Origin of the sequence: Litoribacterium kuwaitense, from assembly GCF_011058155.1 — a bacterium.
Lineage (GTDB): Bacteria > Bacillota > Bacilli > Bacillales > DSM-28697 > Litoribacterium > Litoribacterium kuwaitense.
The window spans coordinates 57,672-115,342 of sequence record NZ_JAALFC010000002.1 but is presented as its reverse complement, the minus strand read 5'-3'; the positions used below and the strand labels follow the sequence as shown (position 1 = coordinate 115,342).

Annotated in this window: 49 protein-coding genes and 4 pseudogenes (2 of these 53 cut by a window edge); 7 read left to right on the top strand and 46 right to left on the bottom strand. The window is 42.0% G+C overall.

Features of this window, described 5'->3' with window-relative positions; genetic code table 11:
* Positions 1-1,224, top strand: partial view of a TrkH family potassium uptake protein gene (locus tag G4V62_RS02505; RefSeq protein WP_165199181.1) — the 3' portion only. The gene continues 150 nt to the left of window position 1, outside the view; 1,224 of the gene's 1,374 nt are visible here — the last part of the coding sequence; the start codon falls outside the window, past its left edge; its stop codon occupies positions 1,222-1,224.
* Positions 1,225-1,399: 175 nt separating this feature from the next.
* On the opposite strand, the gene G4V62_RS02500 is transcribed toward G4V62_RS02505, so the two are convergent.
* The 11 genes from G4V62_RS02500 to G4V62_RS02450 all read right to left on the bottom strand — a co-directional run bounded on the left by G4V62_RS02500 (position 1,400) and on the right by G4V62_RS02450 (position 13,021).
* Complete coding sequence (locus G4V62_RS02500; RefSeq protein WP_165199180.1) at positions 1,400-2,731, bottom strand: M15 family metallopeptidase; 1,332 nt, start codon at positions 2,729-2,731, stop codon at positions 1,400-1,402.
* A 355-nt stretch (positions 2,732-3,086) separates the two neighbouring features.
* A complete protein-coding gene (gene yhbH, locus G4V62_RS02495; RefSeq protein WP_165199179.1) occupies positions 3,087-4,247 on the bottom strand; it encodes a sporulation protein YhbH in 1,161 nt (386 codons plus the stop codon).
* A gap of 222 nt (positions 4,248-4,469) precedes the next feature.
* A complete protein-coding gene (locus G4V62_RS02490; protein ID WP_165199178.1) occupies positions 4,470-6,365 on the bottom strand; it encodes an ATP-dependent protease PrkA in 1,896 nt (631 codons plus the stop codon).
* A gap of 339 nt (positions 6,366-6,704) precedes the next feature.
* Positions 6,705-7,175, bottom strand: a complete 471-nt coding sequence (gene trmL / locus G4V62_RS02485; RefSeq protein WP_165199177.1) for a tRNA (uridine(34)/cytosine(34)/5-carboxymethylaminomethyluridine(34)-2'-O)-methyltransferase TrmL — start codon at positions 7,173-7,175, stop codon at positions 6,705-6,707.
* Between the two features lie 86 nt (positions 7,176-7,261).
* On the bottom strand, positions 7,262-8,107 hold the full coding sequence (locus G4V62_RS02480) for an amidase domain-containing protein (protein WP_165199176.1): 846 nt from the start codon (positions 8,105-8,107) through the stop codon (positions 7,262-7,264).
* A gap of 269 nt (positions 8,108-8,376) precedes the next feature.
* Positions 8,377-8,571, bottom strand: coding sequence for a hypothetical protein (locus tag G4V62_RS02475; protein ID WP_165199175.1), 195 nt, complete (start codon positions 8,569-8,571; stop codon positions 8,377-8,379).
* Between the two features lie 164 nt (positions 8,572-8,735).
* Positions 8,736-9,389, bottom strand: coding sequence for a hypothetical protein (locus G4V62_RS02470; RefSeq protein WP_165199174.1), 654 nt, complete (start codon positions 9,387-9,389; stop codon positions 8,736-8,738).
* Between the two features lie 125 nt (positions 9,390-9,514).
* Positions 9,515-10,588: a tetratricopeptide repeat-containing glycosyltransferase family 2 protein gene (locus G4V62_RS02465; protein WP_165199173.1), complete on the bottom strand. Its 1,074-nt coding sequence runs from the start codon at positions 10,586-10,588 to the stop codon at positions 9,515-9,517.
* 72 nt (positions 10,589-10,660) lie between these two features.
* Complete coding sequence (locus G4V62_RS02460) at positions 10,661-11,395, bottom strand: ABC transporter permease (protein WP_165199172.1); 735 nt, start codon at positions 11,393-11,395, stop codon at positions 10,661-10,663.
* The gene (locus tag G4V62_RS02455) at positions 11,392-12,108 is read right to left on the bottom strand and encodes an ABC transporter permease (protein ID WP_165199171.1); all 717 of its coding nucleotides are present in this window, start codon (positions 12,106-12,108) and stop codon (positions 11,392-11,394) included. The genes G4V62_RS02460 and G4V62_RS02455 overlap by 4 nt, the downstream gene beginning before the upstream one ends.
* Positions 12,092-13,021: an ABC transporter ATP-binding protein gene (locus tag G4V62_RS02450; RefSeq protein WP_212508635.1), complete on the bottom strand. Its 930-nt coding sequence runs from the start codon at positions 13,019-13,021 to the stop codon at positions 12,092-12,094. Before G4V62_RS02450 ends, G4V62_RS02455 begins: the two co-directional genes overlap by 17 nt.
* Positions 13,022-13,163: 142 nt before the next feature.
* Between G4V62_RS02450 and G4V62_RS02445 the strand changes: the two are divergent.
* From G4V62_RS02445 to G4V62_RS02425, 5 genes and pseudogenes are all read left to right on the top strand, one after another.
* Positions 13,164-13,873: pseudogene (locus G4V62_RS02445) on the top strand (response regulator transcription factor).
* On the top strand, positions 13,870-14,940 hold the full coding sequence (locus G4V62_RS02440; protein ID WP_165199170.1) for a sensor histidine kinase: 1,071 nt from the start codon (positions 13,870-13,872) through the stop codon (positions 14,938-14,940). The pseudogene G4V62_RS02445 and the gene G4V62_RS02440 overlap by 4 nt, the downstream one beginning before the upstream one ends.
* 5 nt (positions 14,941-14,945) lie before the next feature.
* Positions 14,946-15,248 (top strand): ATP-binding protein, encoded by a 303-nt coding sequence (locus G4V62_RS02435; protein ID WP_165199268.1) that lies wholly within the window; start codon positions 14,946-14,948, stop codon positions 15,246-15,248.
* A gap of 658 nt (positions 15,249-15,906) precedes the next feature.
* Complete coding sequence (locus G4V62_RS02430) at positions 15,907-16,179, top strand: hypothetical protein (protein WP_165199099.1); 273 nt, start codon at positions 15,907-15,909, stop codon at positions 16,177-16,179.
* Positions 16,169-16,531, top strand: a complete 363-nt coding sequence (locus tag G4V62_RS02425; RefSeq protein ID WP_165199169.1) for a type II toxin-antitoxin system PemK/MazF family toxin — start codon at positions 16,169-16,171, stop codon at positions 16,529-16,531. The genes G4V62_RS02430 and G4V62_RS02425 overlap by 11 nt, the downstream gene beginning before the upstream one ends.
* A gap of 437 nt (positions 16,532-16,968) precedes the next feature.
* On the opposite strand, the gene G4V62_RS02420 is transcribed toward G4V62_RS02425, so the two are convergent.
* From G4V62_RS02420 to G4V62_RS02375, 11 genes and pseudogenes are all read right to left on the bottom strand, one after another.
* Positions 16,969-17,250 (bottom strand): hypothetical protein, encoded by a 282-nt coding sequence (locus tag G4V62_RS02420; protein WP_165199168.1) that lies wholly within the window; start codon positions 17,248-17,250, stop codon positions 16,969-16,971.
* A 78-nt stretch (positions 17,251-17,328) separates the two neighbouring features.
* Entirely contained in the window at positions 17,329-18,222 is an 894-nt protein-coding gene (locus tag G4V62_RS02415) for a carbohydrate ABC transporter permease (RefSeq protein ID WP_165199167.1), read from the bottom strand.
* 11 nt (positions 18,223-18,233) lie between these two features.
* Positions 18,234-19,172 carry an ABC transporter permease gene (locus tag G4V62_RS02410; RefSeq protein WP_165199166.1) on the bottom strand — a complete coding sequence of 313 codons (939 nt, stop codon included), beginning with the start codon at positions 19,170-19,172 and terminating at the stop codon, positions 18,234-18,236.
* 167 nt (positions 19,173-19,339) lie between these two features.
* Positions 19,340-19,906 carry a hypothetical protein gene (locus tag G4V62_RS02405; RefSeq protein ID WP_165199165.1) on the bottom strand — a complete coding sequence of 189 codons (567 nt, stop codon included), beginning with the start codon at positions 19,904-19,906 and terminating at the stop codon, positions 19,340-19,342.
* A gap of 29 nt (positions 19,907-19,935) precedes the next feature.
* Entirely contained in the window at positions 19,936-20,826 is an 891-nt protein-coding gene (locus G4V62_RS02400) for a hypothetical protein (protein ID WP_165199164.1), read from the bottom strand.
* A gap of 134 nt (positions 20,827-20,960) precedes the next feature.
* Entirely contained in the window at positions 20,961-22,112 is a 1,152-nt protein-coding gene (locus tag G4V62_RS02395; protein WP_312855417.1) for a Gfo/Idh/MocA family protein, read from the bottom strand.
* A 49-nt stretch (positions 22,113-22,161) separates the two neighbouring features.
* Complete coding sequence (locus G4V62_RS19710; RefSeq protein WP_246218212.1) at positions 22,162-22,947, bottom strand: type 2 periplasmic-binding domain-containing protein; 786 nt, start codon at positions 22,945-22,947, stop codon at positions 22,162-22,164.
* Positions 22,948-22,964: 17 nt separating this feature from the next.
* A complete protein-coding gene (locus tag G4V62_RS19705; RefSeq protein ID WP_246218211.1) occupies positions 22,965-23,765 on the bottom strand; it encodes an extracellular solute-binding protein in 801 nt (266 codons plus the stop codon).
* A gap of 291 nt (positions 23,766-24,056) precedes the next feature.
* Positions 24,057-25,309 (bottom strand): annotated as a pseudogene (locus G4V62_RS02385) (dicarboxylate/amino acid:cation symporter).
* A gap of 196 nt (positions 25,310-25,505) precedes the next feature.
* Positions 25,506-26,648, bottom strand: coding sequence for a tRNA epoxyqueuosine(34) reductase QueG (gene queG / locus G4V62_RS02380; protein WP_312855416.1), 1,143 nt, complete (start codon positions 26,646-26,648; stop codon positions 25,506-25,508).
* Between the two features lie 20 nt (positions 26,649-26,668).
* Positions 26,669-28,357, bottom strand: a complete 1,689-nt coding sequence (locus G4V62_RS02375) for an ABC-ATPase domain-containing protein (protein ID WP_165199163.1) — start codon at positions 28,355-28,357, stop codon at positions 26,669-26,671.
* Between the two features lie 224 nt (positions 28,358-28,581).
* Between G4V62_RS02375 and namA the strand changes: the two genes are divergently transcribed.
* A complete protein-coding gene (gene namA / locus G4V62_RS02370) occupies positions 28,582-29,595 on the top strand; it encodes an NADPH dehydrogenase NamA (RefSeq protein WP_165199162.1) in 1,014 nt (337 codons plus the stop codon).
* Between the two features lie 231 nt (positions 29,596-29,826).
* Here the strand turns inward: namA and G4V62_RS02365 are convergent, their stop codons facing one another.
* From G4V62_RS02365 to G4V62_RS02255, 24 genes and pseudogenes are all read right to left on the bottom strand, one after another.
* Positions 29,827-30,132: a holin gene (locus tag G4V62_RS02365; protein WP_165199161.1), complete on the bottom strand. Its 306-nt coding sequence runs from the start codon at positions 30,130-30,132 to the stop codon at positions 29,827-29,829.
* A gap of 12 nt (positions 30,133-30,144) precedes the next feature.
* On the bottom strand, positions 30,145-30,447 hold the full coding sequence (locus G4V62_RS02360; RefSeq protein WP_165199160.1) for a hypothetical protein: 303 nt from the start codon (positions 30,445-30,447) through the stop codon (positions 30,145-30,147).
* Between the two features lie 38 nt (positions 30,448-30,485).
* Entirely contained in the window at positions 30,486-30,734 is a 249-nt protein-coding gene (locus G4V62_RS02355) for a peptidoglycan recognition protein family protein (RefSeq protein WP_312855415.1), read from the bottom strand.
* Positions 30,735-30,750: 16 nt separating this feature from the next.
* The gene (locus G4V62_RS02350; protein ID WP_165199158.1) at positions 30,751-30,957 is read right to left on the bottom strand and encodes a hypothetical protein; all 207 of its coding nucleotides are present in this window, start codon (positions 30,955-30,957) and stop codon (positions 30,751-30,753) included.
* A gap of 227 nt (positions 30,958-31,184) precedes the next feature.
* A pseudogene (locus G4V62_RS20255) lies at positions 31,185-32,854 on the bottom strand (glycerol-3-phosphate dehydrogenase/oxidase).
* Positions 32,855-33,087: 233 nt separating this feature from the next.
* Positions 33,088-34,857: an ABC transporter ATP-binding protein gene (locus G4V62_RS02340; RefSeq protein WP_165199157.1), complete on the bottom strand. Its 1,770-nt coding sequence runs from the start codon at positions 34,855-34,857 to the stop codon at positions 33,088-33,090.
* A complete protein-coding gene (locus G4V62_RS02335) occupies positions 34,854-36,116 on the bottom strand; it encodes an ABC transporter ATP-binding protein (RefSeq protein WP_246218210.1) in 1,263 nt (420 codons plus the stop codon). The genes G4V62_RS02340 and G4V62_RS02335 overlap by 4 nt, the downstream gene beginning before the upstream one ends.
* Positions 36,014-36,628: an ABC transporter ATP-binding protein gene (locus G4V62_RS19690; protein WP_246218209.1), complete on the bottom strand. Its 615-nt coding sequence runs from the start codon at positions 36,626-36,628 to the stop codon at positions 36,014-36,016. Before G4V62_RS19690 ends, G4V62_RS02335 begins: the two co-directional genes overlap by 103 nt.
* A 496-nt stretch (positions 36,629-37,124) precedes the next feature.
* Positions 37,125-37,751, bottom strand: coding sequence for a YesL family protein (locus G4V62_RS02330; RefSeq protein WP_165199155.1), 627 nt, complete (start codon positions 37,749-37,751; stop codon positions 37,125-37,127).
* Positions 37,752-37,784: 33 nt separating this feature from the next.
* A complete protein-coding gene (locus G4V62_RS02325; RefSeq protein ID WP_165199154.1) occupies positions 37,785-38,669 on the bottom strand; it encodes a carbohydrate ABC transporter permease in 885 nt (294 codons plus the stop codon).
* Between the two features lie 18 nt (positions 38,670-38,687).
* Positions 38,688-39,635 (bottom strand): ABC transporter permease, encoded by a 948-nt coding sequence (locus G4V62_RS02320; protein ID WP_165199153.1) that lies wholly within the window; start codon positions 39,633-39,635, stop codon positions 38,688-38,690.
* Positions 39,636-39,674: 39 nt separating this feature from the next.
* A complete protein-coding gene (locus G4V62_RS02315) occupies positions 39,675-41,294 on the bottom strand; it encodes an extracellular solute-binding protein (protein WP_165199152.1) in 1,620 nt (539 codons plus the stop codon).
* A gap of 25 nt (positions 41,295-41,319) precedes the next feature.
* A complete protein-coding gene (locus G4V62_RS02310; protein WP_246218208.1) occupies positions 41,320-42,930 on the bottom strand; it encodes an extracellular solute-binding protein in 1,611 nt (536 codons plus the stop codon).
* Between the two features lie 151 nt (positions 42,931-43,081).
* Complete coding sequence (locus G4V62_RS02305; protein ID WP_165199151.1) at positions 43,082-44,701, bottom strand: extracellular solute-binding protein; 1,620 nt, start codon at positions 44,699-44,701, stop codon at positions 43,082-43,084.
* A 137-nt stretch (positions 44,702-44,838) separates the two neighbouring features.
* Entirely contained in the window at positions 44,839-46,455 is a 1,617-nt protein-coding gene (locus G4V62_RS02300; protein WP_165199150.1) for an extracellular solute-binding protein, read from the bottom strand.
* A 521-nt stretch (positions 46,456-46,976) separates the two neighbouring features.
* Positions 46,977-48,308 carry a hemolysin family protein gene (locus G4V62_RS02295; RefSeq protein ID WP_165199149.1) on the bottom strand — a complete coding sequence of 444 codons (1,332 nt, stop codon included), beginning with the start codon at positions 48,306-48,308 and terminating at the stop codon, positions 46,977-46,979.
* 105 nt (positions 48,309-48,413) lie between these two features.
* Entirely contained in the window at positions 48,414-49,904 is a 1,491-nt protein-coding gene (gene glpK, locus G4V62_RS02290) for a glycerol kinase GlpK (protein ID WP_165199148.1), read from the bottom strand.
* A gap of 197 nt (positions 49,905-50,101) precedes the next feature.
* The gene (locus G4V62_RS02285; RefSeq protein WP_165199147.1) at positions 50,102-50,674 is read right to left on the bottom strand and encodes a glycerol-3-phosphate responsive antiterminator; all 573 of its coding nucleotides are present in this window, start codon (positions 50,672-50,674) and stop codon (positions 50,102-50,104) included.
* Positions 50,675-50,767: 93 nt separating this feature from the next.
* Positions 50,768-51,525, bottom strand: a pseudogene (locus G4V62_RS02280) (class I SAM-dependent methyltransferase).
* Between the two features lie 42 nt (positions 51,526-51,567).
* Positions 51,568-52,323, bottom strand: coding sequence for a type I methionyl aminopeptidase (map, locus tag G4V62_RS02275; protein ID WP_165199146.1), 756 nt, complete (start codon positions 52,321-52,323; stop codon positions 51,568-51,570).
* 55 nt (positions 52,324-52,378) lie between these two features.
* Complete coding sequence (locus G4V62_RS02270) at positions 52,379-52,855, bottom strand: hypothetical protein (RefSeq protein ID WP_165199145.1); 477 nt, start codon at positions 52,853-52,855, stop codon at positions 52,379-52,381.
* A gap of 231 nt (positions 52,856-53,086) precedes the next feature.
* Positions 53,087-54,700: an extracellular solute-binding protein gene (locus G4V62_RS02265; protein WP_165199144.1), complete on the bottom strand. Its 1,614-nt coding sequence runs from the start codon at positions 54,698-54,700 to the stop codon at positions 53,087-53,089.
* A gap of 427 nt (positions 54,701-55,127) precedes the next feature.
* On the bottom strand, positions 55,128-56,168 hold the full coding sequence (locus G4V62_RS02260; protein WP_165199143.1) for a LacI family DNA-binding transcriptional regulator: 1,041 nt from the start codon (positions 56,166-56,168) through the stop codon (positions 55,128-55,130).
* Positions 56,169-56,293: 125 nt separating this feature from the next.
* On the bottom strand, positions 56,294-57,671 hold the 3' portion of the coding sequence (locus G4V62_RS02255; RefSeq protein ID WP_165199142.1) for an extracellular solute-binding protein. It continues 239 nt past the right edge of the window; the window shows 1,378 of its 1,617 coding nt (coding positions 240-1,617); its start codon lies off the right edge, out of view; its stop codon occupies positions 56,294-56,296.

Below are 57,671 nucleotides of genomic sequence, written 5' to 3'. Positions count from 1 at the left end.
CCTTTCGAATTTATCGACACGCTTTTTACAGCGGTCAGTGCTGTATCTGTAACCGGGCTAACGGTTGAAACGATCGGCACGACCTATAATGGCTTAGGATACGTCGTACTCTGTCTGATTTTTCAACTCGGTGGGGTTGGGATTATGACATTAGGTACGTTCGTTTGGCTGATCGCCGGTAAACGGATCGGGTTAAAAGAACGGAAATTAATTATGGCGGATCAAAACCAGCTCAATCTTGCTGGCTTGGTAAAGCTCTTAAAGCAAATTTTAACACTAATCATTGCGATCGAGGCTGTGGGCGGACTCATTCTCTCCATTCACTTTCTACAGTATTACCCTGATTGGCAAACCGCTGCGATGCACGGACTCTTTACTGCCATTAGCGCAACGACAAACGCAGGGATGGATATTACGGCAAACTCTTTACAGCCTTATGCGAACGATTATTTTGTCCAATTCATCCACATCATTTTGATTACGCTTGGAGCGATTGGATTTCCAGTATTAATCGAGGTTAAAAACTTTTTGTTTTATAACCCTGAGAAGTCATTCCAGTTTTCACTCTTTACGAAAATTACGACCGTGACGTTTTTAATTTTGACGGTCATTGGTACAGTATTTATTTTCATTTTAGAAATTGGCAATAGCTTTAAGTCACTGAGCTGGCACCAATCATTCTTTTACAGCCTTTTTCAGTCTGTAACGACACGTAGCGGCGGGATGAGCACGATCGACGTGTCTGTTTTTTCCGAATCGACACAGCTCTTTATGTCTATCCTCATGTTTATCGGTGCCTCACCGAGCTCAGTCGGCGGCGGCATTCGGACGACGACCCTTGCGATCGTCATTTTAACGCTTTTCTTTTATGCTCGAGGGAGAGAAAATATTAAAGTATTTCGGCGCGAAGTATTTTTAGAAGATATCATTCGTGCCTTTATCGTTATGACAACTGGCCTTCTGCTTACGGCAACAGCTGTTATTGTCATTTCTGTTGTAGAACCTTTCTCAATGATTCCAATTCTTTTTGAAGTCACATCGGCTTTCGGAACAACAGGTTTGTCTATGGGGATCACTTCGGAATTACATGCATTAAGCAAATTCATCTTAATGCTGCTTATGTTTATCGGCCGAGTCGGCATCTTCTCTTTCCTTTTCCTCATTCGAGGCGATACGACTAAAGACCATTTCCACTATCCGAAAGAACGAATTATTGTTGGATAAAAAAAGAGCGTGTAGGACAACGTTTATAAAACGCTGTCTACACGCTTTTTCAGCTAAACAATACTCGCTTAAAAAGGAATCCGAAAACAAGAGCGAGACAGGCGTTATGTGTAAGCATCTTATATGGTGAGAAATCGTAAGTGCTTTGCGTTCGTTGGCTAGCGAAGGATTTGACTTATGACTGCTCTTTCTCAAATGTTTTGCTGCCAAATCCTTGATAAAGCCACCATTGCTCAAGCGACCAGCCTTTTTTCTCAATCTCTTCGGCAATGTCCTTTCCTACATAGCGAAAATGCCATTCCTCTTCAGGCTGCCCAGTCCACTCTTGTAAGGAATCAGGATATCTTTGAATAAAACCATGGCTTGCGGCACTTTTTAACGCCCATTCTTTCTCACCTTCATATAAAGGTTTTAGATCAAACGCCTCTCCAGTTTGATGCTCACTTTCTCCTGGCGGCTTACACACGGCGCGAGACGGATTTGTTGTCTCTGCCTGATAAGCCATTTCCTGCACAGCACCTGAACGGTATGCTTTGTGCAACTCCATTGGAATGCCATATCGCTGCCCTTCATACATCCACCGGCTTAAAGCGTGCGCTGCCTCTGAAGTTAACCAATGTTCACCTGCGACATCTTGATTTAAACGAACTAAGTTTAGCGGAACATAGCTTTTTTGTAATGTATTCCACCGATTAATCAGCATTGGCGCGCGCTCATCTCCTTTAAGGGACAAAGGCTGTGAGACAATGCGTTGAATCAGCTGGCGACGATGATAAGGCGTAAATGCTTGAAGGTCGTCCGTATGCTCCCCTTCTGTTAGCATTAACCACTCTTGCAACATATGAACAGTTAAAGAATCAAACTCGCCTGTAATTGGACAGTTAAACCCAATCAGCTGGAGTGCCTCTTGAAGCACTTGGATACTTACGCCCTTATCTCCATAAATGGCACGGTAAGGTAGCTGATAAATTAAAAGTAAACGCTTCGTATCAGGCAAAATCACTTTTCCATGCAATGGACAACGGCACATCAACTCATGAACTGCTGGGATAACGCCACTCTCTTCAAAGGTCAGCTGTTGTCCGTCTGGCAGAGGTAACGCATAAGGTCTTGGATAAATATGCACCGGCAAAGAAAGCATGCGTTGATCGGACTCTTCGGGTCTCCGATGTTCACTTAATATGCCTGCCAGTTCAGGTGGAACAGCTTGACCATCCCAACGATATTGAATATGTGTTATTAGAGATTTCCCTTCTGTTAACGGCATCCTCATGGCTTGTTCATTCCCAGGCAGGTTTGCGAGTAGTAATGGACCTAGCATGACTTTTACAGCTTCGGGCTTTTGATCCGGTAAAACTCGATCAATGTAGGTATACACTTTTTTGAACCAAGGGGAAGAACGCTGCTTGCTTTTTGTCCACTCATCAGCAAATTCAACATCGATATTTTCACGCACATGGATAACGAGCTGTTTTCCTTGCCACGAATGTCCAACCACATCGAACATAAATCACACCTCCTCCTCATTTTTAATGTTAGTGTGACACGTTTCTTGCGATTATATGAGGAGGAGGTCTTTACTTTAAAATCAATCAAAAGGTCGATGATGAAACAATTTCTTATCGATTCGACTTGATTGTCACATTTGTAAAATTGACCCAGATCGACTGAGATCAACGTGATCAATAAGCTTTTTAGGGTCAGAGTAAAATTCGAGTTTTTCTCAGCTCTTTTTTAGCATCGCTTGGAACCCTTTCCATTTCTTTTCAGCCTAGCTTGAAATCGCTTCGTTGCCTAAGCGCGAATTAAACCTATTGTTCATGACAGTATGGATGCAAGCGTTTAGCAATAGGATAAAGCGTTTAGGCCTCTTTACGTTGCTGCTCGTTCGTAAAAAAATGCTTCATTGCCGAAAATACATCTGCTTTCCTCTTAAGAATATAATGACGATATTTCGGATGATCTATGTGTCGATACGCGCTCATTAATGTCGAATGTCGCTGATACTGATTAACTTCACCGTAGCCAAACATATTTGATACGCTCATTAATTCATTGACGAGCTTTACACACCGAGGATTATCTGAAGTTAAGTTATCTCCATCTGATATATGAAAAGGATAAATATTATAGGAAGAAGGTGAATATTGGTCATCAATCAGCTCAAGTGCTTTTAAATATGCGGAAGAGCAAATTGTACCGCCACTTTCCCCTCGTTGGAAAAACTCCTCTTCGGTGACGACTTTGGCTTTTGTATGGTGTGCAATAAATACGATTTCGACGGTTTCATACTTCGTTCGTAAAAATCGAGTCATCCAAAAGAAAAAGCTGCGCGCCATATATTTTTCCCACAATCCCATACTTCCGCTCACGTCCATCATCGCTAATACAACTGCTCGCGAATCTGGTTTAATAACCTCATCCCACGTTTTAAAGCGAAGGTCCTCTGGATAAATTGGATGAAATGCCGGCTTACCTTGCAATGCATTACGCTTAAACGCTTGCATCATCGTCCGTTTTTTATCGATATTCCCCATTAACCCTGTTTTGCGAATATCTGTAAAAGCAATATCTTCTATCGTCTCTTCTTTTTCGTCCTTTTCTTCTAAATTCGGTAATTCCAACTCTTTAAATAATGCTTCTTCTAAGTCAAGGAGAGATACTTCCGCTTCATAATAATCTTCCCCTTCGCTTTCTCCAGCACCGCTTCCCTGACCATTACCTTTTTGTGAGCCGTCACGAGCGATCACATCCCCGACTTGACTGTCGCCATCTCCTTGGCCGACATGTTTATTCTTTTCAGAATTGTAACGTATACGGTATTCATCCAAGGAGCGAATCGGTATTTTCACGACGTCTCTGCCATTCGACATAATGATATTCTCTTCTGTGATGAGGTCGGGCAAATTGTTTTTAATGGCTTCTTTCACCTTTTCCTGATGCCGCATCTGGTCATCATGGCCTTTTCGGTGGAGTGACCAGTCTTCCTCAGAGATCACCCAGCTGGCCGCCTTCTCTTTCAATGGGCCCCCTCCTTATCTCCATCTTTCCTATTTTGTCTCTTCACTTCATCAATAGCAAACGAAGAGGTACCTTTATCGTATGCGCCAGGAAGTCTTTCCTGTATAGGCGCTTTCGTCGTTTTAATAAATATACACCTTCACCCGAAAATTTGACTGTCCATTGAATAAAAAGGCAGAGCCTTGTTGCGCATTTGGCTCTGTCCTTCATCCTGCTGAAAATTCTTAACGATTGAGCAAGCTTCCGACATAGCGGAGCAAATCATTCGCAGACGTCGAGTTATACCCATGCTGATCGGTAAGACGAGCTATGACGTCATTAATTTTCTTTAATTGTTGCTCATCTGGTGTTTTCGTTGACGTCGTAATTTTTACAACGTCTTTTAAATCGGCAAAGAGTTTTTTCTGTATCGCTTCTTGTAAACGTTCGTGCGATTGATAATCGAACTTTTTGCCTTTGCGAGCGTATGCTGAAATTCGGATGAGTATTTCTTCGCGAAACGACTTTTTCGCATTTTCAGATATGCCGATTTGTTCTTCAATAGATCGCATTAGCTTTTCATCTGGATTCATTTCCTCGCCTGTCAGTGGGTCTCGAAGCTTATTTTTGTTGCAATAGGCTTCGACATTGTCTAAATAATTGTCCATAAGCGTTTTCGCTGATTCCTCGTATGAATAGACAAATGCTTTTTGCACTTCTTTTTTCGCAATTTCATCGTACTCATGCCGCGCCATCGAGATAAAATTTAAATAGCGCTCCCGATCGTCTTCGGAAATGGAGGCATGATTGTATAAGCCATCCTTAATGCTTCTTAGTACATCTAACGCGTTCACGACAGGGACGTCTTTTCGGATAATACACGAGGAGATCCGATTGATGACATAGCGTGGGTCAATCCCGCTCATTCCTTCGTTCGGAAACTCCTGCTGTAATTCCTCAATATCGACTTCGTTAAAGCCTTCGATCTCCTCACCATTGTACAGCTTTAATTTCTTCAGCAAGTCTGCACCGGACTTTTTCGATTCTTCCAGACGGGTGAGAATCGTAAACATGGCTGCAACTTTTAATGTATGTGGCGCAATATGGACATGGGCCATATCACTTTCGGCAATCATTTTTTGGTAAATCTTTTCTTCTTCATCAAGCTTAAGGTTGTAAGGCATTGCCATAACGATCATTCTTGATTGTAGGGCTTCATTTTTCTTATTGCTAATAAACGAATTGTATTCGGCTTCATTCGTGTGCGCAACGATCATTTCGTCTGCACTGATGAGCGCAAAGCGACCGGCTTTAAAATTTCCCTCCTGAGTTAATGAAAGCAGGTGCCAAAGGAATTTTTCATCACACTTGAGCATTTCTTGAAATTCCATGAGTCCTCGATTGGCTTTGTTGAGTTCACCGTCAAAACGATACGCCCGAGGGTCTGATTCTGAGCCATATTCAGCAATCGTTGAAAAATCGATACTGCCGGTTAGATCGGCAATGTCCTGAGATTTTGGATCGGAAGGCGAGAACGTCCCGACACCTTTGCGCTTTTCTTCAGACAAAAGCACTCGTTCGACTTTAACGTCTTCAATCTTACCGTTATATTCTTCTTCGAGACGCATCATATTTAAGGGCGATAAATTGCCTTCAATACGAACGCCGTACTCTTTATAAAAGTCTTCCCGTAAGTGCTGTGGAACGAGATGCAGTGGATCCTCGTGCATTGGACAGCCTTTAATCGCATAGATAGCACCGCGATCAGTGTGAGAGTATTTTTCAAGTCCACGCTTCAGTATCGTCACGAGCGTCGATTTTCCACCACTGACAGGCCCCATCAGCAGCAAAATCCGTTTTCTAACGTCAAGACGTTTCGCAGCTGGATGAAAGTATTCCTCAACAAGCCTCTCCAAAGAATCTTCAATGCCAAAAAGCTGATCTTCGAAGAAATGATACACTTTTTTCCCATCTTTTTCGGTAATGCCAGCATCTTTAATCATATGATAAATGCGGGAATGAGCGGATTGAGCGACTTCAGGACGTTCCTTCACAATTTCCAAATACTCAGCAAATGTGCCTTCCCATTCGAGCTCTTGTTCTTTTATTCTGGATTCTTGAATTTTTTTCAGTATACTCATGCGAACCTCCTTGTCGGTCTTGGGTCCTTCTTTTCAATTACTCTCACTCTATGCAGAAATAACGTACGGCATGACCGATGAGTTTGCTCTTCTGTGATTAAACGTTCACAACAAGGGAAAAGTATCGTATAATACTAGGCGAACATGCCCTACATAAGGAGGGAATTTAAATGAGTTTTATCCTTATTCTACTCGTCATGTTAGCCTTCTTGGCATCTATTTTTACCGCAGGGTACAACGATCCACCAAGTGCGCTAAGACGGAAAAGCAAGTAAATCCATACAAAAAAGAGCTCCTGCATGAACAGAGAAGCTCTTTTTTGTTTCATTTTATTAATCATTATTCCATGTCAGGAAAACCCTGCTGCCGCATCGCTTCGTAGATCATGACGCAAGCGACATTTGACAAGTTTAATGCCCGCACCTCGCCTGTCATAGGCATGCGTAAGCATTTGTCTTCATGCGCTTTTATCACTTCGGGTGGCAATCCAGTCGATTCTTTGCCAAAAATAAAGACTTGGTCCCGTGGCTGATCAAATGAAAAGTCACTATAAAATTGTTTTCCATGCTTTGTCAGCAGATAAAAATCGGCACCAGCGAGCGTGGAAAAAACTTCGTCTAAGCTGTCATGGTAATGAATATCTACAAAATCCCAATAATCTACACCCGCGCGTTTCAACATGCGGTCTTCTGTCGAAAATCCTAACGGCCGAACTAAATGAAGCGGTGTTTGCGTCGCCGCACACGTTCTGGCTATATTCCCTGTATTGGAAGGGATTTCTGGCTGATATAAAACGATATGGTTCGCCACACTTCTACATCTCCTTCATGTAAGCATACCCATGTATTATACCACCCAAAACGCCTCATAGGGAGGGCGTTATCCACCTATATTCATTACACGATATGAAAAAATTTATATTGAATGTTCGGCGTGTACGCTGTTGAATCTTCGTAAGCCCAATACCGATTTCGACTGTTGTACGTATGCGCGTTGACGAGCGGCTCACCATATTCATCAAAATTCGTCACAATGGTATTGTGATCCCACCGCCCATTCCCATCAAAGTCATAACAAATCACATCACCGAGGTGTAATTCAAGCGGTGATTCAACCTCAATCCCTCTTAGCCCTGATGTCGAACCACTTAAATACCAACGCATTGAGTGGGCGACGGCCCAGCTATAGCTCCAATTGTCATGTGTATACCACCACCCTTGCGCGCGGTCTGGCTGTCCCCGCATCGGTGCCCCACCTGCACGTAAACATTGCGATATATAATTTGTGCAGTCGACTTCAAACATACGATAGGCAGGGTTGTAACTATTCCACCACATGTCTGCATAACGGACAGCCTCGCGCCGATCGTAGTGAAATCTGGACGACCTGATTGTTTCGTCTGTATTTCCCAATAAAACCGGAAGTGCTTCTCTGTTTTCAGCCACGTGTTGACTGGGGATGTCTTCTCCTTTCGTAAATACTCTTGGCTCAACGCGTTCTTCTTTATAATAGCGACCACTTTTCCCTTGATACAGCCAATGGATGTGAGCTTGGTAAGGTAAATGGTCTGCCGAATCCGGCTTTTGGTCAGATGTATGAACAGACACGTTTGCTTTTACGAGCTGCATGTCACGTTTTCCTAATGACTCCCGAATGCGTAAGTATTCCTGATCGCCCTCGGCTTTTTTCCCTGTAAGTATATGAAGCCGCTCTGTCCAAATCGATTGTAATGCTTCTTGCATCGTTGACAAACCTCCCTTCAAAATACACATATGCAAATGTGATTTGTCCAACACCGCTCTTCAGAAAAATAAGTGTCCGTTTCATATTTAAAAGAAAAATGTATGAATCATGCCTCAAACTTTTGCTACCGATGTTGACCCACAAATTCCGCAAAAGAACCTGAACAACTTGTCCAGGCTCCTTTCACAAATCATGTGTTAACGGTGTCTCTTTTTCTTCTTTTTACAACACTTATGGTGATGATTGTTATTATCATCATCTTCATCACCTAGTACTTCAAAACAAACGAGCTTGCGTACATTTCTTCTGCGTCGGCGACGACGGCAGCCACATCCGCTTTCCTCTTCCTCCTGATCGTCATCATCATGACACCAATCCCACCAATTTGATGAAGACTCATCATGATGGTGACAATGCTTATGGCACTTTCTCCTACGACGACGCCCTTCTTCTTCCATTTCAAATCCCATATTGCATCCTCCTTTGCTTTCGTCGGAAGGACCGACGTACAATATTACTTTATGCGACAGAGGAAAGACTGCTTTGGCGTTGTCCTATTTTTTGGAGAATTGATTCATTTTCCTAATTTTAAAAGTCTGGAGGGATTCCCCAGACTTTTAAAGGTTTTTATCGGTACTGTGTTGCAGTCAATGTTGTGTTTGAAACTTCAAGCTCTTCATCTAATAGCAGCCCAGCTGATACTTTTAGAATTAACGTATAAACGACACCATGTTTTTTGCTCAAATAATCAATGGCATCAATTGGTAGGGTCCCATCATCCCATCTCTCTAGTTTTTGTGAATAGACGATTTCCCCATACATTGGATCTTGATATTTATTTGACTTACGAATCATTAACGTTGCATTGGTTGGTCTTGTGTCATAGTCCACAAAAATAGAGCCCGATAAATAGACAACATCACCTTTTTTAGAATGATCCAATTCAACTTGACAAATCACTTCTTCTTTTGTCATGTTTTTTGGCGTATCAATTTTTAGCGTACCTTTTTGCTGACAACTTTGAAAATCCACCAATTCTCTCCCACCCCCATCGCAGTGATCATGATGACCATCGTGACAATGAACATGGTATTCTACGACGTTATCTTCTTCATTGGAAGAACAAGACTCATTGTGGTCACAGCAACATGATTCTGAAGACTCTACAGACTCTTCACTTTCACATGGATGAAAATGATGTTTTTTATGGCAGTGACAATGTTTTTTGCGACGACGGCTTTGTCTGTTTCCTGCAGCATTGGCTTGGAAATATCGTTTCATTTGCATACACTCTCCTTTTCCCGGCAGTTATTCTGCCGTTTGCTTGTATCTTATGTGTTCTAAGGAGAGGGTGCATCGTCGACTACCTAGTCCACGTTAAAAGTATGCGGCTATCATGCAGCCGTTCAATTTCCTTTCAAAAAGCTTTCGTTATGAAGCACGCTCGGGTGCGTCGGCTGATATTTTTTTGAAATCTTATGATACTTTTTAGCCATTTTTAAGTCGTTTAACCGCCAATAGCAAACGACGAGCTGAAGCGCTGGATACCAGGAAGAAAAAGCAAGCATATTAAATCCGGGCAGTTCTTTTCCTTCGTAAGAAAGTGCGTGGCGGTACCAAAAAGCAGCGATGTCAAATTGTTCTCTTTCAATAAAATAGTCCCCGACTTCACAACTATGCTGTGGCCGTGGAATTTCGTATGAGAAAGACCGCAGTACGGCGTGTAAAGCGGCTTCTTTATCTCCTTGTTGCTTATAATTGTCGGACATGCATAAACATGCGCGTATCTTGTCCTCAACCCACCCATTCTTCGTCTGCAAAAATTTTTCATAGAACTGGTTAGACCGTTCAGCTTGTTGATGATCTTTTAATTCATTGGCAAAATAATACAAGTCACGCGGCGTCATTTCTTCGTTTTTTTCGAGCATCCGCTCGTAGATCTTTAAGTTTCGGTCTTTTGGCAATTGATTTGTCTTTTTGTTTTTTTGATGGGTAATCGCGATGTCAGACTCTACAATATGGCCGCCAACGGCTAAATATTCATGAACCGCCCCATGCCACCGAAACCCATTTTCGCGTTTCACTAAACGATTTCTTCGATACTCAAAGCTCACGTTACCGTTCTCATCAAACATTGTATGATAAAACATGGAGACCGCATCGACCTCGGGGGCTAACTGTTTTTTTAATGCCAACAACTTCACCCGGTCTTTTTCAAGCAATAGATCATCTGCATCTAGCCATAATATGTATGGCTTCGTCGCTTTCGCAAACGCTGCGTTACGTGCTTTTGCAAAGTGATCGACCCATTCAAAATCATAGATGCGATCGGTAAATCGTGCGGCCACCTCTTTCGTTCGATCGGTCGATCCGGTGTCCAAAATATTAATTTCGTCAGCAATGCCTTTGACAGATTCTAAACAATCCCCTAAAACTTCTTCTTCATTTTTGACAATCATACATAGGCTGATTTCAATCATGAGAAAACCTCCGTTCTCCTTTCTCATCCACTTCATCTCAGCCTATGCGCTTTCTCTTGATATGTGTGGGTGTCAGTACGCCTTCCGCAGCGTATAACCGATCCCTGCTGCCATGCATGTGATAAAGCCAACGGTCACTACAAGAAGAAGTGTCGTTCGATCAGCCATAAAACTTGGCAAATCTGCACTAAACACCATCGCTAAAAAAGGTTGTGCCCACGGGTAGAATGGGCCAAAGTCTTCGGAGTTAACGATGAGAATGTTCGGCAAAACCGCCATGACATTTACTGCAAACGAAGCCGCAAAACTCTTCCAGGCCATTGATAAAAGAAGCTGCAGGGCAGCTAACGGCCAGACAGCTAACCAGCTGAGCACTAACGCTACACTTAAGCTTTGCCATTCAACATGACCGTTCAACGGTCCTACATATGCGCCCGCAACGACACCAGCACCAAATATCAGCTGACTCACGCCTAATAAACTAATCATGACTAACCATTTGACAATAAAAACATACGGCTTTTTCACCGGGAGAGACATAAGCTGTCGCCATCCTCCAGCAAGGTGCTCGAACCGACATAAAAAAGCGGCCAGAACGCCTGTAAGCAACGGAAAAAATAATAAGCCATAAGGCAGTACTGTAAAAGAAAAGCGTAGAATAAACGCCTCGCGCAAGCCATTGGGAACGTCTATCGGCATAGATGAAAAACCCATGATGATCAAGCCGATGATGCCTCCGATAGTGCAAAGGGAGATCACCTTTGAGCGCTTAAGCTTTTTCCACTCTGACATCCACAGCCGTCTCATGAAGAGACCTCCTTTTTCGATACGTATATGAGGCTAGCGAACAAAATGATCATTGAAACGCTAACTGCCATCGTTAAAACCATTAGTTGTTTGTCTTCCATAATCATCACAGCCCTCGGCCATCCCCAAAATACGAACGACACTTCCCTCATAGACATTCCAACAATCATTCCGAGCGAACCTACCACTAACGGAAGCGCCTGATTTTTAATGGCCACGGACAGCCACAATTGAAGCGAGAGCACTGGCATCGCTCCAAGTATGGGGAAAAAACTATACGTAACGATCGAGACTAGGGGAGCCTTTTCCCAGCCAAACCCGAGCGTCCCGCCAAGGATATACGTCCCCACTGCAAGCCCTGCACCCGCTAGAAGCATTAAACATATGGAAACCAACCATTTTGCTAGGTAAAGACGCCACCGAAACAGGGGCAGGGCATAAAGCTGTTTCCATTGATCACCTTGATGCTCGACACTTGCCAAGATCGATGTCAGCAAACAAGCCCCTAACAAAATTGACGGCACAGCCAGAGCACTCACTTCCCACAGCACACCCTGCCACAAATGCTCTTCATAGATATGTGTCAGCCAATCGTACCGGAGGAGAAAGTTAAGACTTTCCAACCCGATCACGCCTGCCGGTCCAAGGAACAGCAAAATCCATAATCCGTGCCGTTTAGTCTTGAGCCATTCAGCTTTAAAGCATTTCCACATCGCCCGCTGCCCCTTTCTCGGTCATTTCAAGAAAGATCGATTCTAACGACTGGGCTTGCTCCTCGACGCGATAAATAGACAGGCCGACCTCCACGAGAAAACGAATGATCAACGCTAACTCCTCATCCTGAATGGCACGAATGACAATCCATTCCTCTTGATTCCGCGGCTGAAATCCATGATTTTCAAGGAATTGCATTGCCTTATCTTGATTGTTGACGCGCAGACGAATCGTTTTAGATGAACGAGCCCGAAATGCTTCGATGGTCCCTTCAAACAGCATTCTTCCCTCATGTAAAATGCCGACCTGCGTCGCCATCTGGTCAATTTCCGAAAGCAAGTGACTGGACACAATGACAGTCATTCCTTTTTCCGGCAAGGTTCGAATCAGTTCACGAATTTCTTGAATGCCTGCTGGATCGAGCCCATTTGTCGGCTCATCGAGAATTAGAAGGCGTGGCTCACCTAAGAGTGCCGCGGCAATCCCGAGTCGCTGCTTCATTCCTAAAGAAAATCCTTTCACGGGACGATTCGCTTCCTTCGTTAAATCAACGATATTGAGAACCTCATCAATGGCAGACGCAGGAAGCCCTCTCAACGTACAAAGGATATCCAAGTTTTCATAGGCACTCAAATGTCCATAATAAGAAGGGGTTTCGATCAATGAGCCAACTTGTTTAAGTACCTCTACTCGATCCTTGGACACCTGGTTCCCTAAAATAGAAATCTGTCCTTCACTCGGCTTGATCAGCCCTAGCAACATTCTCAAAGTCGTCGTTTTCCCTGCACCATTCGGACCTAAAAATCCGTAAATGTCGCCTTCCTTAACTTTAATATCAACGTTGTTGACGACGTTTTTTGACCCAATGGTTTTGACCAATCCTTTTGTTTCAATCACATGTTCCACCTTCATCACCTCTGTCCCCATTGTAGAAACAGGACTTTAAAGAGGAGAGAACACTTGTTTAAAACAAGGTTAAATTTCAAATTGTTTTTTGGTTAAATACAGTCATATCAAGTGTTTGACCAATCAGATGTTTTTGCAAATCTCCAAAATGAACGATACGATAGATGAAAAGGCGGTGAAGGTTTTGACACATATACTTTATATTGAAGACGATCGAGATATTGGCGAATGGCTGACGGAAGAGCTGAGTCAACATGCGTATTCTGTCCAATGGCTCAAAGATGGCGACCAAGCAATGGAGAAGGCAAAGGAAGCAGATGCCATTTTGTTAGACGTCATGCTTCCAGGTCTTGATGGGTTCTCCCTCGGTCAACGTTTGAAAAAACGTACCCTGAGACGCCCATTATTATGATCTCAGCCCGAACAGCAGTCGATGATCGTCTGCAGGGTCTGTCCTTTGCTGATGACTATATTACAAAGCCTTTCCACCCCGAGGAAGTCGCCGCACGGCTTCAAGTCGTTCTCCGCCGTGTGCAGAAGGCTGACAAAGGACAATTAACATTGCACCATCTGCAAATTAACCTCGCGACGCAGCAGGTGATTCATACAGATACGAAGGAAGAGATTGTCTTAAGCGGGAAACCGTATCATATTTTTCAATTTTTGCTTCGCCACTTGAACCAAATTTTAACGAAGGAGCAAATTTACGAAGGCGTATGGAAGGAACCGTACATTGCCGGCGACAAAACGTTGATGGTGCATATTCGCCACCTCCGAGAACGGATTGAGAACGACCCAAGCAATCCTCAAATTATTGAGACCATTCGCGGGGTCGGCTACCGCATTCGCCAGACATGAAATTTCACCAGTCATTGCTCGCGCGCTATATGCTGCTGATCATTTCTGCCATTTTATTTATTCCGTTCATTATGCCGTTCCTCTATATCATTATCGCTTACGTAATTTCTCCTTTAGGAGAACCACCACAACGCACAACAGGAGATGACATCGAGGAATTCTGGCACGAGCAAGTCACTGCCATTAACTCTCCCGAAAGCGACATGAACACATTACAGCACGTGGTTGCTGAAAGATTTAGCGAAGCGAGGGTTTATTGGATTGACGCTGAAGGCTATACACGCGGCATCGAACCGCTTCCGGAAGGTGTCCCCAGCCAGTGGTCAGCTGGAGATACGGCCGCTTTTATGAAAAAACGTACAGGGTATGATGCTGATCCTTTTACAGTCGTCAGTTTTTTTCAAAACGACCCTGCCCAAGGGATGGCCATCATTGAAATGGAGCGCGCCTCTTTAAAAATATCAAATCAACCCCTCTCTGGCGCCTATGAATCCCTTTATCTCGTGCTCATTATTTTCGTGCTCGTCTTATTCATTATTTTTTCCGGTTTGTTTTTCTATCGCATTCGGAAGCGCCTCCTGACATTGCAGCGGGCGATGCAAACGAGAGATGAAGACACCGGCCTCCCTCATGTGATTCGACAAGGGAAAAAAGACGAGATTGGTCTCCTGGAAAATTCTTTTAATGAAATGATTTTTGAAATTCAGACGAGTCAACAACGGGAAAAAGAAGAAGAAACACTAAGACGATCGCTGATTGCCAACATTTCACACGATCTAAGAACACCTTTAACAGCACTAAGGGGACAACTCTTTCGCTTAAAAAAAGAAACGCACGGGGAAAATGCACAGGAAACCATCACACGCATGGACGATAAAATATCTTATATTGATGCGTTGGTTGATAATTTGCTGTCTTATGCACTGCTCTCAAGCAACAAATACCCTTTTCACCCTTCGTCACAAGATGTATCAAGAAGGTTGCGCGAAAGTATTGCCGATTGGTATCCTGTCTTTGAAAAAGAAGGCTTCCACATTGAAATCATTCTCTCAGAAGCACCTTTTTAGCCCGCATTGATCAGCAATGGCTGCAACGAATCGTTGACAACCTTTTTCAAAACGTTTTACGGCACGCTCATGAAGGCAAATATGTAGGCGTTCAATCTGAAAGGGTGGCTGGAGGACTGATGGTCAATATCACCGATCACGGTCCGGGACTAAAAGCTTTATCAAAAGCGAGCGGTGCCCACGTCGGCTTGTCTATCGTAAGGGTCATGGCAGAAAAAATGGATATCCGCTTCTCGATCACATCTGACGAACACGGTACAAAAGCTACCCTCTTTTTTCCAGAGCTACTTTACTCTAAAAACGGATAGGGAGAAGCACGTGGCTCCTGCTTCTCCCTATCCACATTGGCTAAAGCAGTCCCACCACATTTAACCTGATCTTTTTCACAATCTTTGTAATGATCACTTGACAGCTTGATTAACTATGCATACCGCAACTTGATAGTAATCTTCAGCGGCTGCAGGAGTCTTTCCAGTCATAAACTGAACCAGAATGGGTTTAATCATGGCATACCTGTGTCATTGAAGTTTTCGGATGTTTCTTGTTCTGGTGCAGCCTGCTTCTTATTACTACATCCTGCTAACACCATTGCGAATGGATATAATCCAAATGGACAAAAATGTGCCAAACTTCATGTACAACACTCCCCAATTTCCTGACACCTCATGTATGTTGTTTGAATAAGATATTGATACTGAAGAGATGAAGGGCTATCATTATACCTATATTTTGTAGTAAAATATAAGGGATACGGAGAACAAAGTTTATGGAGATTAAGTTTTAATCTAAAGCTGAAGAGGTTGCTTTTAATCAATGTTTCTTCTCCAGAGAGAGAAGAAACACACCTGAAGAAATTAGGGTTCGGGAGGGATTAAAAGCTCTTCGTAAAATGAAAAAAACTGCTAATGTCAAGCATCCAATTGATTGACCTGCTAGTTTGAATAAAGGGTAAAAGGTTGTGGAATTATGAATACTACAACAAGAGGTGTAAAGCTTAAAGTTTCCAGTAGAAAAGGAAGGATTAAAGCAAAAAGAAAGCCGTACTCCACAAATTTTAAAAACAGAGGAGTTGGTGTTTCCGTGTGTGAAAAAAGCATATCCCAAATTGAGTCTGAATTAGGGTTGGACAAATTAAAACCTATTCAATTGTCTGCTGATGATCAGGAAGATGCAGACGTTAAAGGGGATACATTTAGAGATCTTTACGAAGAGGAGTTGCGAAACTTCTATGAGTCGTAAGGAGAAGATGGAAAAACTCGCTGAAGATCGGCGAAATGCTGATCAAGGCGATTTTTTCTTTGTCGGCATATACCTCTCAAATGGTAAGCCTACGAAAAGACCTGTATTTGTGGTTGGGAAAAGACTCGATTCAAATGACTCAAAAGATGTTATCGTATGTATGTGCACCACTAAACCTAAAAGAAGCAAGTATGACATAGAAGTAACTTTTAGAGAGAAGTCAGTTGTGAGAACTAATAAGATCTACACGGTTAGCAAAGAGCTTCTTTTGTTTAAATTACCCCAACGTTTAGAAAAACATGAAGTGAGAAAAATTGTGTCGTCTGCAAACAAAGCCATTAAACTGAAATAGTTGAATATACATACTAAAATGAAATTGCTGTTTCATTGAGATTTTTCAAACTTTACAATCCTCTGTTTTACTGGATTGTTTTTTTAATGCGTTGAACAATAAAAGCTTTGCTACAGTTTTCTTTAGCTGAGGAGAAGGAATGGGGCGTATTATGTATTATAGTGAGTCTAGCTACATTTTTCAAAAATGACAAGATATAATTGGGACAATCAAGAGTTTTGTGTAAAATACTATCGAGCAAAAACTGTCTTTATTCTAGCGTTTACAGCATGATCATTCTCTGTCTTCTCGCGCGCTTCTTCAGATTCAAAGCACCACTCCTACAGCATCACTATTAATGTTAGGAGAAGCACGTGGCTCCTGCTTCTCCCTATCCACATTTGCTACATCGGTCCCACCACATTTGACCTCGTCTTTTTCCCAATCCTTTGTAATGATCACTTGACAGCTTGATTAACCACTTGTTGTCTAAACTTGAAAAGATCAACGGATTCGCCGTTATTCTTGCGCGAATGTTCAGCCGCAAAGGTCATCATATGGCTTTCCGCAGATGTTTCTGCTGATGTCAATTCTTGCTCTCCTTGGAACCCCGTCACTTCGTGTAGAAAATCCCTCATGATGCCTCCGTCCCCACCATCATGCCCTGGCTTTGATCTTTGTAAGCGAATTTCTTTTTGGTCTTTTGTCAAGAAAATCATAGACCGACGAGTTTCGCTCACCGTTTCTAATTTCTTCCTTCCTTAACCATGCTTTATCACAAGATTCATCTTATTATAACGCCGACACTTAAAGAGCTCTTATTCTTTCACTGAACCAATTAAGACCCCTTTAACAAAAAACCTTTGTAAAAATGGATAAATGAGTAAAAGTGGCAAGGAAGATACAATCATGACAGCGTATTTAATCAAGGAAGCTGTTTTGACTTGGTCTACGAGCGATTGCAATTGCCCTACTTCCATGGCGCCTTCCTGTCCAACCTCATTGACGATGAGAATCTGTCTAAGAATCAGCTGTAACGGAAACATATTTTCGTCGGAAAGATATATCAAGGCATTAAAATATTGATTCCATAAACCGACGCCATGGAAAAGAGCCATGACAGCAATGATAGGTAATGATAATGGAATGACGACTTTAAAAAAGATCGCAAAATCAGAAGCACCGTCGATTTTAGAAGCCTCTACTAATTCATATGGAATGGTTTGTTTAAAAAAAGCACGTGCCACGAGTATTCCCCAAGCACCGACAATGTTCGGTATGACAAGCGCCCACACAGTGTCGACCATCCCCAACGATTTAACAACCATATACGTTGGAATAAGACCGCCACTAAACAGCATTGTAAATAAAATAAACCAAACAAAAAACGTCTTAGCCATGAGCTCTTTTCTTGATAGCGCATAACCACATGGGATGAGTACGATCAAATGTAAGATTGTCCCGAGAACAGTATAAAAAATCGTATTTCTGTATCCAGTCCAAATGGCGTCATTTTCAAACACACGCTGATAACCTTCAAAGGTAATACCAGTTGGCCACAGCCACATTTCTCCAGAACTCACTGCCAAGGGATCACTAATTGATGCACTTAGTACAAAAATCAGCGGATAAGTGATCATAACAACAATCACCAGTAAGAAAGAGGTATTTATTATGTCAAAAGTTTTGTCAGATAAACTAAATCGCCGCATGAGACTCCCTCCTACCATAAGCTATTTTCACTCGTCTTTCTGGCGATTTGATTCATCGTAACGATGAGAATGACATTGATCACAGAGTCAAACAAACCTATCGCTGCGGCGTAACTATACTGGCCTTCGACGAGACCGCTCTCATAGACAAAAGTTTGAATCACATCAGACGTCGAAGAATTTAACGAGTTTTGCATCAATAAAATTTTTTCAAATCCAATCGACATAAAATTTCCGAAGTTTAAAATCAATAGAACAACGATTGTAGGAATAATCGCCGGAATATCGATATTCCAAATTCGCTGCAGACGAGTTGCTCCGTCTACTTTTGCCGCATCATGCAGTTCTGGATTAACACCAGCAAGTGCCGCTAAATAGATAATTGAGCTCCAGCCTAACGATTGCCATTCACCAGACCAGACATAAATGTGTCTGAACCATTCTGGGCTTTGCATAAACTGTATTGGCTCTCCGCCAAAAAATACAATTAGATTGTTGACTAGGCCTGTTTCTGGATCAAGAAATACAACAATCATCCCAACAACCACAACTGTTGAAATAAAGTGAGGGGCATAGGTCAGGGTCTGCGACCATTTTTTAACGGTCCCATTCTTCACTTCATTTAAAGAGATCGCTAGAATGATTGGCAATGGGAAAAGGGCTAATTGATATAAGTTAATCAGAAACGTATTTTTCAATAATCTCCAAAAATAATATGAATCAAAAAAACGGATAAAATGATCAAAACCAACCCATGGACTTCCCCAAATCCCACTTGTCGCATAAAAGTTTTTAAACGCAATTTGCGCGCCATACATAGGCACATAATGAAAAATAGTAAAATAAACGATGGCAGGAGCTAGTAATACGTACAATTGCCAGCTTTGTACAAAACGTTTCTTGATGGTTGTACGATCTCCAAATTGGACAGGGTGATCTGTCACGTCCATTCTTCTATTTTTTTTATCATACGAAATTAAACTCCTTCACTGTAGGGGACAGACACCACTTCACCTCCGTCCCCTTTCATAGCATTCATATCTCATCAAAAAGGGATACGTTTTACGTATGTGAACGAAGAAATCTTTATTTACACGAAACACTGATCTTGGAAAGTTTAATTCTCGAAGACAACCTTTCTCCAACCTTTAAAAACACCATTGGTCTGAATATTAGCAAAATAAATATCGCCGGATTCGCTAATGTTACATTGCAACTGCCTTCTGCCGGAATAACTCTTAGTGATTGTATAAATTTTGACTTCACTCCCTTGGACTGGTGCATTTGTTGCTGAAGTCGTTTCATATACACCTGGATTTGTCTGGAAAGGGTCAAATTGATTTTCTGCTTGAACAGCATATGCTCCCCCAATGTGACTCCACCCTTTCCATGTCTCCGATGCATTCGTATCATAGTAATTTGCCCAGACTATGCCCCCATAGTCCTGTCCTCTTATCTCTGCTAAAGAAGCTACGCCCTCCGCAGTAAGCGTCGTCACAAAAATCGTACCTCGTATCGATCGGCCACCGATCGGGGAATTGACAGCATTGCCATTGCAGAAGAACGTGTATAATCCTTTATTCTTAATCGAAGCCACAGCTTCATAAAAATCCTCTCCCGTTGTTACATACACAGAGGGTGTCCCGTCGCTTTCGATGATTTGTAACGCCGCATGTTCCTTCAATGGATTGTAACCTTTATACACTTGCCGGCTTATATTCGTACCATTTGAAGATCACCTAATTTAACAATACTTGCCTTCCCTTGTGAGCAAGGAAATAAGATCGGGTAAGTACGCCCGTCTTCAGTGATCCAAGATATACCTTCACACTCAACTTGAAGATTTGTTGAATCTGGGTTTCCTCCGATGAGCGTGATGATCTCTTTAGAGTCATACGAAGCCTTATGGACCAAGCGTCCATTTAAATCCAAAACTGACATTGATAGATACTCTACTCCCTGACCTAACAAAATATAATCATCAATCATCGTGATGCCTTGTACTTTATTAATAAACATTTGCTCATGAAGAAATTGAACTGTTTCTACTAAAACAGGATCCCCCGCAACGACCGAGGCAAAATCATATAAGAAGACACCATCCATGTTCGCGTTTGGGTCTTTTAATGGGTCTTCATTTCTTCCACACAAAAAATATTTATGATGGTTATCTACACCAACTTTAAAGTTCCCTTCCATAGAGAATTCTTTTTCCATTTGTCCTGTGTCAAAATTGAAAATACCGAACTTTCCATATCTATCAACTGGAACGATGAAGCACAGCTGCTGAGACGAATTCCGAAAATACACAAGTCCTTCAAGATACACTCTTACACCAATAGGAACGGATTGATTTCTTAATAATTGTTGCGTGTTTAAATCGTATTCGTAGATCATTTGGTCTTGATACTCACCGGACGTTTGTCGCGAAATATAAAACCTGTCATTTTCAAGATCAATTGTTGCCCCTTGAGGGTAGCGGCTTCCCGCCCCGCTATGAATGGTTGTCACGCTTTGGGCTAGGAGTCTTTGAGAGTCATAGTGCGCAAAGCATCTACAGTTTGAATCTTGGGTCGTTTTCATTTTTTGCACTTCATTGCTCATCATTGCTCTCCACCTTTCTTGTTGGCTTCAAGATCCATGACTTTATTTTTAAATGTTAATAAATCAACAGACTCACCACAGTTTCTTCTGGAATGCTCAGCTGCAAACGCCATGATGTGACTTTCTAGTGATGCTTAAGCTGATGTAAGCCCTTGACCCCCATGAAATGAGCGGATTTCCTGCAAAAAGCTTCTCATGATGCCTTCGTCTCCACCTGCATGACCTGACGTCGGTCGCTCCATCTGAATATTCTTTTTTCTATTCGTTAAAAAGTCATATACAGTAAAGGAATGGTCTTTCATATACCCTCGAATTTCGCCCTTCGTTCCCATAATCTGAACACTTCGTGAAGTATCGTGAGTAAAGCCGCACATACTAAAAGTCGCTGTTGCCCCTCCTTGAAATTCAAAGTTGACAACCTGATGATCGACGACATTATTGTCCGTTTGATAGACACATTTACCATAAGGCCCTGTTTTTAGAGCTTCTAAAACACCTGCACGTGACGTGTCGCTTGTGATTTTCTTTAAAAACGTGTCGCTTTTGTTTGCATAATATCTCGGTGCATAATAGGAGCAATTTGCCTGAGCGGGACAGCCATCCAGGCAGTATGGTGTTGCGCCTATAGGTGCATTTTCTTCACTAAAATGCATGAGGGAACCAAAGGAACTAACTCGCCTGCAAGGCTTCCCAATGAGCCAAGAAATGATATCTAAGTCATGAGATGATTTTGCTAGTATCATCGGGCTCGATGTCTCTGAATTTCTCCAATTGCCTCGCACATAACTGTGAGCCATATGCAGATTGCCTACATTTTCGTTAAGCTGAATAGAAACAATATCACCAATTTCACCACTGTCGACGACTTGTTTAACTGCTGTCCAAAATGGCGTATATCGAAGTACATGGCAAATGGAGAGCTGCTTACGATAACGCTGAGCAGCTTCCACCATTTGGATGCATTCGTCGAGCCGAGGAGACATCGGCTTTTCAACAAGCACATGATATCCCCTCTCCAAAGCACGAATTGTTGGTGCATAATGCAATGTATCCTGTGTTGTGATGATGGCCACTTCAGCCAATTGAGGCTGAGCAAGTATCTGTTCCCATGAAGAAAACGCTTGCTCTTGAGGAATATCATACTTATCAGCAAAATCTCGGCGACGCTTTTCGTCTGGATCGGCAATGGCTACAATATTGAATTCGTATGGGTACTTCAACGCGTATTCGCTGTACGCATTTCCTCGGTTTCCAGCCCCTAAAAGAATTGCTGAGATTTGTCTCACTCCATTTTCCTCCACTCGCTTTTAATCTCTTCTGTAACATGAAGATTTATCATTCAGAGCTATTTGTGTATCGCTCATATGCAGTTTCGTAAATTTCCATGTATCGATCCAAGCCCATTTTCTTAATTTGCTCTACATATTGATCCCACTCTGATAATGAAATATCGCCAACGATAAATTTATCGCGCATTTCAGTCACGTATTTTTCAATATCATCCGCAAGCGCAGTTAATTCCTGACTTTCTTCGGCTGTATACGTAAAAGCCGGCCACGATTCTTCTGGGAAATAAGGAGCCAATTGTTCTGAAGCTGCTAAAAATTTTTCTGAGGTTTCTGCGCCTTTAAAAAATTCCTCCTTTACAATCCCTGGATAACCACCTCCAAGCCATGTAATATATGGTTTGAGTGCCTGCTCCATCGACAAGCCATCTGGATTGTTTTTAATGTTATCTACGTAATCAATACGCCCGTCTTCTTTTGCTTCATATGATTCGCCTTCTATCCCCATGAAGTATTGTTTTGCTCCTTCGTCACTATAAAAATAGTCCATCCATCTCAATGTAGCAGCAGGATTTTTATTTCTATCCGTCAACACAAATGCATCAATTCGTACTAATGGTGTACCTTTCATGTTGAATTGTTTAAAGCCATCCGGGCCTTCTAATGCTGGCAGAGATATAAAATTTTTTGCTCCAAATTGCGTTTCTGGACTTTTACTCACCGTACTACCATAAAGTCCGTTTGACCCTGTAGCATTGTACTGATTTATCTCAATAGAAAAAATATTCTGCTGAATTAAGCCTTCACTGTATAACTTGTGAAGATATCCAATCATTTTTTTGTAATGATCATCTATCGGAAAAACCGCAATTCTCCCGTATTTGGATCAGTATCTACATAATTATGGTGATAACCCCGATTTCCTAACCCGAAAGAACCTTCTATTAATTCAACTATTCCGCTAATTCCTTTCCCGCCATACGGAATTTCATCCGCTTTACCGTTGCCATTCAAATCCGTTGTACTTACAGCTTTTAAGTATTCGTAGTATTCATCCGTCGTTTCAGGGAGGTCCATGTTTAATTGTTCCAACCAATCCTGTCTAACCCAGCCTACCCCTGACATTTGTAATGCATCAAAAGAATAGATTGTTGGCAGAGAGTATATGTGTCCGTCTGGCAATGTCAACCCTTGCTTCACCGACGGATACTCTTCAAAGCGCTTTTTTAAGTTAGGCATGTGTTGGTCAATTAAATCATCCAATTGGAGAAAGACCCCTTGCTTAGAATATTTAGCTAAATCAGTGACAGGAACTCCTGCGGAATAAAATACTTCTGGATAATCTCCACTCGCTAAAGCGAGATTCCTTTTTTCTTTTAGTCCTGCTTTTTGTACCAATCCCCAATCAATTTGAATATTTGTCATCTCTTCGTACTTTTCCCATACCGCGACTTGATTGTAATCTTCCGCGGTCGTAGGAGCCTTTCCAGTCATAAACTTGATCTTAATGGGTTCATTTACAATAGGCATGCCTGTGTCATTAAAGTTTTCGGATGCTTCTTGTTCTGTTGCAGCTTGATTATTATTACTACAGCCTGCTAACGCCATCGAAAAAGATAGAATACATATGGTCAAAAATGTGCCAAACTTCATGTACAACACTCCCCTCAATTATATATGACATCGATGTCAATAGAATACTACCAATCATATTTGCTTTCGTCAATTGAATTTACGAAAAATTCAAATTCGACGATCTTCTGTTTACCTTTGTTTCCTTGCTTATTTGGTCACATTTTCCATATGACTTTAGTTAAGTATTTCTTTTGTTTAGTAATTTAAAATTTACATATTTAACATTCTCTTCTAGTTATTCTAAAACGGTTTCTTCTCTCCCATAAAAAAACGAGCCAACTTTCGGCTCGTTTTTAGGATAAGTTCCTGTTATGAAGTCGGCTCAGCTGATGCATGATCACTGTCTGTCTTCTCGCGGGCTTCTTCAGATTCGGAGATGATCACCGCTCCGACAGCATCACCAGTAATGTTCAGTGACGTCCGAATCATATCAAGGATACGATCCACACCGATAATCAAGCCAATGCCCTCTACTGGCAAATTCACTTGATTCAATACCATCGCCAGCAAAATGAGACCGACGCCTGGCACCCCGGCTGTCCCAACACTAGCAAGTACAGCTGTCAGCACAACCATCAGCAGATCAACAAATGATAAGTCAATGCTGTACGCCTGAGCAATAAAGACCGTCGCCACCCCTTGCATAATCGCCGTACCGTCCATATTAATCGTTGCCCCTAGAGGCTGCACGAAACTGCTAATATTCTTCGGAACCTTTAAACGATCTTGTGCCGTCTCCATAGAGACTGGAAGTGTCGCTGAACTACTCGATGTACTAAATCCAACGACCATTGCCGGATAGAAATTTTTGAAAAAATGGATTGGATTCTTCCTCGTAAAAAACGTAATCGCACCACCATACGTAATAATGGCTTGAAGTATGAGCGCGAGAATGACAACGCCAACATAAGCAAACATCGCACCCATCGCTGAGATCCCTGAGCTACCGATTGCAGAAACGATCAAACCAAAGGTTCCATAAGGTGCAAAACGCATAATTAAATGGACGAGAAACATCATAATTTCATTTCCTTGCTCGAGCAAGCGCGTAATGCCTTCTGTTTTTCGCCCAAGAACGGCTAGAGCAAGACCGATAAAAATAGAGAAAGCAATAATTTGTAACATGTCGCCATTTGCCAATGCTTGTAATGGATTAGAAGGAACAATGTTCAGCAGAGTGTCGATCACAGAAGGCGCTTCTTCTGCTGAATAGGTTTGTTGTTCTTGAGAAAAATCCCCAACTTCTCCAGGTTTAATGATGGAAGCAAGTGAAAGACTTAAAATAAGCGCACATGCCGTAGTGATGAGAAAATACGTAATGGTTTTGACACCAATACGGCCGAGCTTCTTCGGGTCACCAAGATTGGCAACGCCGAGAGTGATGGAAAAAACACGATGGGCACGACGAGCATATTAATTAAGTTAAGAAAAATTTGACCGAGTGCATTAAATACATACGTATCGAGTGTAGTAAACACATCATCGCTGACGGTGAGGTCAAATATGATACCTACAATAATACCGGCGACGAGAGCAATTAAAATTTTTACAGCCAAATCCATACCCTTACGCTTTTGAGTATTAGACGTATTCATAGCACACCTCCACAAAACAATATTAACCACTGATCATCATAAATACCCTAAAATTCATGATGATATGCATGTCCAATTCATATTTTACCGCTTACATTTACGTCATCAATGGGCTAATATGCCCTTTTTTGTAAAAAATTGGTGTTTGATTCCACAAAAAAGCCTACGCTTCTTCCTCTCTTTGAAAGCGTAGACCTTTAAAAATTTCTTCACGTACCTCTTCATCTTCTTCAACATCTAGCTGTTTTTCTAAAAACTTGACAGCTTCCGGATCAGTGGTAATTTTGCCGATAGCCCAGGCTGATGTTCCGCGAATGACTGGACGCGGATCTTTTTTAACGAGTTCCATCAGCTTCGGCACAGCACCTTCATCTTTATAAAGCGCCAAGGCTAAAATCGCATTACGCTGAATCGGTTTTTTACCCCGCCATGAGCCTGACATCGCACCATACGTCTCTTTAAATTGTCGGTTTGAAATATCAAGCAATGGCTTTAGAAGCGGCTTCACTTTTTCAGGTTCAGGCTCGAATTCTTCCTGTGTATGAAAATCGACACCTTTATTTTTGGGACATACGGTCTGACACGTATCACAACCGTATAAACGATTACCAATCACACGACGGAATTCGTCTTGCAAAAACCCTTTTGTTTGGGTTAAAAAAGAAATACAGCGTTGAGCATTTAACTGCCCTCCTTGAATAAGTGCATCGGTCGGACAAGCATCAACACAAATATTACAATCACCACAACCGTCCTCAATCGGCTGATCTGGTTCAAAAGGAATGGACGTAATCATCTCACCTAAATAAATGTACGAGCCAAACTTCGGTGAGATAATCGCACAGTTTTTTCCACTAAAGCCGATGCCAGCCCGTTCAGCTACAGCCCGATCAGATAGCTCGCCTGTGTCTACCATTGACGTGACATAGGCATCTGGCATTTTTTCAAGCACATAAGCTTGAAGCTTGTCCAATCGATCCCTTAGCACCGTATGGTAATCTTCCCCCCAAGACGCACGCGCAAAAATGCCACGTGGATCTTTTTTCGTACTCCTTGGCGGATTTTTCATTTTAGACGGGTAGGCTAAGGCGATGGAAATGATTGATTTTGCCTGCGGAAGGAGCAGCTCCGGATGTGTCCTCTTTTCTATGTCAGGCTCCTCGAAGCCAGACTGGTAATTCAACGCTTGTTGCGTTTTCAGACGTTCTTTTAACGTTAGAAAGGGATCGGCCGAAGCAAAGCCAATTGAATCAATGCCGATCTCCTGACTATAGCGAATGATGTCTTCCTTTAAAGCTTTATTCACTTCGACAGATACCTCCTTATTTAAACGGATTTGCTTTCAATGTGTAGCGTTCTAAGGCGGTTAAATGCAGCACATATTTCTAACCGGCGTGGCCGCGCAAGGTCGCCTGGGTGCGCAGACGAAAAAGGGGTAAACGCACGGAGCCCTTCTTGATCAAGGCATGATTCAATCCATTGTGCCAGTGCAGCCATTGAAATATGACCTAAATGCCTCTCGTTTTCAAGGTGTTGAAAAATGCTTGCGATGGCTCTCGTTTGGCTTGTGTCAACGAGCTGCTCCACATCAGATAAATCGACATCGTGCACGCCAAGCTGAATGTGCGTTTTTGACCGTGCTTTTGCGACTTGCTTCTTTCCTTTTGCTGTTTGGATAGATGGTGGTGTAGGTGTACGCTGGGTCATCGTTCCAAAGGATGAACCACCTTCGTTTCTACGCCTGCTCGGCATGGTAGCACTGACCTTTTTCGCTTCAGCAGTCACGTCGTATGGCTGGTAATGATCCAATAAAATGACGTGGTGTGCACAATCGAAATAATCTCCTGATCCACCCATGACAATGAGAGATGAAATCCCTTTTTCTTCATACAGTTGAGTGACCTTATCGACAAAAGGGGTGATCGGCTCTTTCTCCTTGGCGACGAGCGTCTGCATACGCTCATCTCGAATCATAAAATTCGTCGCTGACGTATCTTCATCGATGAGCAAGGCAGATGCCCCGCTTTCGAGTGCTTCAATGATGCTCGCTGCTTGCGACGTTGATCCACTTGCATTTGCGGTAGAGAATTGTCTTGTATCCTTTTGAAAAGGTAAAGCGGTAATAAACGGGGAAATGTCGACAGACGTCACAGCTCGACCATCAGCTGCCCTCACTTTGACAGCATCACAATCTGTCAAAACAAACTCCCGTCCATCCCCTTCAATATGATCGTACACGCCTCGTTCAATGGCTTCAAGTACAGTACTTTTTCCATGATAACCACCACCGACAAACAATGTTATGCCGTTTGGAATTGCCATTCCCGTTATTTGCTCTCCATCAGGTAACTCAAAAGTACGGCTGAAGGACTGTGGTGACTGAAAGAGAACGGCTTCGCTTAACGATAATGGTTTTTGGCTCACACCACTTTTACGAGGAAGAATCGCATCATTTGCAATAAACGCCAGTAAATCTTCTCGCTTCAGCCATTGCCTCAGTGCTTGCTGTTTATCACATAAGGTTAAGACACGTTCAACCTCACGACGATCTAACTGAAAAAGAGCTTCATCTATGATCTTTGGCAACTGCTCAAAGAAATATACCGTCGCCTGCTTCCCTAAAATCGTTCTGCCTCTTGCAGGTAAGACGACTGATAAACAAATTTCAATGTCTTCATCTCGAAAGGACGCGGCTGTCCGTTCTAACACCTCTTGACCCGGCACATCAATGATCCACGACTGCCGACTATACTTTTTGATAGCAACCATTAGCCGTCGGACTAAACCATCTGCTAAATGTCGCTTTCGGTCGGATGATGTCAAATCTTCTGATGAAATGACCGTACGCTGTAAAGGGACATGCAAACGGACTCTCGATGGAGATGCAAAAGGATCACCTTGCACAAAATCAATCATCAGCTCATAGTCTTTCGCTTGATAACGCCCTCGAACATCCTTATACGCTTTATATCCTTTTCGATCAATGCGCTTAAAATGTTCTCTTAAATGTTCCACAAAAAAACCTCCTGAACATATAAAAAACGCAATGCTTCGTAGTTGATTGAGCGAAGCACTGCGTTGTAAACAATTTTAGTAACACGTGTCGAATCATATCATATTATGAAAGTTACAGCAATAGGGGCAAAACAGATTTGTGTCCTGTGCATATCCATTGCTTCACAATGACACCTATGGTTTTATGAAATAGATAGAAATCACGAATGAAAGGGATGCATCTCATGACCAAGTTATTTTCCCCTTATACGATCAAAAATGTCACCTTAAAAAACCGTATCGTCATGTCGCCGATGTGTATGTACTCTTGTATACGTGAAGATGGAAAAATTACCAACTGGCATCGAACGCATTATACGTCGAGAGCTGTCGGACAAGCTGGATTGATCATGTTGGAGGCAACAGCGGTCCAGCCTGAAGGACGTATTTCAACGAAAGATCTAGGAATCTGGTCTGACGAGCATGTAGAAGGACTTACAGAAATCGTTGCCCTCATTCATGAACACGACTCAAAAGCAGCCATCCAACTCGCGCATGCCGGCAGGAAATCTACTGTTCCAGAAACAATTTACGGTCCTAGCCCTCTCCCTTTTAATGATCACAGCAAACAGCCAGCGGAAATGACGCTTGATGATATTCAAAACACCATCATCTCCTTTAAACAAGCTGCGGCACGTGCTAAAGAAGCTGGATTTGACGTCATAGAAATCCACGCCGCTCACGGCTACCTACTTCATTCGTTTTTAACACCGTTAGCCAATCATCGTACAGATGCCTATGGAGGTACAGCCGAGAATCGCTATCGTATTTTAGGTGAGGTCATTGAGGCAGTGAAATCTGAATGGAGCGGTCCACTGTTCGTACGTATTTCAGCTTCGGATCACCATTCTGATGGCTTAGATTGGCAGGATTATGTTCCTTATGTAAGAGAAATGAACACTCAAGGCGTCGATGTGATTGACTGTTCTTCAGGCGGTGCCGTCGAAACAAGCATCGAAGTATATCCCGGCTACCAGGTACCCTATGCAGACGGCTTGCGCCGTGAAGGTGGTGTTCCGACAGGTGCGGTAGGCTTGATTACCACTGGCAAGCAAGCTGAAGAAATTTTACGAAACGAACGTGCCGACCTCATTTTTCTCGCCCGCGCCCTTTTAGTGAATCCGTATTGGCCTCTTGAAGCTGCTCGCGATTTAAATGTCAAACTGCCTGCCCCTGATCAATATGATCGTGCTTGGTGATAAAATATTGACATAATCACTTGAAATAAGACGTCCGCATAGTAAATATTTCAATTTCTACTATCTGTCTTAAAATCGCTTGTCAACCTAGGCACGATAGTGAGCGAAGACACAGCGAACATTTTGTTCATCAACTGCCGAGCGAGACGAAAAACGACGGATGACAGCGTTTGTCGACTAGATGAGGCGCCCATTGATCTACAAGCGGGCGCCTTTTTTTATACAATTGCTCTATTTCCTCGAATCATCGTCACGATCGTTTTTATTCAATTTTAGCATTTTCGTCGTCCCTAAGCGTGAATTTCCAAGCTCAAATAGACCCGTAGCAGACAAACCAGCCAGTAGACCAGCCCATATCCGAACAGATAGAGCTAACTCTTCAGCAAAGGGAAATGCACCGGCACCAACGATCGCTCCTAAGACAACAGCGAGCATAGGCACCCAGTTTTTAGGAATATCAAATGTTTTTTTCATTAATTGAACAAGGGCTGTGACGATTGGAACGAGCATTGTCGCAAACATTAAAATATCATTCATCGACGCGACCTCCTAAAGATAGTTTGGAAAAGCAGCGGCCGCCCATTTGGCTTCAGCAGATGCAGGACGATCGTGAATTAATCCCGCTAAATATTTCATTTGGTTGACGTCTAAATAAGATGACATTAGTTGCATCGTTGCCCAGCGTCCGACACCGTTTCCGTGCTGTTGGAGTGCTTTTAAATAGGCGACCTGATTTGGGTCATACCGTTTTGGAGGAGAGGTCACATTAAAAAAACGGCGCAACCTTTCGTATGCCCATTGTCCAGCTCCTTGTAATCCAAATCCATCTATTAAATTTGTCCAATATACCAATTCATTTGCCTCTTTAATCAACGCGTGCGCATCATTTCCTAAAACTGCGCGATAGTCAAAACAAGGACATTTTTCCATGAATACCCAGGGAATTCATTATGCCCTCTTACCCCTGTATATTGTGGCAAGTCCTTTATTAACGCTTGCACGAGCGAGCGAAGTGATTCTTCTTGAGCTTTTGTCGGCGACTGACTACGAAAATCCCCCGTTAAACATATGCCAATTGCATGCTTGTTACTGCTCCCTACATGGTAAGTCAACACCCCTGGGTTATGGCACCAGACCACTTGTCCATTTTCTCAATCACAAATGATAGCCAATGCCAGGCCAATCGTTCGTCCTTACATGATATTTTGCAAACGAGCGGGCAGACCCTGATGCCGTCAATGAATGATGAATGGCAATAAACCTTTTTGTATTGATCCCGTAATCTCTATATGACTTCCTCGCATGTACTGGAAGAGTCTCACGCTGATCGCTCAACTGACGCAAGGATTCGAAAGCATACATCAGCTCACCTCCGAACTGATCAAATTTGCACAGTATCGCAACAAAACTCGACTGACCTCCCCTCACCCTTTACTATATGAAGCACTCACTTTGATGGTTTGTGTGTTTGCAGTCTCACTTCACATCTGAGAAAACTACCTAAACAAAAAACCCCCCTTCGTTTGTAGAACGAAAAGGAGGTCCAAAAAGGGACATCATATTTATCTTTACTAAACCAAAAGCGTTCGTTAAAAATCGTGTACTTCATCATACGGATGTTCAGCATATTGTAATTCCTGTTCTAATTCGAGACGATAACGATCCTCTTCTTCATCTGTCCACTCTAAAAGTGATTTCATCAACTGTATCACTTGCTCTTTATAAGTGTGCACCCACTGAATGTTAAAGTAGAGTGCACCTGTCCGGCGTACAAAAAAATCAGCCGGTGTGACAACCATTTCTTTTTGTACACCATACACGAGCTGCGCATAAATCGTCGTCGGGAGATCAGTGGAAAGCCCTTTAGCTGCATGAGCTAAAGTAAACAGGTGATCAACATTTGTACCGTAAAAACGTGCCAAACGTCGTCCTTCTTGAGAGGTTAAGCCAAAACTTTTAGCTTCTTCACCCTTTTTAGCGACAAAGCTTTCATAGCCTTTTGAACCGCCAAAATCAGCACCTGAAATAGGTAGATGCATCGTTTGCGATGAACCATAATTGTTCTGATTTAGTTTTTTCAACCGATGTGCAGCCAAATCGACAACTTGTTCAGCCATTTTACGGTAGCCTGTCAGCTTTCCGCCGGCAATTGTCACGAGGCCACTTTCATGCTCCCACACTTCATCCTTTCTCGAGATATCGGAAGGATCCTTCCCTTCCTCAAAAATCAGCGGTCTCACACCCGCCCAGCTTGATTCAACGTCATTTTCCGTTACATTAACCTCAGGGAACATGTGATGAATGGCATCGAGAATGTACGATCGATCCTTTATAAGCATCCGGGGCGATATCGTATCCTTGTCGGTAGAGTAAAATGTATCCGTCGTTCCAACGTACGCTTTTCCGTCTCTAGGAATCGCAAAATCATCCGACCGTCTGGTGTATCAAAATACACAGCCTGCTTTAAAGGAAAAACAGATTGATCGATCACAAGGTGGACACCTTTCGTTAGGCGCAGCTTCTTATTATTTCGAGAATAATCCAACTCGCGCACATGATCCACCCAAGGGCCTGTCGCATTGACTGTGACGATCCCACGCAGCTTCGCGGTTTCCCCCGTGAGCTGGTCGCTTACCTCAATGCCAGTTACTTTTTTATCTTCGTATAGAAAACGATTCGCTTTTACATAGTTCATAACGTCAGCACCATGATCAACGGCTTTTTTCATCACTTCAAGTGTCAAGCGCGCATCATCAGTACGGTATTCGACATAATAGCCGCCACCTTTTAAATTTTCCTTTTTAATTAAAGGCTCACGCTTTAACGTTTCTTCTTTGCTCAGCATTTTTCGGCGTTCCTGTTTCTTAACGCCGGCAAGAAAATCATACACTCGCAGACCAAGAGAGGTCGTCACCTTGCCAAACGTCCCTCCCTTATGAAATGGAAGCAGCATCCATTCAGGTGTCGTCACGTGCGGTCCGTTTTCATAAACGATCTCACGCTCTTTGCCGACCTCTGCAACCAATCCGATTTGAAGCTGTTTTAAATAACGTAACCCGCCATGAACTAATTTAGTAGAGCGGCTCGACGTACCTGCGGCGAAATCTTGCATCTCAACAACAGCGACCTTCATCCCGCGCGAAGCAGCATCTAAAGCAATACCTGCCCCAGTAATTCCTCCACCGATGACGACAAGGTCATATTGAGTATCTTGCATGCGTTGAAGCTGTTGTATTCTCGTACTGTGTACTCCTGACATTAAAACGTCCTCCTCTATCGCAATGGTCTTAAGCTTTTTTTAAAATATCAACTAAAAAAAGAGAGACCAAAGTAGACATTACGCAAATTCGCATAATGACACTCTGGTCTCTCTTCGTCTCTACCGATGTATGAACTTATTTTAACTGTAGCACATTCGGAAGCCAGGAGCAAGCGTAAAGGCTTTACAGTACCTGTCAAGTAACTCTTTGCTTAAAAACCGTCCAAGCAAACTTAACGCTGATGAACGACTTGCTCATTTTCTGTATGCTGCTCAGACAATAAGCCAATGTCACTCACTTCTTGCGTGATCTTTCCTTCGTTCAACACAATAATGCGGTCTGCGTGTTGTAATGTCGATAAGCGATGGGCGACCATCAATAATCGATGTCCTTTTTCTTTGACAAATTGCCAAATTTCCTTCATCACTTTCTGCTCTGTATCCGTATCCAGTGCGGAGGTTGCTTCATCTAGTATCCAAATCGGCCGCTCAGCAAGGAACGCACGTGCGAGGGCCAGCCGTTGTCTCTGACCACCGGATAAAGATTGTCCGTTTTCGCCAATGACTGTATCATATCCGTTTGGTAGAGCAATAATAAATTCATGAGCATGTGCTTTTTGTGCAGCCTCTATTATCGCTGCTTCTCCATGTTGTAAATCTGAACTCGCGATCATTAGATTTTCTCGTATTGTTCCATACATGAAATACGGATCCTGTGGTACATAAGCGATGAACTGGCGAAATGACTCCAAATCTTCTATGATTCTTTGCTCACCGATGAGCACTTCGCCGTCTGTAGGAATGAATAAACCAGCGGCGAGCTTTGCTACAGTCGACTTCCCCGATCCACTTGGCCCGACCAGCCCAAGAAAATCACCTGGAGACAAGCGAAACGTCATCTGCTGTACTTGTACATGATTGTCAATCTCTTGTGATCTTGCCAAGCCTTGCGCACGGTACATAAAGGAAACAGCGTTGAACCTCAAATCATGATCAGGCAACACGACTGAACTCGTTTCTGGATCTGGCTCTTTCTCAGCTTTCTTTAACGTAGCGACACGTGCTGAAGCTCCCAGACCTTCTTGTATTTGCCCCCATATTTGCCCAATCGCCTGCACAGGGCTGTTGACTCGCCATACTAATGTGAAGAAGGCAACGATTCCCCCAACTGCCATCGTTCCTTCAATCGCCATCCATCCGACAATGAGTACAGTACAAATGATTAAAAAATGAGTGAACGTAGATGAGAGAATGTTTAACCCCTGATACCACCACATTTTCTTTGTATACAATGTATTCAACCGCTCTCGTTCAACTAAGAAACGATCGCGCATCCAGTCGGCAAGCTTATATACACGAATAATTTCCATTCCTTGCAGTGCATCTTGTTGCCTCTGACGAACAATGGCCTCCTGCTCTGCTACTTCATAACCGATCCGCTGTAATTGCTTTCGCATGACATGACTAAAGATGAACGTTAAGGGGGCGAGGAGCACCAACCCAATCGCGATTTTCCAATTCAGCCAAAACAAATAAACAACAGCAAGCATGAACATCGCCATTTGGTAGCCAATGTCATTAATCAGCATGTTTAGAATGTCAGTCATTCTTGACGTATCACTCGTCACCCGTTGAACAAGATCAGAGGAATGGACAGATTTCGCACGCTCAAAAGGCAATCGTTGTGCATGATCAGCAGATTCAACGATCATCGTTCTTTGTAACCGAGCCATACTTAATTGCTTTAAATATTCTCCTACGAATGTGAGCCCTATCAACAAAATAAAAATTCCCATGCTTACCGCCAACAACACATAAAGCACCTGATACGATGCTGTTTCTAACCGATTAAAAATGAGATTGACAAACAAAGGCTCAAGCATCATAGCGATTGATTGACTCAGTGATGATAAAAAACCTAATATAAAAATGAACCGATTCGGACCTAATCGATCCCATAATAAGGACCATACTTCTTTTAATTGAGGCGTCGTGTGATTCATGACACTTCCTCCCTATCATGATGATCTACCCAGTCTCCTGCACGTATTAAAGCAGCATACCTTCCATCCTTCTCCAGCAATTCATCATGTGAGCCAAATTCAATGACTTGACCTGATTCAACGACACCAATGTAATCAGCATGCCGAATTGTTGAAAGTCGATGCGCAATCACAAGTACGGTCCGCCGCTCCATAAGCTGACCGATCGACTCATGGATCAAACGCTCATTATGTCTATCTAACGCTGAGGTCGGCTCATCGAGCAATAAAATATCCGGATGACGTAAATACGCACGTGCAATCGCGATTCGCTGTCGCTGCCCTCCCGATAAACGTTGTCCACGTTCACCGAGTGACGTTTGATATTTTTCAGGCAACGCTTGAATAAATTCATCCGCCTGAGCCATTTGAGCTGCCTGAATCACCTCATCAGTCGTTGCACTCAGCTTACCTACGCGAATATTGTCGAGCACCGTTCCATCAAAGAGATGTGTATCTTGCGGAACATACGCGAGCCGTGATTGCCATGTACCAAGATTCGCTTGCTGAAGCAATTGATCGCCAATCCGAATGTGACCATCATCAGGCGCATAGAGACCAAGAATTAATTTAAGAATGGTACTCTTGCCTCCCCCGCTTGTCCCGACCAAAGCCGTCGTACAGCCTTGTTTAATGGTGAATGAACAGTCGTGCAAAACGGCGGATTGATCAGGTTGATAGGCGAATGATACGCGTTCAAGCTTAATATCGTCATGAGACGGCAGGTCACCATATCCAGCAGATTGTCGTTTCTTCGCGGTTGGATCAGCCATTTCACAAACCCGTCCAAAGTGAGACAACGTATCTTGGATCGTAGGCCAAACATTCAACAAACGAACCACGGGGTAGATTAATTGCTCATAGGAAACATAAAAAGCTGCAATGACACCAACTTCTAAATTTCCTTGATACACCATCCACGCCCCCACACCGAAAATATACATTTGTCCTAACCAATAGCCGAAAAACGTTAACAGTCCCGTTAACATTTGCCACATATGTACGCGAATGTTTCGTTTCTGGGTTGTTTTTACCCTTTCTCCCCATGATTGCTTAAAAACCTGAAGAAGATTAAACATTCGCACAATATCAGCAGCTTGCATCTGGTCCTGCAACTTTACATCTTGAGCAGCTTGTGACTCATTCGCCTTCGTCTGCCAATGATGAATAGGCTTAGCCATAAATGAACCAATGAGTGGGATGAGAATGGCAATAACCATGACGCCGAGAACCAATTGCCAAGATAATATTGATAAATATGTAAACAAAAAAGGATTGATAAAGCTTGTTCTATCACTTGGGGGATTTTCTGATTAACCCCTTCTTGGGCGGTAACAGCTGAACCGTTCAGCCTTTGTATTTGCTCTCCTGAATGCCATTGACTCATATGTTTTAAATTTAACATAAACATTCGATCCAAGACCGCTCTCTGCAAATCTAGTGTCGTCATGTTTTTCATCCGTTGCATAAACCATGCCCGCACAATTTCCATGACCAATCCGAGGATAAATATGACGATAAAAAATTGCATTGCTAACCATAGCTCGGAATACGACGCATTAAACACAGCGTTCATGAGCCTGCGCATCGCTTCAGCCGTTCCGGTCGGGATCAGTGATGATACAAAAACGATTACACCCATCAATACGTACGACAGCCAATAATGACGAACCCAACGTAACAGTTTCTTAAACGAATGAATGGGATCGTGGAGCTCCTTGTTTTTACCCATAATTCCTCCTCCCTTCAAATACTCTCCGGTCAGCAATCATTTACAATGATGTGGAAAAAAAGTGTTTCTTGTTAGATCAAGTGTGTCCTGCCGCTTTATGTATCAACCTTTCTACACGTCCACGATCAAAGTCAGACGTGAACAGCATTTTTTGTTTCATGTTGTACCAATCCATCCATTCGTGCATTCACGATTTAAACTCATCTCTAAAACATCGTTTTCAAGGTTTTTGAATAAAATTACAAATATTGAGATATTAACATCGTACCACAAGTGAAAGGGCTTTCACTAGATCAACTCACACATTTGTGACTCTTTACAATAATTAGAGAAGACATCTCTCTGATGCATCAATAACATCCATACGCGCGAGAGTGCCTTCTCTTTTTTAGGAATATTTCACAAAAACATTTTTCTTTCCATAGAAATACCTTACCTATCTATGTACTGACCGATACGTATATGAGCCATCTATGGATTCTTTCTGGACGGACGTTCACACGTTTAATTCATACACCCTTTCATAAGCTGAGAACGTTTTAGATGCGCCCCAAGTTAAGATATATGCCGTTACACTGCCGCCGAAAAAAACAATTAAGATCGGAAGTGTCACCGCTGTGACGTATAAAAGAACATTCGTCACGACTGCCAAAAATAAAGTTAAAATAGGATGACTGACTCCTATAGCAAATGCCCATTTTAGATACGCGAAAGGCTTTAAATCAAAGTGAGCATAGATTGGAAAGAAATACATCACAACGATAAAGTATAAAATATATTGCCCGATTACACCAAAGCTGGCAAGGTAATACATTAAGCTATCCTGGGTTCTTAAAATACTAAATTCGATATAGATGAAGTACCCAACGACTGCTAAAATAAATCCGACGCCAAATATCTTCCAAAACTCTTTCCGATAAACTTTCCAAAACGTTTTAAATATAGGGATATCATCTTCCCCAGAAACCCACTTTCTTACAACAGCAAACATGGCTGCCGTTGCGGGCGCAAAACCAAAAACGATCAATCCTACCAATGTAAACGCGATCCAAAGGAGATTTACATAGGCGAGCCGAGTAACCCATTCCGCAACACGATAAAAACCAATTGCTAACCCATTCATTGATAAACCTCCTTTAGATAGATCAGTAAACTCTTATTCTTTCACAGACCCAATTAAAACACCTTGGACAAAATAACGCTGGATAAATGGATACACTAAGATTAATGGAAGCGTTGAGACAATCATGACAGCATACTTTATTTGCGCGGCCATTTTTACTTGATCCGCAAATGATCCTGCACTACCGGTGATTTCCTGAACCCCTTCTCCGGTATTCACTTCGTTTAACACGAGAATTTCTCTTAAAATTAACTGTAAAGGAAACATACTTCGTTCGGATAAATAGATCAACGCTGAAAAGTACTGATTCCATAAACCAACGCCATGGAATAAAGCCATCACCGCGATGATCGGCACAGAAAGAGGCAAAGCAATTCTATAAAAGATATAATAATCGGATGCACCGTCTATTTTTGCTGCTTCAACGAGCTCATTTGGTACATTCTGCTGAAAAAATGCTCGCGCGACAAGAATGGACCAGGCTCCTAGTGCGCCAGGAATGACTATCGCCCACATCGTATCCAGCATGCCTAAATTTTTGACGACTAAGTACGTTGGAATCATGCCGCCATTAAAAAACATGGTGAACAAAATAAACCATAAAATGACCTTTTTCCATCTGACTTCTGGTCTCGAGAGTGCGTATGCACAAGGTAATAAAAATGCTAAGTGAACAAGAATCCCAACGATGACATAAAAGATGGTGTTGCGATATCCCATCCATATATCATCATTTTGCAGAACCATTTTAAATCCGTCCAAAGTAATATCTACCGGCCATAGCCACATTTTACCCGTACTCACGGCAGCAGGATCACTAATCGATGCACTGATGACAAAGATTAATGGATACACGATAATAACCACAATCAAACTTACAAAAATCTTATTGAGTATATCGAACGTTTTATCTGACATATCCTCACTCTCTCCCCCTTACCATAAGCTGTTGTCACTTACTTTCCTAGCGAGGTAATTCGCTAAAACAAGTACGACGATGTTAATTGCTGAATTGAAAAGGCCCACAGCAGTTGAAAAGCTATATTGCCCTTCCAAAATACCTGATTCATAAACGAAGGTTGCGATAATATCAGAAGTTTCAGAGTTTAAATTGTTTTGTAGAAGTAAAACCTTTTCAAAACCGATCGCCATAAAGCTCCCCATATTCAAGATAAATAAGACAACAATAGTCGGTAAGATCGCCGGTATATTGATATGCCAAATACGCTGTATTCTTGTGGCACCATCAACCTTAGCTGCCTCCAATAATTCCGGGTTCACGCCTGCCAGCGCAGCAAGGTAAATGATCGTCCCCCATCCTAATGATTGCCATTGACCGGACCAAACAAAAATATGACGGAACCAACCTGGATCTGTTAAAAAGTCTTGAGATTCCCCGCCGAAAAATTGAATAATGTGGTTGATTAAACCTGTAATAGGGTCCAGAAATGCCACAATCATACCTACCACGACAACAACAGATATAAAATGGGGAGCATATGTAAGCGTTTGCGCCCAACGCTTAAATTTCCCATTATGAAGTTCGTGTAGTGAGAGGGCAAAAATAATAGGTAATGGAAATAACACAAGTTCATACAAACTCAAAAGAAGTGTGTTTTTTAGCAATCGCCAGAAATAATATGAGTTAAAAAACCGTTCGAAATGGTCAAATCCTACGAATGGACTGCCCCAAAATCCTAAATTCGCTATATAATCTTTAAAAGCAATTTGCACGCCATACATCGGGACGTAGTTAAATATAATAAAATAAATAATGGCCGGTAGCAGAAGCGTATACACTTGCCAATTGACTGCCATATGTCTTTTAACATTTTGAAACCGGCTCTCAGATAATGCTTGGTCAGCTGTATTTTTTTGAATCATACCTTCCCCTCCTTGACGATAGCGGGTACAAGTACCCGCCTATGATTTATTCAATTGTCTTTCTAGTGCGGTTATCTTGATTTCCAAATATAAATATTCTTCCAAGCCCATCTTTTCCAATTCGCTGACATATTCATCCCATTTGGAGAATGGTTCCGTGCCTGAAATGAATTTATCACGCATTTCAGAGACGTACTTTTCGATGTCCGCTCCAAATCCTTGCAGTTTTTTGTTTTCTTCTTCAGTATGAAGAATAAATGGCCAAGGATTTTCAATTAAATCAGGCTTTAATTTTTCTGCTGCTTCCACAGATATAGCCGAGCTTTCAGCGCCCCTAAAGTATTTTTCCATTAACATACTTGGAGCTCCTCCACCTGGAAACGTCAAATACCTTGATACTTGTTCTGAAAAGGATAAATCAGGATCATTTAAAACGTTTTCTGTATAAACCAATTCTCCCGCGTCATTGACCTCGAATGTTTCACCTTCAATCCCCATGAAATACATAATGATGCCCTCTTCGCCGTAAAAATGATCAATCCATCTTACTGTAGAGGCTGGATACTTATTTTTATTCGTGATAGCAAATGCACCTACACCTCTTACTGCGCTTTTTAAATTGACAAATAATTTATCGCCGTAAGGACCTTCCAATGCCGGAACACCTGTATACTGACCACCGATGTCTTCGCCCATCACTTGTGTTGGGCTGTACCAAACTGTACTACCATATCTACCCGCAGCTGAGTTGGCAAGATACTGCTCATGCTCAATGGTAAATATATTTTTTTCAATTAACCCTTCGGTATAAAGTGTGTTTAAATACTGTAGCAGCTCTTTATAATTGTCAGCAACCGGGTAAAATCGGTAATCATTCGTATTCGGATCTAAGTCAATATATCCGCTCTCTGTTCCTTTATTGGCCACGCCAAAAGCACCTCGTAAATGCTCATATAAATGACCTATTGACGGTGCGCCAAAAGGAACCTCTTCCACACCCCCTTGACTCGGATTTTGTTCTTTCACTGCTTGCAAATATTCATAAAACGCCTCTGTCGTTTCGGGCATATCCATACCGAGTTGATCCAGCCACTTTTCGTTAATATACATCATCGGTGAAGTACGATAAGACAGAAAATCGGGGTCTCCCATCATCGGAAAAGCGTAAATATTGCCATCCGGCATGGTTATCGACTGTTTAATTTCCGGGTATTCTTCCATGACCTTCTTAAAATTAGGTGCATAACGATCAATTAAATCATTCAAGGGGATTAATACACCTTGATCACCATATTTCATTAGCGTAGAACTGCCGATAAATGCGCTATGAAAAGCGTCGGGTAAATTCCCCCCTCCAAATGCTAAATTCAGTTGTTCTGAAAGAGAGTCATTAGGTATCATTCTCCAGTTAATATCAATATTCGTCATATGTTCATATTCGTTAAAAATCATGACGTCATTCCAGTCTGAATTAGAAGCAGGATCATGACGTGCAAAGAAATCAAGGGTGATTTCTTCTTTAACAATCGGGAAATCAGCTTCATTTAAATTTTGCAATTCTTCTTCGTTCGGTCCTGTAAACTCTTGATTCGCCTGTTGACCGCATGCTGTGATCAGTAGCAAAACAGCACAGGAGAAGAAAAATAATATTCGTTTCATGTTACCCCCTGTGATCTTTAGTCATCTACTCGTCATCTCCCCCAACCTTACGCTCAAGTGCAGCAGATTTAATTTTTATATACTCTTCAAGCCCCATTTTTTCAATTTCTGTGACGTATGAATCCCATTCTGATAAGGGTTCATCTCCAGAGATGAATTTATCTCTCATTTCGCCAACATACTTTTCAATATCTGTGCCAAACCCTTGCAACTGATCAATCTCATCTTTCGTATGTGTTAAAGTTGGCCAAATTTGATCATCAGGAATCATATCGGGCTCCAGCTTTTCTGAAGCTTCAAGGGATTGTGGTGCATTGGCTACACCTTGGAAAAAATCTTTATTCACCATGGATGGAAAGCCACCGCCAGGGAATGTGAGATATTTTTTCGCTTCTTCTTCAAAAGGCAATCCTTCTTTACTGTTAATGATATGATCCATAAATTTGAGACTGCCGTCCTCTGCTTTTTCAAATGTTTTACCCTCTACACCCATAAAAAATAACTTCATGCCTTCCTGCCCATAGAAATAATCGATCCATCTGACCGTTGAAGCTGGGTGTTCATTTGCATTTGTGATTACAAATGCACCAGCATTCAGCACGGGGTCCCCTACTTTTGTGAGCAACTTGTCACCATCCGGCCCTTCCAAAGTAGGCATCCCAACATAGTTTTTCCCTTTTTCCTTTGAAGCAACTTCCTCCGGTGCAAACCAGACAACGCTACCATACATCCCTTCACCGAGATTCGTCATAAACTGATAATGGTCAATCGAAAAAATATTCTGTTCAATTAACCTCTCGTCATAGAGCTTGTGTACATACTCAAGCATTTCTTTATACTCTTCGGAAACAGGGTAAAAACGAACCTCGCCCGTTTCTGGATCTTCATCGATATAAGAATTAGACCCACCTCGATTTGCCAAGCCAAACGAGCCTAATAAATATTGTGTAAGAGTATTAATGTAAGGTCCACCAAATGGAATCTCTCCCAAATCAGATTTGACCGCTGTCAAGTATTGATAAAATTCCTCAGTTGTTTCAGGCATTTCCATCCCTAATTCATCAAGCCATACTTTATTGATAAACGGTCGCGCTTGAATACGGTGAGAGGCAAAGTCAGGATCACTAATGAGCGGAAATGAGTAAATATTGCCGTCCGGCATCGTGATGGCATCTTTAATCACAGGATAATCATCCAAAATCTTTTTAAAATTCGGCGCATATTCATCAATTAAATCGTTTAATGGGATTAGTACGCCTTGTTCTCCATACTTTGAGATGTCTGACAAGCCAATTCCTGAACTATGGAATGCATCAGGCAATGACCCACTGCCAAAAGCTAAATTACGCTGTTCAGCGATTGAATCAGATGGGACCATTCTCCACTCAATATTGATATTTGAACGTTCTTCATACTCATTAAAAATCAATACATCATTCCAATCTGGGTTTGTTGCTGGCGCTTGCCCGGCAAAAAAGTTTAATGTAATTTCCTCATTTACGATTGGCATGCCTGACTCATTTAAATTATCCAGCTCTTGATCAGTCGGACCGGTAAAAGTCTGTTGCCCTCCCCCACTACAAGCTGTAAGTAGTGCAAAAATGACCACTACAGTGAATAGCTTCGAATACCTCAACCCATTATCCCCCTTGTTGAAGCTAGAAAATTTAAGAAGATCATGAATAAATTTGCAGCCATGATACTCATTCCTTTATTAAACCTACTATTTTCTCTTATGCACCTGGCTGCAAATCTAACATTCATTGTCACTTCTCCTTGTTGTGAACTTATTCCGCAAACTGTCTTTCAATCGCCGTCGTTTTAATTTCCATATAGTCTTCCAAGCCCATGTTTTGAATTTCGTTCACATAGGTATCCCAATTTGACATTGGCTCGGCACCTGAAATAAATTTCTCTCGCATTTCAGAAACGTACTTTTCTATATCTGTTCCAAAGCCGCGCAGCTGATCACTTTCTTCTTTTGTATGTGGCATACCAACCCATGGCTCTTCAATTAAATAAGGTTCAAGTGTTTCTGCAGCCGCTATGGATTCCGGAGAACTTTCAGCAGCTTGGAAAAACCTTTGCGTCGTCATAGATGGGAACCCTCCACCAGGAAAAGTGAGATACTTTTTAAGTTCTTCTTCAAAAGAAAGTCCCTCTTTACTATTCAATATGTGATCCATATAGACAAGGTTGCCTTCCTCATCTTCTTCGTATGTTTTTCCTTTGATACCCATGAAGAAAAATTCAAGTCCTTCATCGCTGTAGAAATAATCAATCCATCTCATCGTTGATGCTGGATGCTCATTTTCACTTGTAATCGCAAAAGCACCTGTAATCAATACTGGATCATATAATGTCGTCCATGTTTTGTCTCCATAAGGTCCTTCAAGTGCTGGCATTCCTACGTATTGACTGCCAATTTCTTCGCCCATGATTTGCGTAGGACTATACCACACAATGCTTCCATATCTACCTGCAGCATAATTGGCGATATACTGATGATGATCAATCGTAAAAATGTTTTTCTCAATGAGCCCTTCACTAAACAGCTTGTTCATGTAAGCCAATAGTTCTTTATATTGTTCTGAAATCGGGTAGAAACGATAGTCACCTGAATCTGGATCAATATCAATCAATCCACCGGAAGAGCCTTTGTTTTGTAGCCCGAATGACCCTAAGAGGTATTGATATAAAGTCCCAATGGACGGCCCTCCAAATGGCACTTCTTCAACCGCCCCATTGCTTGGTCCACCTTCCTTAACGGCTTTCAAATATTGATAATATTCTTCTGTCGTTTCTGGCATATCCATACCTAATTCATCGAGCCATTCTTTATTGATAAACGGCTTCGGACCCATTCGATACGATAAAAAGTCGGGTTCACCAATCAGAGGAAAAGAGTAAATGTTTCCATCCGGCATCGTGACAGATTTTTCAATGTCAGGGTTCTCTTCCAAAATTGCTTTAAAATTCGGCGCGTATTGATCAATTAGATCATTTAGGGGAATTAACATCCCCTGCTCACCGTATTTCATTAAGTCAGCTGTGCCAATGCCTGCACTATGGAAGGCATCAGGCAAGTTGCCACTACCGAAAGCGAGATTCCTTTGTTCAGATAGTGTTTCACGAGGTACCATCTTCCAATTGATATCAATATTGGTCATTTCCTCATATTCATTGAAAATTAATACGTCATTCCAGTCTGGGTTTGTCGCTGGTGCTTGTCCGGCAAAAAAGTCAAGTGAAATTTGCTCTTTAACGATTGGGAAGCCCGATTCATTCAAGTTAGCTAATTCTTCTTCACTTGGCCCTGTAAATTCCGTATTTGCCGAATTTCCACATGCCGTTGTAAAGATAATTAAAAATAATGAGAATACAACGAAATTTTTTTTGTTATTCAAATTGATCCCCCTAGCCAGAAATTTCATACTCACTAATTGTCCAAACGTTTCACTGAACAAACCAAACTTAGGATTTTATAAGATAGGACGAACATCACTCGTGTATTTTTTGACTGGTTAAAATTCATTTGAAAAGATCATTCCGCAAACTGTCTTTCAATCGCCGTCGTTTTCACCTCCATATAGTCTTCCAATCCCATGTTTTCAATCTCGTTCACATAGGTATCCCAATTTGACATTGGCTCGGCTCCTGAAATAAATTTCTCTCGCATTTCAGAAACGTACTTTTCGATATCTGTTCCAAAGCCGCGCAGCTGATCACTTTCTTCTTTTGTATGTGGCATTCTAATCCAGCGGTCATCAATTAAATAAGGTTCAAGTGTTTCTGCAGCCGCTATGGATTCAGGCGAACTTTCAGCACCTTGGAAGAACCTTTGCGTCGTCATAGATGGGAAACCACCGCCCGGGAACGAAAAATACTTTTTAAGTTCCTCGGTAAGAGATAGATCGTCTTCACTGTTTAAAATATGATCTTTGTACACGAGGTTGCCTTCTTCATCTTCTTCGTACGTTTCTCCTTCAATACCCATGAAGAAAAACTCAAGCCCTTCTTCCCCGTAAAAATAGTCGATCCATCTCATCGTTGCCGCAGGGTGCTTATTTTCACTTGTGATCGCAAAAGCCCCTGGAATTAACACTGGATCAGATAGTGTCGTCCATTGTTTATCTCCAAATGGTCCTTCTAACGCTGGCATCCCTACGTATTGACTACCAACTTCTTCCCCGGTAACTTTTGTCGGGCTGTACCATACTACACTGCCATATTTACCTTCTGTATAATTGGCTACATATTGATGGTGATCAATCGTGAAAATATTTTTCTCAATCAGCCCTTCACTAAATAGCTTATTCATGTAGACTAACAGTTCTTTGTATTGCTCTGAAATCGGATAGAAGCGATAGTCGCCAGAATCTGGATCGACATCGATTAACCCTCCGGCAGAGCCTTTGTTTTGTAGTCCAAATGATCCTAAGAGATATTGGTATAGGGTCCCAACAAACGGACCACCGAATGGTACTTCTTCGACAGCGCCATTGCTAGGCGATTGTTCTTTAACGGCTTTTAAATATTGATAATACTCTTCGGTTGTCTCCGGCATGTCCATGCTCAATTCGTCAAGCCATACTTTATTAATAAAAGGCTTTGGTCCCATTCGGTACGATAAAAAGTCCGGTTCACCAATTAACGGAAGAGAGTAGATATTCCCATCCGGCATCGTTACGGATTTTTCTATATCAGGATTATCTTTCATAATTTTTTTAAAATTAGGAGCGTATTCATCGATGAGATCATTCAGGGGAATTAACATCCCCTGCTCACCGTATTTCATTAAGTCAGCTGTGCCAATGCCTGTACTATGAAAAGCATCGGGCAAGTTTCCACTACCAAAAGCGAGATTCCTTTGTTCGGACAGTGTTTCGTGGGGTACCATCTTCCAATTGATATCAATATTAGTCATTTCCTCATATTCATTGAAAATTAAAACGTCATTCCAATCTGGATTTGTCGCAGGTGCTTGTCCGGCAAAAAAATCAAGGGTTATCTGTTCCTTAACAATCGGAAAGTTAGATTCATTCAAATTTTCTAACTCTTTTTCGGTTGGTCCTGTGAACTCTGTAGTCGCCGAATTCCCACAGGCTGATAATGCAATTGCGAACCAAAAGAACACACTAAATATTAAAAAGTTTTTCAATACAATCCCCCTCTGGCTATCAAAAACCATCTTGTTTTCATAATCCAACCGTGACAGAAACTCCTTTTGAATTACAAACTGAGCTGATAAAACCGTCTGTTTTGTTGGTATATTCTGAATTCAATCGGTGTTTAACAGGATAGTTTTAGCACTCACCCTTCAACATAGATTTATTCGCAAGTTGTGTGTAAGATGCACCATTTTTTGAAAGCGTCTTCAAAGTTAGGTAGCTTTTTATTATTCAAATGAATTCTCATAAGGTGTAAAATATGCATACGAATAACATAATAAATTAATTTGATTTTGTTGAATTATACATTGAGCTTTCTAACTTGTCAATTATGTACAAATCATTCGGTATTTGGAAGGAGATCACCTCCTTTATACTGCCAAAATTTTTATACTTTTTCGGCTTTGAAGGTATATCTCTACATGTCTTTCATTAGAGCAGCACACCAGAAAAACGGTCACAAGGTCAAATGCCTTGTAACCGCTATGTTAAAAATGATTATCATAAAGAATTATTGTTCATCAACCGCTTCACGCTCACTATTTATTGTCGCTATCACGTGCTCAATCCTCTTTTCGGCAATGTTTTTGACTTCGAAATGAACACCTCTATACTCTACAACAGGCTGCTCATCATTCCCTGGGAAATAGCCGAGCTGATCTATTAAAAAACCGCTTAACGTATCAAAGTGCTCGACAGGCATGTGTATGCCGAGCGCTTCTTCTACATCGAATAGATTGCTCGTGCCAGGAATAGTGAACTGGTTTTGTGTGACTTGTTCAATATGCTCCTCCATCCCATGTTGTTCGGCATGTTCACTAAAGATATCCCCGACAATTTCTTCAATGACATCTTCAATCGTTACCAGACCTTCAGTTCCGCCATATTCGTCAATAACGATCGCAATATGAATATTCTTTTTCTGCATTTCTCTAAATAACAAATCTAATCTTTGTGTTTCTAGAACAAAATTCGGCTTTCTGATAAGATCTCTAAGCTGAAATGCTTCGCCGTTAGGGTGTTCCAAGAAATGAATTAAATCCTTTGCATGCAGAATTCCAACAATATTGTCCAAGTCTTCTTCATAGACAGGAAAACGTGTGAATCTTTTAGAATTTACTAAACGGATGGTTTCCTGAAGCGTTGCATCTACAGGCAACGCGGACATGTCGGTCCGGTGTGTTATGACATCAGATACGTCCTTATCATTAAACTCAAAGATATTATGAATCATGAGTTTCTCAGCTTTTTGAATCGTTCCTTTGTCACCGCCATCATCAACAAGCAAGCGGATTTCCTCTTCTGTGGCTTCTTCTGGCTGAGCATTGGGGTCGACCCCTAGCAATTTCAACACCGTGTTCGTTGAAAAGGAAAGAAACTTCACGATAGGCAGACACAACTTAAAGAGAAATGTTAATGGCATGACAGCCACATTTGAAATCGCTTCTGCTTTATGTAAAGCCAGCTGCTTAGGCACCAGCTCACCAAATACTAATGTAAAATACGAGAGGATGATTGTAATCACAATAAGGGAAAACGTTTCAAGAAATGATTGCGATAAAGGCACACCGAGATGATATAACGCTTGCGCCATTGGTCCAGCAAAGAAATCCGCTGCAAACGCACTTGCTAAAAAGCCAGCCAGTGTAATGCCTATTTGAATGGTCGACAGGAAACGACTAGGCTTAGAAATGAGATCATAGAGTTTTTGCGCTTTACGATCCCCACTATGGGCCATTCGCTTGACTTTATTGTCATTCAAAGAAACGAGTGCGATTTCGGAAGCCGCAAAAAAACCATTGACTAAAATAAGGACGACCAATGTTGCCAAAGCAATCGTCAATTGATATTCCCTCCATTATGTCACTAAGATGCCACCCTCTGTGCAGGAAGAGACAACGAATGAGCGTTACTCATCAGCAATTCAGAGAGGAAAAAGCCCCCTCTGTTATTTAAATACGCGGGTCGCTTCAACAGCCTTTTTCCAGCCTTGATATAACTGCTCCCTGTGCTCTATGTCCATATCGGCTGTAAACGTCTGCTCAATTTCCTGCATTTGAGAAATGTCTTCTGAACTCTTCCAATAACCGGTTGCAAGCCCAGCTAAGTAGGCTGCCCCAAGAGCCGTTGTTTCATTCACAACAGGTCGCTCAACGGGGATGCCTAAAATATCGCTTTGAAACTTCATTAAGAAATTATTTTTTACAGCACCACCATCGACACGTAAGGTTTGAACTGTAATACCAGACTCTTCCTTCATCACCTCAATAACATCTTTCGTCCTATAGGCGAGAGACTCTAACGTCGCCCGGATAAAATGCTCTTTTTCCGTGCCGCGCGTCAGTCCAAAAATAGCACCTCGCGCATCACTATCCCAATATGGCGTACCTAACCCGACAAATGCTGGAACAACATAAACACCCTCAGTCGAAGAAACTCTTGCTGCATAACTTTCTGTATCCGCAGCCTTTTTTACCATACGCAAACCATCTCTCAGCCATTGTACGGCGGAGCCAGCGACAAAAATACTGCCTTCTAGTGCATACGTCACTTTGCCGTCCACACCCCAAGCGATCGTCGTTAACAGACCTTGCTCTGACTTTACAGGTATTTCCCCTGTATTCATTAACATAAAACACCCTGTGCCGTACGTATTCTTCGCCATACCCTTTTGAAAGCAGGCTTGTCCAAAAAGCGCCGCTTGCTGGTCACCTGCTACACCAGCAATCGGTACCTCCTGCCCGAAGAAATGATAGTCAATCGTGTTTGCATAAATAGTCGAAGAGGGCTTCACCTCTGGAAGCATTTCTTTTGGTACGTCTAGCATTTCCAAAAGCTCATCGTCCCAGTCCAGTTCATATATATTATACATCAACGTTCGCGAAGCATTCGAATAATCCGTCACATGTGCCTGACCACCTGAAAGCTTCCAAATCAGCCACGTATCAATTGTACCGAATAACAGCTCGCCACGTTCAGCTCGCTCTCTGGCGCCTTCGACATTGTCTAAAATCCATTTTACTTTCGTTCCCGCAAAATAAGGATCTATTAATAAACCTGTCTTATTTTTCACAAGCTCAGCATAACCAGCTTGTGTTAATTCCTCACAGATATCGCTCGTTTGCCGAGATTGCCAAACAACCGCATGATAAATCGGCTCTCCTGTATTTTTATCCCAGATGACCGCGGTTTCTCTTTGATTCGTAATGCCAATTCCTTGAATTTGAGCTGGTTGAATCCCTGATTCGGCAAACACCGTTGCGATCACTGCTAGAATCGACCCCCAAATTTCATTTGCATTATGTTCAACCCATCCTGGATGGGGATAATATTGTGTAAACTCTTTCTGAGCCGATTGCACGATTTCTCCCTTTTTGTTAAATAAAATGGCTCTTGTACTTGTCGTCCCTTGATCAAGGGCCATGATATAAGTTTCCATTTTAAAATCCTCCTCAAGGTTAAATATGTAAGATAAAGAATAAATGTAAAGCGAAAAAAAGACCCATTTATACAAACCTCATCAAAATGGACGGGTTGCAAAAGCGGGTCTCTTCATCTCTCCACGGTCATGAACTTATTCACAAATATACCGTTCATTGAAATCGCTGTCAACTTCAACGGTGCGGCCTTCGTTGGTTACGTGAGAAAATGCTTCCAAAGCGCCACATCAGACGTCGTCACACATGAAGCCCCGGCGTCAATGGCCTGTTCTACTTCGTGTATCGATTCAATTAAGCCGCCAGCAATGACGGGCTTACCAGTTTCTTTCGCGATGCGCGTAATCACTTTAGGAACAACCCCTGGCAGCACCTCGACATAATTAGGGTCTGTTTTCTTTATCAGCTGAATACTGCGCTCCATTGCGTTGGAATCAATAATAAATGTTCTCTGCGTCGCTACGCCCCCAAGCTGGCGCACCTTTTTGATCACTGTGCTTTTCGTTGACATTGCACCGTAAGGCTTGATTTTCTGACAAATGTACTCCGAGCCAAACTCATCACTGGCCAGCCCTTGAATAAGATCAATATGTAAAAACATGCATCGATCGTGTTTTCGTGCATAATCAAAAACGCTCGGCAGCATGCTGATATGCATATCGAGAAATACGCCATAGCGTACGGGGAATTTAAGCATTTTATCAAAATCTTTCATCGAACGAATCGCCGGTAAAATGACTTGCCCATCAAATGGCTTTTTTATCTTATCCATGAACGATTAACTCACCTTCTATGTGACGTCTTGGTTCAAGCTTACCGAAAGTGATTGACTAAAACAACCGACCAGTTCCTATTTTGAACTGTTCTAGTAGTGATTAGCGATCAGAAAACGTTCGTTTTCTGCAGAAATCATTAAAAACATAGGGCGTCGATATTCATCGTTCATCTCTGGGTACTTATTTACCATTTCTTCAGTAGGGAGAGATTCTTTCACAGCGCAAACGGTAAATCCTGACAAAATCACTGTGTTGATATACGTCATCAGTGTACGATGATACTTTACAACTTGTTCTGTCAAAAACGTCGTTTCACGGATGCCCTCATCTTGATAGTGGTCTACAGGCCAATGGCGTCGATTTCCCTGATCATCCACATACCAATCTTGCTCTTCACGGCAAGTAAACATTGGATGCTCGACAGAAAAGACAAATTGACCACGAGGTGTTAAGCAATCATATACCTTTTGGCAAAGACGCTCAAAGTCTTTTACATAATGGAGAGCGAGCGAACTCATGACAACATCAAAAGATTGGGCGGGGAAATCAATCTCTTCAATGGGCTAGTGTACATAGCGAATCGATTGATCATCGGTCAAAGCATGTGCTTTCGCCAGCATTTTTTCGGATAGGTCCACCCCAACGACAGACTTCGCTTGTTGTTCGTTAGCATACCGACAATGCCATCCAAATCCACAACCTAAATCGAGGACTCGCCGATGACGAAAATGAGGTAAGAGCGTTTTGAACATATGCCATTCTCCTGCACCATCAAGACCGTGAACTGATCGGGGCATTTTTTCATAGGCCGTAAAAAAGCACCATCATCATATTTATTTTGCTTCACTTTATTTCTCCTTTTTGAAACCTTTCTGGAAAAAGGGAACGGTTATTGATCATTTTGTGCTGTTAAAACCAATGGCCCTTCCTTCGTGACGGCAATCGTATGCTCATATTGGGCGGATAACTTGCCATCGACGGTACGTGCGGTCCATCCGTTTCCATCCATTTTGCTCTGCCACGTTCCGGCGTTAATCATCGGTTCGACCGTAATGACCATTCCTTCTTTCAAACGAAGCCCCTTTCCAGGTGATCCGTAATGAAGAATTTGTGGTTCTTCATGCAAAGTTGGCCCGATGCCGTGCCCAGTAAAATCACGTACAACGGAAAAGCCTTTCGATTCTGCATATGATTGAATGGCATGCCCGATATCACCGGTTCGATTGCCGATTTTCACCTGTTCGACACCGCGGTCAAGGCATTCTTTCGTTACTTCTAATAGTTCCTTCGTTTCAGCCGGTACCTCACCTACTGCATACGTCCACGCCGAATCAGCTAAACCACCGCCTAAATTAACGACAAAATCAACCGTGACGATATCTCCATTTTTTAACGCTTTTTTGCGGGGAAAACCATGGCAGATTTCATCGTTCACGGACGTACACGTAGCGTATTGATAACCTTTAAAACCTTTTTGCTCAGCAGTGGCACCATGCTTTATTAAAAATTGCTCAACAAACTGATCAATTTCCTCTGTTGTCATGCCAGGTTCAATGATTTTTGCAATGCTTTGATGACAGGCAGCCAACAGTTTGCCCGCCTCATGCATCTTGTCGATTTCTCGTTTTGATTTTAACGTGATCATTGTTCAGTCTCCTCTTTTTTGTACCTTAAAATTACTTTGGATTATAAATATTGCTCTAACCAAGCTTCCGCTGTAAATAATGATAACGATTGCGACATTTTGCACTACAAAACTTGGTCACTTGCGCCCGCTGATATGGAATAAACCAATGCTGACACTGCGTACACATCTGCAATTGCAGACTAGAGCCTTCCATCGCCTCAAGCAAACTGATGATGGCTTCCATGTACATACGTTTTAATGATTCTGCACCATCAACGAATTCTGCATGAAGGAGAGTAGGCCGTGAGTCTTTAGATACATTTTCATTTGGCATACTCACCTTCAAGCGTATCGCTTGATACTGCGCAAAAACTATGTTTATTCGTCGCACAAGATCATCTTCGAGAGGTTGCTTGTCTCGTACAGCGCCAGCAAGGGCTAAAAGAAGGAACTGCAACTCCTGTTCGATACTGCCATGTTCCACTTTATGGCAGTGCAGTTCATTCATAACCGTCAAGAAGTATTTTTTACGCGATAACGTAGGACTCATCCACCATCCGCTCCTCTCCTTCAATGTAAAACAACGAATTAAATGCATTAATGCGTTAACCCATTTAGAATAACATAAAAAGAAAAGCCCTGTATGACCGCATTCAATATATTGCGGTCACACAGGCACTTATTTTTAACACGTATCGCGGTATTGAACATCCAATAGACCAGACACGGCTAAGTGCTTATTAGTGGCTTAGTTGTTGTCACGTGCTTACTCTAACCATTCTTACCCTTCAATCCTTTCAAGTGCACTTTTTCTAACCTCAATATATTCACTCAAGCCCATTTTTTCTATTGTTTCAACATATTCATCCCACACGTCAAAAGAAACTTCTCCAATGATGAATTTATCTCTCATTTCGCCAACATACTTATCGATATCATTTCCAACAGTAGAGATTATTCTACTTTCTTCCTCGGTATATTGAAATGGCGGCCACGTATCCTCTGTGACATACGGCTTCAATTGTTCTGCAGCCTTCAATGACATTTCTGACGATTCAGAACCCTTAAAAAAATCTTGCTTAAGAATGCTCGGTGGTGCTCCCATATTTAAATAGCCAGCATATTTCGCTAACACTTGTTCTTTAGTCAGCTCTGGATCGTTTACGATATGATCTAAAAATTCATAGTCTCCTTCTTCTGTTTCCTCATACGATTCACCTTCAACTCCCAAATAAATCAGCTTCGCACCTTCATCACTATAAAAATGGTCAATCCAGCGAACCGTCGCCTCAGGGTTTTCATTTTCACTCGTAATCGTAAACGTACCTAAGTTGAAAACAGGATGAGCGCTCGTTGCAAGCTCTTGATCGCCATCTGGACCAATTAACGGCAAGCCATTTACAAAGCTTTCCCCTGTTTCTCCTAGCAGTTCGTCAGGGCTATAAAACACCGTACTTCCATATTTTCCGTCAATTGCATTTGCCAGGTACGTATTCCATTCAATTGAAAAAATGTCTTGAGCGATCAGCTCTTCACTATATAGCTTGTGCACATATTGTAATAACTCTTTGTAGCCATCTTGGACCGGGATAAACCTCATTTCGTCTGTCTCAGGATCGAGATCAAAAGTTAAATCTCCTTTATTCCCTATACCATATGAACCCTTTAACCAATTGACCAACAATACAATACTTGTTCCTCCATAGGGAATTTCGTCATTACTGTCCCCATTTTGGTTCACATCATTTTCCTTGATACCTTTCAAATACTCATAATACTCATCGGTTGTTTCTGGCACATCCATGCCTAATTCATCGAGCCAATCTTTATTATGGAAGAGCATCGGATTAAGACGGAGTGAGAGGAAATCCGGGTCTAATATGCGCGGAAACCCGTAAATATTGCCATCAGCCGACATGATCGACTTTTCGATTTGCGGATCTTCATCCATTAGCTTTTTTAGATTGGGGGCATATTCATCAATTAGATCATTTAATTTAATAAAAGTTCCTTGCTGACCATACTTTAATAAATCTAAACTGCTAATCCCTGCCGCATAAAATGCATCTGGTAGTTGTCCACCGCCGAGTGCTAGATTTCTTTTTTCTGCAAGGACATCCACTGCGATTTCGTCCCATTGAATATCAACATTGGTCATTTCCTCATATTTCGCAAACGCTTTTACATCTTCTAAACTCGTTTTATACGATGCGTTTTTACCAACAAATACGTCCAGCTGAATTTCCTCATTCACAATTGGAAAACCAGATTCGTTCAAATTTTGCAGTGCTTCTTCAGTACCAACCGTTTGATTTACCGCAGCTTCATTATTACCACATGCTGACACAATGAAAAGTATGATGAATAGTGACGCAATTGCAGCGTTCTTTATCATAAAAGCACCCCCGCATATATTTAATCGCTCTCCTTCACCCTTAGCACGAAGCATTTAACATTATTTTTTCAGCTTTTATCACCTCATCATGAATGAATGTCACATACAAGAAACTGCTATCTTCTGGCATTTGGACACAACCGCCTGAAAGGAACAAATAAAAGGGAAATACTCCAATTAATATATTTGATTTTTCTCATAATTGTCAATATTAAATGATTAAAATGATTTTAAATGAATCCTTTCCCATGTCTGAAGGCATTTCATCTCCTACTTACTCATTGGGATACGCCCTTCACATGCTTTGAAGTGGGTGGCTTCTTGCCTATTTATGATAAAAAAGAAGATATATCCTCGAATTCATAGAGTCTATACCTTCACAAATATTGTTTAAGTCTTCTGTTTTAGGCTGACCGTTCGTAAACAGTTAAGAATGATATCTTTTTTGTACCTTGACTGAATCTCTAATGACGAGAGAGGTTTCAACGGTATGAGAGACGATCGGACGATCAGGATACTTAATTCGATTTAATAAGAGTCTGCTCGCTTCCTCCCCCATACGCTCCTTATTAATATCCATTGTTGTTAAGGCCGGGATAGCATGTTCTGAAATAATGGATTGCTCATAACTCATGACTGAAATATCCTCTGGAATACGTACTTTTATATCATATAAGTAACGCATCGCACCGACTGCAATGCCGTCACTTGCAGCCAATACTGCATCTGGCCGCGTCCCGCTTTCCCAAATCTCTTTCATCGCATCGTAGCCTGCTGTTCCTGTATAATCGGTAAAAACAACCGTCTCAGCCAGATTTTCCTTCCCTGCCGCCGTCATCGCATGTGTAAAACTCTGTACTTTCTTTTTCGCAACTTCCATGGATTTCGGGCCATTGATAAAAGCAATATGTTGATGTCCACACGACAAAAGATATTTCGTCCCCTGGTCAATGGCATGAGTCACATCAGGAGCAACCGAATCTATTTCTGAAGAATGTCTGCCAACGAGTACGGCCGGGATTTTCCTTTGTTGAATATGTTGAATAAAGTCACCCGAAAACAACCCCCCTATGATAAAGACACCGTCCACACGGTTATTTTTAATCAATGAAGGCATTGCTTCTTGATCCTGGGAAGTGGAAAAACGTTCATTTAATAAGCCATAATCCGTGTCCTTTAAAAACGAAGAAATGCCTGTAAACGTATCGTAAAATAGCGTTTCTGTCACGGAGTTAAAAGAATGGGCTTTTTGCGCAGACTCATTCACTAAAAACACCATACCTAAGATGTTCTTCACCTTCGTTTGCAGTTCACGTGCAGCCATGTTGGGGACATATCCAAGCGCTTTTATTGATTCCAATACTTTTATTCTTGTTTCATCTTTGACAGCATCACTATTGTTGATGACGAGGGATACTGTACTTTTCGAAACATTACTATGCCGAGCCACATCCAAAATCGTAACCATATGTTCACCACCTGAAAAATTCCCTTCCATTATTATATCATCATTAAAAACGTCTCCTCTAGCAATCATACTAGAGGAGTGCAGCAAATCTGTTCTTGGAATACCTCTTTACAAACAGCTATTGCTTATTGTGTATTTTCTTGGTAAGTATCATATCCATCCTGATAGATTTGTGTGAAATCGTCTAATCCCATCTTCTTCAGGTTTTCCACATATTTTTCCCAATCCGCTTCTACATCTGCCGTGCCAGTGATCCATTTAGCGGCCATTTCATCCGTATATGCCATAATGTCCGTCTGATACCTTGTAATATCGTCGTATTGCTGCTTCGTAAATAAGATTTGCGGATAGATCCAATTCTTCAGCTTCGGCTCTTGCAAATCAAACCACTCATCTTTATCCGGATCAAGTACACCTGGCTTTAAGTTAGACAAATCCATCTGCTCTCTCATTTTCTGTGAAAACCCATAAACAAAACTATTATAAGGCGTTTCTTTCACACGCCATTCCCCGGCTGTAAAACCTTCAGGCGGATCAACAATCCCGTATTTTCCATTGTCGAGTTTTTCGACACGGTTTGGTCCTTGACGAAGTTTAAACGACATGTCCGGATCATACGCCCTGTCCACCCAGCGAATGGTTGCTTCTGGATGTTGGTTTCCTTTCGTAATTGCAAAGGTCGCTTGATCCAATTGTGGATTTAAATACCCTCTCACTTGATGTCCCTCTGGCCCTTTTAACGCATGAATAGGTGATTTGTAATCCCACTTATAATCAGGGTTAGTAATTTGGTCAGGGCTCCAACCGAAAAAGGCGCCGACATTTGCTTTGTCACCTGCAGCAAGCTTAGATAAGAATGCTGAACCTTCTAAGGTAAACGTTTCTTGATCAAGCAAACCGTTCTGATACAACGAGCTTAAATACTTTATCACTTCCTTGTACTCAGGTGAAGTGCGAACAAATTCAACTTTGTCACCTTTGACGAGGAATGTTTCATCAATCGTCCCAAAGGAGCCAAACAAGAAGTTAAACCCATGCAAACTGTCACCGTAAATCCCTGATAGGGGAATTTCATCATTCGGGTCACCGTTTCCATTCATATCCTGCTCTTTAAACGCCTGAAGCGCTTCATAAAACTCATCCGTCGTTTCCGGCATGTCCATCCCGATTTTTTCTAACCATTTTTCATTGATCCACAACGTGTTTCCGCTAGATCGTTTAAACTTCGACATATTTGCCATCGGCAGTGAATAAATATGCCCATCCGGCGCTGTAATCGCGTCCCTCACTTCCGGGTTTTCATCGAGGAAAGCTGTCAAATTTGGCGCATACTTGTCGATCATATCTTCGAGCGGAATAAAGATCCCTTGTGAACCACCCATGACAACATCTGACGGGCTCAGCTTTAAAATGACATCGGGCAAGTCGCCACTCGCAATCATTAAATTTCGTTTTTGTGTCCAATCCGAACCAGGCGATAATTTCCAATCAATGTTAACATTC

Bases quoted from the DNA above. Each gene is read 5' to 3' on its own strand.
- map (WP_165199146.1), bottom strand. From the start codon at position 52,323: ATGATCACGTTAAAATCAAAACGAGAAATCGACAAGATGCATGAGGCG.
- G4V62_RS02265 (WP_165199144.1), bottom strand. From the start codon at position 54,700: ATGATAAAGAACGCTGCAATTGCGTCACTATTCATCATACTTTTCATT.
- G4V62_RS02470 (WP_165199174.1), bottom strand. From the start codon at position 9,389: ATGAAACGATATTTCCAAGCCAATGCTGCAGGAAACAGACAAAGCCGT.
- G4V62_RS02410 (WP_165199166.1), bottom strand. From the start codon at position 19,172: ATGGACGTGACAGATCACCCTGTCCAATTTGGAGATCGTACAACCATC.
- G4V62_RS02400 (WP_165199164.1), bottom strand. From the start codon at position 20,826: ATGAGCAATGAAGTGCAAAAAATGAAAACGACCCAAGATTCAAACTGT.
- glpK (WP_165199148.1), bottom strand. From the start codon at position 49,904: ATGGAAACTTATATCATGGCCCTTGATCAAGGGACGACAAGTACAAGA.
- G4V62_RS02490 (WP_165199178.1), bottom strand. From the start codon at position 6,365: ATGAGTATACTGAAAAAAATTCAAGAATCCAGAATAAAAGAACAAGAG.
- G4V62_RS02455 (WP_165199171.1), bottom strand. From the start codon at position 12,108: ATGTGGAAATGCTTTAAAGCTGAATGGCTCAAGACTAAACGGCACGGA.
- G4V62_RS19705 (WP_246218211.1), bottom strand. From the start codon at position 23,765: ATGAAGTTTGGCACATTTTTGACCATATGTATTCTATCTTTTTCGATG.
- G4V62_RS02270 (WP_165199145.1), bottom strand. From the start codon at position 52,855: ATGAGTCCTACGTTATCGCGTAAAAAATACTTCTTGACGGTTATGAAT.
- G4V62_RS02440 (WP_165199170.1), top strand. From the start codon at position 13,870: ATGAAATTTCACCAGTCATTGCTCGCGCGCTATATGCTGCTGATCATT.
- G4V62_RS02460 (WP_165199172.1), bottom strand. From the start codon at position 11,395: ATGAGACGGCTGTGGATGTCAGAGTGGAAAAAGCTTAAGCGCTCAAAG.
- G4V62_RS02500 (WP_165199180.1), bottom strand. From the start codon at position 2,731: ATGTTCGATGTGGTTGGACATTCGTGGCAAGGAAAACAGCTCGTTATC.
- G4V62_RS02350 (WP_165199158.1), bottom strand. From the start codon at position 30,957: ATGTATGCTTTCGAATCCTTGCGTCAGTTGAGCGATCAGCGTGAGACT.
- G4V62_RS02335 (WP_246218210.1), bottom strand. From the start codon at position 36,116: ATGGTTATTGCCATTCTCATCCCACTCATTGGTTCATTTATGGCTAAG.
- G4V62_RS02330 (WP_165199155.1), bottom strand. From the start codon at position 37,751: ATGAATGGGTTAGCAATTGGTTTTTATCGTGTTGCGGAATGGGTTACT.
- G4V62_RS02480 (WP_165199176.1), bottom strand. From the start codon at position 8,107: ATGCAAGAAGCATTACAATCGATTTGGACAGAGCGGCTTCATATACTT.
- G4V62_RS02430 (WP_165199099.1), top strand. From the start codon at position 15,907: ATGAATACTACAACAAGAGGTGTAAAGCTTAAAGTTTCCAGTAGAAAA.
- G4V62_RS02340 (WP_165199157.1), bottom strand. From the start codon at position 34,857: ATGAATCACACGACGCCTCAATTAAAAGAAGTATGGTCCTTATTATGG.
- G4V62_RS02285 (WP_165199147.1), bottom strand. From the start codon at position 50,674: ATGGATAAGATAAAAAAGCCATTTGATGGGCAAGTCATTTTACCGGCG.
- namA (WP_165199162.1), top strand. From the start codon at position 28,582: ATGACCAAGTTATTTTCCCCTTATACGATCAAAAATGTCACCTTAAAA.
- G4V62_RS02450 (WP_212508635.1), bottom strand. From the start codon at position 13,021: ATGAAGGTGGAACATGTGATTGAAACAAAAGGATTGGTCAAAACCATT.
- G4V62_RS02415 (WP_165199167.1), bottom strand. From the start codon at position 18,222: ATGCGGCGATTTAGTTTATCTGACAAAACTTTTGACATAATAAATACC.
- G4V62_RS19690 (WP_246218209.1), bottom strand. From the start codon at position 36,628: ATGGGTAAAAACAAGGAGCTCCACGATCCCATTCATTCGTTTAAGAAA.
- G4V62_RS02325 (WP_165199154.1), bottom strand. From the start codon at position 38,669: ATGTCAGATAAAACGTTCGATATACTCAATAAGATTTTTGTAAGTTTG.
- G4V62_RS02365 (WP_165199161.1), bottom strand. From the start codon at position 30,132: ATGAATGATATTTTAATGTTTGCGACAATGCTCGTTCCAATCGTCACA.
- G4V62_RS19710 (WP_246218212.1), bottom strand. From the start codon at position 22,947: ATGATTGGATATCTTCACAAGTTATACAGTGAAGGCTTAATTCAGCAG.
- G4V62_RS02315 (WP_165199152.1), bottom strand. From the start codon at position 41,294: ATGAAACGAATATTATTTTTCTTCTCCTGTGCTGTTTTGCTACTGATC.
- G4V62_RS02320 (WP_165199153.1), bottom strand. From the start codon at position 39,635: ATGATTCAAAAAAATACAGCTGACCAAGCATTATCTGAGAGCCGGTTT.
- G4V62_RS02425 (WP_165199169.1), top strand. From the start codon at position 16,169: ATGAGTCGTAAGGAGAAGATGGAAAAACTCGCTGAAGATCGGCGAAAT.
- G4V62_RS02465 (WP_165199173.1), bottom strand. From the start codon at position 10,588: ATGATTGAAATCAGCCTATGTATGATTGTCAAAAATGAAGAAGAAGTT.
- G4V62_RS02260 (WP_165199143.1), bottom strand. From the start codon at position 56,168: ATGGTTACGATTTTGGATGTGGCTCGGCATAGTAATGTTTCGAAAAGT.